Annotated in this window: 50 protein-coding genes and 1 pseudogene (1 of these 51 only partly in view); 37 read left to right on the top strand and 14 right to left on the bottom strand. The window is 64.0% G+C overall.

The window, feature by feature from the left end; translation table 11 throughout:
- Positions 1-31 precede the first annotated feature (31 nt).
- From rpmA to proB, 3 genes are all read left to right on the top strand, one after another.
- Positions 32-292, top strand: coding sequence for a 50S ribosomal protein L27 (gene rpmA / locus AC3FMM_RS24765; protein ID WP_012353931.1), 261 nt, complete (start codon positions 32-34; stop codon positions 290-292).
- Between the two features lie 112 nt (positions 293-404).
- A complete protein-coding gene (gene obgE / locus AC3FMM_RS24760) occupies positions 405-1,502 on the top strand; it encodes a GTPase ObgE (RefSeq protein WP_115710887.1) in 1,098 nt (365 codons plus the stop codon).
- A gap of 51 nt (positions 1,503-1,553) precedes the next feature.
- Positions 1,554-2,672 (top strand): glutamate 5-kinase, encoded by a 1,119-nt coding sequence (gene proB, locus AC3FMM_RS24755; protein WP_115681177.1) that lies wholly within the window; start codon positions 1,554-1,556, stop codon positions 2,670-2,672.
- 73 nt (positions 2,673-2,745) lie between these two features.
- On the opposite strand, the gene AC3FMM_RS24750 is transcribed toward proB, so the two are convergent.
- The gene (locus tag AC3FMM_RS24750) at positions 2,746-3,327 is read right to left on the bottom strand and encodes a CNP1-like family protein (protein WP_115681176.1); all 582 of its coding nucleotides are present in this window, start codon (positions 3,325-3,327) and stop codon (positions 2,746-2,748) included.
- The gene (locus AC3FMM_RS24745; RefSeq protein WP_115681175.1) at positions 3,320-4,003 is read right to left on the bottom strand and encodes an RNA pyrophosphohydrolase; all 684 of its coding nucleotides are present in this window, start codon (positions 4,001-4,003) and stop codon (positions 3,320-3,322) included. The genes AC3FMM_RS24750 and AC3FMM_RS24745 overlap by 8 nt, the downstream gene beginning before the upstream one ends.
- Before the next feature lie 193 nt (positions 4,004-4,196).
- Between AC3FMM_RS24745 and AC3FMM_RS24740 the strand changes: the two genes are divergently transcribed.
- The 6 genes from AC3FMM_RS24740 (at position 4,197) to AC3FMM_RS24715 (ending at position 9,896) form a co-directional block, all read left to right on the top strand.
- Positions 4,197-5,918 carry a proline--tRNA ligase gene (locus AC3FMM_RS24740; RefSeq protein WP_488687619.1) on the top strand — a complete coding sequence of 574 codons (1,722 nt, stop codon included), beginning with the start codon at positions 4,197-4,199 and terminating at the stop codon, positions 5,916-5,918.
- Between the two features lie 5 nt (positions 5,919-5,923).
- Entirely contained in the window at positions 5,924-6,685 is a 762-nt protein-coding gene (locus tag AC3FMM_RS24735) for a lytic transglycosylase domain-containing protein (protein ID WP_414248961.1), read from the top strand.
- Positions 6,682-7,572, top strand: a complete 891-nt coding sequence (locus tag AC3FMM_RS24730; protein WP_326347939.1) for a 2OG-Fe(II) oxygenase — start codon at positions 6,682-6,684, stop codon at positions 7,570-7,572. The genes AC3FMM_RS24735 and AC3FMM_RS24730 overlap by 4 nt, the downstream gene beginning before the upstream one ends.
- Complete coding sequence (locus tag AC3FMM_RS24725; RefSeq protein WP_488687618.1) at positions 7,536-8,417, top strand: AraC family transcriptional regulator; 882 nt, start codon at positions 7,536-7,538, stop codon at positions 8,415-8,417. Before AC3FMM_RS24730 ends, AC3FMM_RS24725 begins: the two co-directional genes overlap by 37 nt.
- 88 nt (positions 8,418-8,505) lie before the next feature.
- Positions 8,506-9,168, top strand: a complete 663-nt coding sequence (locus tag AC3FMM_RS24720; RefSeq protein WP_488687617.1) for a LysE family translocator — start codon at positions 8,506-8,508, stop codon at positions 9,166-9,168.
- Between the two features lie 104 nt (positions 9,169-9,272).
- Complete coding sequence (locus AC3FMM_RS24715) at positions 9,273-9,896, top strand: LysE family translocator (protein ID WP_115710871.1); 624 nt, start codon at positions 9,273-9,275, stop codon at positions 9,894-9,896.
- A gap of 58 nt (positions 9,897-9,954) precedes the next feature.
- Here AC3FMM_RS24715 and AC3FMM_RS24710 read toward each other — a convergent pair whose 3' ends face one another.
- Together AC3FMM_RS24710 and ffh are read right to left on the bottom strand one after the other, a co-directional pair.
- A complete protein-coding gene (locus tag AC3FMM_RS24710) occupies positions 9,955-10,497 on the bottom strand; it encodes a hypoxanthine-guanine phosphoribosyltransferase (protein WP_115681168.1) in 543 nt (180 codons plus the stop codon).
- A gap of 52 nt (positions 10,498-10,549) precedes the next feature.
- The gene (gene ffh / locus AC3FMM_RS24705) at positions 10,550-11,944 is read right to left on the bottom strand and encodes a signal recognition particle protein (protein ID WP_115704852.1); all 1,395 of its coding nucleotides are present in this window, start codon (positions 11,942-11,944) and stop codon (positions 10,550-10,552) included.
- A gap of 142 nt (positions 11,945-12,086) precedes the next feature.
- Between ffh and AC3FMM_RS24700 the strand changes: the two genes are divergently transcribed.
- From AC3FMM_RS24700 to AC3FMM_RS24665, 8 genes are all read left to right on the top strand, one after another.
- Complete coding sequence (locus AC3FMM_RS24700; protein WP_115681166.1) at positions 12,087-13,034, top strand: cytochrome C assembly family protein; 948 nt, start codon at positions 12,087-12,089, stop codon at positions 13,032-13,034.
- A 6-nt stretch (positions 13,035-13,040) separates the two neighbouring features.
- Positions 13,041-13,358 carry a PP0621 family protein gene (locus tag AC3FMM_RS24695; protein WP_116313108.1) on the top strand — a complete coding sequence of 106 codons (318 nt, stop codon included), beginning with the start codon at positions 13,041-13,043 and terminating at the stop codon, positions 13,356-13,358.
- Entirely contained in the window at positions 13,355-15,517 is a 2,163-nt protein-coding gene (locus AC3FMM_RS24690) for a sensor histidine kinase (protein WP_488687616.1), read from the top strand. Before AC3FMM_RS24695 ends, AC3FMM_RS24690 begins: the two co-directional genes overlap by 4 nt.
- 24 nt (positions 15,518-15,541) lie before the next feature.
- Complete coding sequence (locus AC3FMM_RS24685) at positions 15,542-17,185, top strand: sigma-54-dependent transcriptional regulator (protein ID WP_488687615.1); 1,644 nt, start codon at positions 15,542-15,544, stop codon at positions 17,183-17,185.
- Positions 17,182-17,802, top strand: a complete 621-nt coding sequence (gene ampD, locus AC3FMM_RS24680; protein WP_488687614.1) for a 1,6-anhydro-N-acetylmuramyl-L-alanine amidase AmpD — start codon at positions 17,182-17,184, stop codon at positions 17,800-17,802. Before AC3FMM_RS24685 ends, ampD begins: the two co-directional genes overlap by 4 nt.
- Before the next feature lie 494 nt (positions 17,803-18,296).
- Positions 18,297-21,236, top strand: a complete 2,940-nt coding sequence (locus AC3FMM_RS24675; RefSeq protein ID WP_488687613.1) for a ribonucleoside-diphosphate reductase subunit alpha — start codon at positions 18,297-18,299, stop codon at positions 21,234-21,236.
- Positions 21,237-21,389: 153 nt separating this feature from the next.
- Positions 21,390-22,577, top strand: coding sequence for a ribonucleotide-diphosphate reductase subunit beta (locus AC3FMM_RS24670; protein WP_227313555.1), 1,188 nt, complete (start codon positions 21,390-21,392; stop codon positions 22,575-22,577).
- A gap of 219 nt (positions 22,578-22,796) precedes the next feature.
- Positions 22,797-25,301, top strand: coding sequence for a TIR domain-containing protein (locus AC3FMM_RS24665; RefSeq protein ID WP_488687612.1), 2,505 nt, complete (start codon positions 22,797-22,799; stop codon positions 25,299-25,301).
- Between the two features lie 94 nt (positions 25,302-25,395).
- On the opposite strand, the gene AC3FMM_RS24660 is transcribed toward AC3FMM_RS24665, so the two are convergent.
- Positions 25,396-25,611: a SymE family type I addiction module toxin gene (locus AC3FMM_RS24660; protein WP_488687611.1), complete on the bottom strand. Its 216-nt coding sequence runs from the start codon at positions 25,609-25,611 to the stop codon at positions 25,396-25,398.
- A gap of 480 nt (positions 25,612-26,091) precedes the next feature.
- Between AC3FMM_RS24660 and AC3FMM_RS24655 the strand changes: the two genes are divergently transcribed.
- On the top strand, positions 26,092-27,321 hold the full coding sequence (locus tag AC3FMM_RS24655; protein ID WP_488687610.1) for a DUF5677 domain-containing protein: 1,230 nt from the start codon (positions 26,092-26,094) through the stop codon (positions 27,319-27,321).
- 87 nt (positions 27,322-27,408) lie between these two features.
- On the opposite strand, the gene AC3FMM_RS24650 is transcribed toward AC3FMM_RS24655, so the two are convergent.
- Positions 27,409-28,020 carry an MlrC C-terminal domain-containing protein gene (locus tag AC3FMM_RS24650; RefSeq protein WP_488687609.1) on the bottom strand — a complete coding sequence of 204 codons (612 nt, stop codon included), beginning with the start codon at positions 28,018-28,020 and terminating at the stop codon, positions 27,409-27,411.
- 85 nt (positions 28,021-28,105) lie between these two features.
- Positions 28,106-28,495 (bottom strand): annotated as a pseudogene (locus AC3FMM_RS24645) (M81 family metallopeptidase); the annotation flags it as partial.
- A gap of 279 nt (positions 28,496-28,774) precedes the next feature.
- Between AC3FMM_RS24645 and AC3FMM_RS24640 the strand changes: the two are divergent.
- A complete protein-coding gene (locus AC3FMM_RS24640; protein WP_488687608.1) occupies positions 28,775-29,950 on the top strand; it encodes an MFS transporter in 1,176 nt (391 codons plus the stop codon).
- Positions 29,951-30,430: 480 nt separating this feature from the next.
- Here the strand turns inward: AC3FMM_RS24640 and AC3FMM_RS24635 are convergent, their stop codons facing one another.
- Positions 30,431-32,149 (bottom strand): ATP-binding cassette domain-containing protein, encoded by a 1,719-nt coding sequence (locus AC3FMM_RS24635; protein ID WP_488687607.1) that lies wholly within the window; start codon positions 32,147-32,149, stop codon positions 30,431-30,433.
- Positions 32,150-32,547: 398 nt separating this feature from the next.
- Here AC3FMM_RS24635 and AC3FMM_RS24630 point away from each other — a divergent pair, with 398 nt between their 5' ends.
- The 7 genes from AC3FMM_RS24630 (at position 32,548) to AC3FMM_RS24600 (ending at position 40,705) form a co-directional block, all read left to right on the top strand.
- Positions 32,548-32,967, top strand: coding sequence for a hypothetical protein (locus AC3FMM_RS24630; protein WP_488687606.1), 420 nt, complete (start codon positions 32,548-32,550; stop codon positions 32,965-32,967).
- An 11-nt stretch (positions 32,968-32,978) separates the two neighbouring features.
- The gene (locus tag AC3FMM_RS24625; RefSeq protein ID WP_414248943.1) at positions 32,979-34,376 is read left to right on the top strand and encodes an aminotransferase class III-fold pyridoxal phosphate-dependent enzyme; all 1,398 of its coding nucleotides are present in this window, start codon (positions 32,979-32,981) and stop codon (positions 34,374-34,376) included.
- A gap of 10 nt (positions 34,377-34,386) precedes the next feature.
- Positions 34,387-36,651 carry a nucleotidyltransferase domain-containing protein gene (locus AC3FMM_RS24620; protein ID WP_147309728.1) on the top strand — a complete coding sequence of 755 codons (2,265 nt, stop codon included), beginning with the start codon at positions 34,387-34,389 and terminating at the stop codon, positions 36,649-36,651.
- Positions 36,652-36,727: 76 nt separating this feature from the next.
- Positions 36,728-37,888 carry an MFS transporter gene (locus AC3FMM_RS24615; RefSeq protein ID WP_198035999.1) on the top strand — a complete coding sequence of 387 codons (1,161 nt, stop codon included), beginning with the start codon at positions 36,728-36,730 and terminating at the stop codon, positions 37,886-37,888.
- Between the two features lies 1 nt (position 37,889).
- Positions 37,890-39,158, top strand: a complete 1,269-nt coding sequence (locus AC3FMM_RS24610; protein WP_488687605.1) for a CDP-glycerol glycerophosphotransferase family protein — start codon at positions 37,890-37,892, stop codon at positions 39,156-39,158.
- Complete coding sequence (locus AC3FMM_RS24605) at positions 39,145-39,615, top strand: FAD synthase family protein (protein WP_414248940.1); 471 nt, start codon at positions 39,145-39,147, stop codon at positions 39,613-39,615. Before AC3FMM_RS24610 ends, AC3FMM_RS24605 begins: the two co-directional genes overlap by 14 nt.
- Positions 39,608-40,705 carry an iron-containing alcohol dehydrogenase gene (locus AC3FMM_RS24600; protein ID WP_116313082.1) on the top strand — a complete coding sequence of 366 codons (1,098 nt, stop codon included), beginning with the start codon at positions 39,608-39,610 and terminating at the stop codon, positions 40,703-40,705. The genes AC3FMM_RS24605 and AC3FMM_RS24600 overlap by 8 nt, the downstream gene beginning before the upstream one ends.
- On the opposite strand, the gene AC3FMM_RS24595 is transcribed toward AC3FMM_RS24600, so the two are convergent.
- Positions 40,692-41,369, bottom strand: coding sequence for a helix-turn-helix transcriptional regulator (locus tag AC3FMM_RS24595; protein WP_488687604.1), 678 nt, complete (start codon positions 41,367-41,369; stop codon positions 40,692-40,694). The two genes, AC3FMM_RS24600 and AC3FMM_RS24595, sit on opposite strands and share 14 nt — an antisense overlap.
- Positions 41,370-41,616: 247 nt before the next feature.
- Here AC3FMM_RS24595 and AC3FMM_RS24590 point away from each other — a divergent pair, with 247 nt between their 5' ends.
- From AC3FMM_RS24590 to AC3FMM_RS24570, 5 genes are all read left to right on the top strand, one after another.
- Complete coding sequence (locus AC3FMM_RS24590) at positions 41,617-41,964, top strand: hypothetical protein (RefSeq protein WP_147309727.1); 348 nt, start codon at positions 41,617-41,619, stop codon at positions 41,962-41,964.
- Between the two features lie 494 nt (positions 41,965-42,458).
- Positions 42,459-43,376: a LysR family transcriptional regulator gene (locus AC3FMM_RS24585; RefSeq protein ID WP_488687603.1), complete on the top strand. Its 918-nt coding sequence runs from the start codon at positions 42,459-42,461 to the stop codon at positions 43,374-43,376.
- Between the two features lie 60 nt (positions 43,377-43,436).
- Positions 43,437-44,402, top strand: coding sequence for a Bug family tripartite tricarboxylate transporter substrate binding protein (locus tag AC3FMM_RS24580; protein ID WP_414248937.1), 966 nt, complete (start codon positions 43,437-43,439; stop codon positions 44,400-44,402).
- Positions 44,403-44,461: 59 nt separating this feature from the next.
- A complete protein-coding gene (locus tag AC3FMM_RS24575; RefSeq protein WP_488687602.1) occupies positions 44,462-45,706 on the top strand; it encodes a CaiB/BaiF CoA transferase family protein in 1,245 nt (414 codons plus the stop codon).
- Positions 45,703-46,506, top strand: coding sequence for an enoyl-CoA hydratase/isomerase family protein (locus AC3FMM_RS24570; RefSeq protein ID WP_488687601.1), 804 nt, complete (start codon positions 45,703-45,705; stop codon positions 46,504-46,506). Before AC3FMM_RS24575 ends, AC3FMM_RS24570 begins: the two co-directional genes overlap by 4 nt.
- 91 nt (positions 46,507-46,597) lie before the next feature.
- Here the strand turns inward: AC3FMM_RS24570 and AC3FMM_RS24565 are convergent, their stop codons facing one another.
- The gene (locus tag AC3FMM_RS24565; RefSeq protein WP_488687600.1) at positions 46,598-47,107 is read right to left on the bottom strand and encodes a GNAT family N-acetyltransferase; all 510 of its coding nucleotides are present in this window, start codon (positions 47,105-47,107) and stop codon (positions 46,598-46,600) included.
- A gap of 217 nt (positions 47,108-47,324) precedes the next feature.
- Here AC3FMM_RS24565 and AC3FMM_RS24560 point away from each other — a divergent pair, with 217 nt between their 5' ends.
- Both AC3FMM_RS24560 and AC3FMM_RS24555 read left to right on the top strand, forming a co-directional pair.
- On the top strand, positions 47,325-48,866 hold the full coding sequence (locus AC3FMM_RS24560) for a methyl-accepting chemotaxis protein (protein ID WP_116313076.1): 1,542 nt from the start codon (positions 47,325-47,327) through the stop codon (positions 48,864-48,866).
- A gap of 215 nt (positions 48,867-49,081) precedes the next feature.
- Complete coding sequence (locus tag AC3FMM_RS24555) at positions 49,082-49,603, top strand: helix-turn-helix transcriptional regulator (protein ID WP_116313075.1); 522 nt, start codon at positions 49,082-49,084, stop codon at positions 49,601-49,603.
- A gap of 38 nt (positions 49,604-49,641) precedes the next feature.
- On the opposite strand, the gene AC3FMM_RS24550 is transcribed toward AC3FMM_RS24555, so the two are convergent.
- Complete coding sequence (locus AC3FMM_RS24550) at positions 49,642-50,178, bottom strand: ureidoglycolate lyase (protein ID WP_240987690.1); 537 nt, start codon at positions 50,176-50,178, stop codon at positions 49,642-49,644.
- Positions 50,179-50,481: 303 nt separating this feature from the next.
- On the opposite strand from AC3FMM_RS24550, the gene AC3FMM_RS24545 reads away from it, so the two are divergent.
- Both AC3FMM_RS24545 and AC3FMM_RS24540 read left to right on the top strand, forming a co-directional pair.
- On the top strand, positions 50,482-51,816 hold the full coding sequence (locus AC3FMM_RS24545) for an MFS transporter (protein WP_115710830.1): 1,335 nt from the start codon (positions 50,482-50,484) through the stop codon (positions 51,814-51,816).
- Between the two features lie 98 nt (positions 51,817-51,914).
- A complete protein-coding gene (locus tag AC3FMM_RS24540) occupies positions 51,915-52,622 on the top strand; it encodes a FadR/GntR family transcriptional regulator (protein WP_414248931.1) in 708 nt (235 codons plus the stop codon).
- Between the two features lie 35 nt (positions 52,623-52,657).
- Here AC3FMM_RS24540 and AC3FMM_RS24535 read toward each other — a convergent pair whose 3' ends face one another.
- Positions 52,658-53,650, bottom strand: coding sequence for a Bug family tripartite tricarboxylate transporter substrate binding protein (locus AC3FMM_RS24535; RefSeq protein ID WP_488687599.1), 993 nt, complete (start codon positions 53,648-53,650; stop codon positions 52,658-52,660).
- 278 nt (positions 53,651-53,928) lie between these two features.
- Here AC3FMM_RS24535 and AC3FMM_RS24530 point away from each other — a divergent pair, with 278 nt between their 5' ends.
- Positions 53,929-54,372, top strand: a complete 444-nt coding sequence (locus AC3FMM_RS24530) for a thioesterase family protein (RefSeq protein ID WP_018006295.1) — start codon at positions 53,929-53,931, stop codon at positions 54,370-54,372.
- A 61-nt stretch (positions 54,373-54,433) separates the two neighbouring features.
- Here AC3FMM_RS24530 and AC3FMM_RS24525 read toward each other — a convergent pair whose 3' ends face one another.
- The gene (locus AC3FMM_RS24525) at positions 54,434-55,333 is read right to left on the bottom strand and encodes a recombination-associated protein RdgC (protein WP_115681499.1); all 900 of its coding nucleotides are present in this window, start codon (positions 55,331-55,333) and stop codon (positions 54,434-54,436) included.
- Positions 55,334-55,441: 108 nt separating this feature from the next.
- Positions 55,442-56,020, bottom strand: a complete 579-nt coding sequence (locus AC3FMM_RS24520; protein WP_115710825.1) for a BPSL1445 family SYLF domain-containing lipoprotein — start codon at positions 56,018-56,020, stop codon at positions 55,442-55,444.
- Between the two features lie 215 nt (positions 56,021-56,235).
- On the opposite strand from AC3FMM_RS24520, the gene AC3FMM_RS24515 reads away from it, so the two are divergent.
- Positions 56,236-56,590: the 5' portion of a hypothetical protein gene (locus tag AC3FMM_RS24515; RefSeq protein ID WP_414248929.1), read on the top strand. The gene runs 59 nt beyond the window's last position; 355 of the gene's 414 nt are visible here — the first part of the coding sequence; its start codon is at positions 56,236-56,238; its stop codon lies off the right edge, out of view.

Genomic DNA, 56,590 nt, shown 5'->3' with positions numbered 1-56,590 from the left:
GCGTAATCCGGTAAAGCGACAGGAGTAAGACATGGCACAGAAAAAAGGCGGCGGTTCCACGCGGAACGGCCGTGATTCCGAATCGAAGCGTCTGGGCGTGAAGGTGTTTGGTGGCCAGGCCATCAACGCCGGCGGCATCATCGTGCGCCAGCGCGGTACCCGCGTGCATGCCGGCGACAACGTCGGCGTGGGCAAGGACCACACGCTGTTCGCCCTGATCGACGGCCACGTGCAGTTCGCCGTCAAGGGCCCTGCCAAGAAGCAGCAAGTCAGCGTCGTTCCGGCGGCCTGATAACAGCCTTTGCAGGACGAAAGGCCCCGCAACGCTTGCGGGGCTTTTTCTTTTCTGGCGAAGTAAACTACGCCGGCCCCCGATCTGCCGATCCCATCACGGAAAACCCATCATGAAGTTCATCGACGAAGCCCGAATCGAAGCCATCGCCGGCAACGGCGGCAATGGCAGCGCCTCGTTCCGGCGCGAGAAGTTTGTGCCCTTCGGCGGCCCGGATGGTGGCGACGGCGGCCGGGGCGGCAGCGTGTTCGCCGTGGCGGACCGCAATATCAATACGCTGATCGACTTCCGCTACGCCAAGAAGCACGTGGCGAAAAACGGCGAGAACGGCCGCGGCTCCGACTGCTACGGCGCCGCGGGGGAAGACATCACGCTGCGCATGCCGGTGGGCACGCTGATCACCGATATGGACACCGGCGAGGTCATCGCCGACCTGACCGAGCACGGCCAGCGCGTGTGCCTGGCCGAGGGCGGCATGGGTGGCTGGGGCAACCTGCACTTCAAGTCCAGTACCAACCGCGCGCCGCGCCAGCAGGTCGACGGCAAGCCGGGCGAGCGCCGCATGCTCAAGCTCGAGCTCAAGGTGCTGGCCGATGTCGGCCTGCTGGGCATGCCCAATGCCGGCAAGTCGACCTTTATCTCGCATATCTCCAACGCGCGCCCGAAGGTGGCGGACTATCCGTTCACCACGCTGCATCCCAACCTGGGCGTGGTGCGCGTGGACCATGAGCAATCGTTCGTGGTCGCCGACATCCCCGGCCTGATCGAGGGCGCCGCCGAGGGCGCGGGCCTGGGCCACCAGTTCCTGCGCCACCTGCAGCGCACCGGGCTGCTGCTGCATATCGTCGACCTGGCGCCGTTCGACGAGGCGGTCGATCCGGTGGCCGAGGCCAAGGCCATCGTCAACGAACTGAAGAAATACGACGAGACCCTGTTTGAAAAGCCGCGCTGGCTGGTGCTGAACAAGCTCGACATGGTGGCCGAGGACGAGCGCGCGGCGAAGGTGAAGGACTTCCTCAAGCGCTACAAGTGGAAGGGCCCGGTGTTCCAGATCTCGGCGCTCACCGGCGAAGGCTGCCGCGAGCTGATCTATGCGATCAAGGACCACCTGCAGGCGATCAAGGCCGAAGAGGCCGCGGCGCTGGCAGAGCCGGACATCCGCCTGGACGACCGCCTGCATAACGTCGACCAGGACCAGCGCGAGGCATAGACAACAAACAATCAGCGGTTCCGAACGATCTCCGGAGACAGGATTTCCACCATGCAATCGGTCATCGCGCAGGCAAAGCGCATCGTCGTCAAAGTCGGCTCCAGCCTGGTCACCAACGACGGCAAGGGGCTGGACCACGACGCCATCGCCCGCTGGGCGGCCCAGATCGCCAAGCTGCGCGTGGCCGGCAAGGAAGTGGTGCTGGTCAGTTCCGGCGCCATTGCCGAAGGCATGCAGCGGCTCGGCTGGGCGCGCCGCCCGAAGGAAATCCATGAGCTGCAGGCCGCCGCGGCGGTCGGCCAGATGGGGCTGGCACAGGTCTACGAGAGCCAGTTCGGCCGCTATGGCATCCGCACCGCGCAGGTGCTGCTGACCCACGCCGACCTGGCCGACCGCGAGCGCTACCTGAACGCCCGCTCGACGCTGCTGACGCTGCTGTCGCTGGGCGTGGTGCCGATCATCAACGAGAACGACACCGTGGTCACCGACGAAATCAAGTTCGGCGACAACGACACGCTCGGCGCGCTGGTCACCAACCTGATCGAAGGCGACGCGCTGGTGATCCTGACCGACCAGCGCGGCCTGTACACCGCCGATCCGCGCAAGGACCCGGCCGCGCAGTTCGTCGACGAGGCCCTGGCCGGCACGCCCGAGCTGGAAGCCATGGCCGGCGGCGCCGGCACTTCGATTGGCCGCGGCGGCATGCTGACCAAGATCCTGGCGGCCAAGCGCGCGGCCAAGTCGGGCGCGCACACCACCATCGCCTCCGGCCGCGAGGCCAACGTGCTGGAGCGCCTGGCCGCCGGCGAGGCGATCGGCACCCAGCTGCTGGCGCCGACCGGCCGGCTGACGGCACGCAAGCAATGGATGGCAGACCACCTGCAGCTGCGCGGCCGCGTCGTGATCGACAACGGCGCGGTCGAGAAGCTGACCAGCGGCGGCAAGTCGCTGCTGCCGATCGGCGTGGTCGAAGTGCAGGGCGAGTTCGCCCGCGGCGAGGTGATCGCCTGTGTCGATGCGCAAGGCAAGGAGGTGGCGCGCGGCATCACCAACTATTCCAGCGCGGAATCGCGGCTGATCGCGCGCAAGCCGTCGTCCGAGATCGAATCCGTGCTCGGCCACCTGAACGAGCCCGAGCTGATCCATCGCGACAACCTGGTGCTGGTCTGATCGATGCAAGCAAAAAAAAACGGCGGGACTGCCAGGCAGTCCCGCCTTTTTTTTTATACCTGCACAGGTTGCGTCAGCGCTTGTGCGGCGCGCGCGATTGCAGCTCGAGCACCATGTCGGCGGGCTTGCCGGCCACGGTGCGGCCCTCGCAGAAGAAATCGATCGCCAGCGTGGCGGCGTAGGCATTGCGCACTCCGGCCTGCATGCGGTGCCAGGTCTCGCCGTAGTCGCTGCTGTTGGGCACCCACTCGGTGGCGCCCGGGGGCAGGGTCGCGTACAGCTTGCGCTCGAACGCGTCGCAGCGCATGCCTTCGAAGGTCACGTTGCGCGCGCCGCTCTGGCTGGTGGTGACCACGGTGTAGCGCACCACATTGTCCTTGCCCACCGAGATCGACTTGCTGTCCACCGCGAACGACAGTGTGCCGGTGCCCGCCACCGAGAACGGGATCAGGTTGGCCTCCTGCGGCAAGGCCGGCAGCATGGCCTTGGCTTCCTCGAAGGTCTTGGGCGCGAACGGGTTGTTCCAGGTGCTTTCTTCCTCGGCCATCTCCTTGCCGGTGGTCTTGCAGCCGGCCAGGGCCAGGCTGGCCGCGGCAAGCAGCAATGCGGCCGCGCTCAGGCCGCCGCGGCGGCCCACGCCGGTCAAACTAGTCATCAGTGCTCCGTGTAGTGGATACCGGCGTCGCCGGCGAAACATAGTCGGCCGTGGCCGGGGCTTCGACATTGCCGTCGGCGTCGGCCTGCTGGGCGGCCTGCGCCCGGCTCAGCGCCTGGCCGCGCGGCCCGCCGTGGCGCCCGTGCACGCCATGCGCACCGTGGTTGCCGTGCGTGCCATACGGGCTGAGCGGCACGCGCGGGTGCCGGTTCAGGAAGCGTGACAATTCCGTCAGCGCCATCTGGTAGACATCGCGCTTGAACTCGATCACGGCCTCGAGCGGCACCCAGTAGTGGCTCCAGCGCCAGGCATCGAACTCAGGGTGCTCGGTGGCGCGCAGGTGGATGTCGCAGTCCCTGCCGGCCATGCGCAGCAGGAACCAGATTTGTTTCTGGCCCTTGTAGTGGCCGCGGATCTCGCGGCGGATGAACTTGTCCGGCACCTCGTAACGCAGCCAGTCGCGCGTGCGACCGACGATCCTGACGTGCTCCGGAAGCAGGCCGATTTCCTCATGCAGTTCGCGGTACATGGCCTGTTCCGGCGTTTCGCCGTACTTGATGCCGCCTTGCGGGAACTGCCAGGAGTGTTCGCCGATTCGCTTGCCCCAGAAAACCTCGTTTCTTGCGTTGAGGAGGATGATGCCGACGTTCGGGCGAAAGCCTTCACGATCGAGCATGACTGCACCTCGAATCCTTTAGAATTACGCTGATTATAAAGGAAGCGCGCAGCCGGGCCCGGACCGGGGGATGGTGGTTTTCCCCGAGCGGAAGGGCAGTTTCAGGCGCGTGCGCATAATTCAGCGCCGCCGGTCCCCCGGATTGTGCCGGGACGGATTTTTCCGACCTCGGCGGCCCAGAGAGAAATTACGGATGAAAGCCTCGCAATTCTTCATTTCCACCCTCAAGGAAGCGCCCGCCGACGCGGAAATCGTTTCGCACAAGCTGATGATGCGCGCCGGCATGATCAAGAAGCTGGGTGCCGGCATCTACAACTACATGCCGATCGGGCTGCGCGTGATCCGCAAGGTGGAAAACATCGTGCGCGAGGAAATGAACCGGGCCGGCGCGGTGGAACTGTCGATGCCGGTGATCCAGCCGGCCGAGCTGTGGCAGGAAACCGGCCGCTGGGACAAGATGGGCCCCGAGCTGCTGCGCCTGAAGGACCGCCATGAGCGCGACTTCGCGGTGCAGCCCACCTCCGAAGAGGTAGTGACCGATATCGCCCGCTCGGAAATCCGCAGCTACAAGCAGCTGCCGGTCAATTTCTACCAGATCCAGACCAAGTTCCGCGACGAGCGCCGGCCGCGTTTCGGCATCATGCGCGGGCGCGAGTTCACCATGAAGGACGCCTATTCCTTCGACCGCGACACCGACGGCCTGCGCAAGTCGTACGAGAACATGTACGACGCCTACGTGCGCATCTTCCGCCGCTTCGGGCTGGAATTCCGCGCCGTGGCCGCCGACAACGGCGCCATCGGCGGTTCGGGCTCGCATGAGTTCCACGTCATCGCCGAAACCGGCGAAGACGCCATCGTCTACTGCCCGACCTCGGCCTACGCCGCCAACATGGAGGCCGCCGAGGCGCTGCCGCTGGTGGCCGGGCGCGCCGCGCCCACGCAGGACCTGGTCAAGACCTTCACCCCGGAGAAGGTCAAGTGCGAGCAGGTCGCCGAATTCCTGAACCTGCCGCTCGAGACCAACGTCAAGTCGATCGTGCTGGCCACCGACGGCGAGGCCGGCGTCCAGATCTGGCTGCTGCTGATCCGCGCCGACCACGAGCTGAACGAGGTCAAGGCCTCCAAGGTGCCGGGGCTGGCCGAGTTCCGCTTCGCCACCGAGAACGAGATCGTCGAGGCCTTTGGCTCGCCCCCCGGCTACCTGGGCCCGATCGACATGAAGAAGCCGGTCAAGGTGGTGGCCGACCGCACCGTCGCCAACATGAGCGACTTTGTCTGCGGCGCCAACTACCGCGACTACCACTACACCGGCGTCAACTGGGGCCGCGACCTGCCCGAGCCGATCGTGGCCGACCTGCGCAACGTGGTGGCGGGCGACGCCTCGCCGGACGGCCAGGGCACGCTGGAGATCTGCCGCGGCATCGAGGTGGGCCACGTGTTCATGCTGGGCACGCGCTACTCGGAATCGATGAACGCCACCTTCCTCGACGAGAACGGCAAGACCCAGCCGATGCAGATGGGCTGCTATGGCATCGGCATCACCCGTATCCTGGGCGCGGCGATCGAGCAGAACTTCGATGAGCGCGGCATCATCTGGCCGGCCGCGATCGCGCCGTTCGCCGTGGTGATCTGCCCGGTGGGCTACGACCGCTCCGAAGCCGTCAAGGCCGAGGCCGACCGGATCCATGCCGAGCTGCTTGCCGCCGGCGTGGACGTGATCCTCGACGACCGCGGCGAGCGCCCGGGCGTGATGTTCGCCGACTGGGAGCTGATCGGCGTGCCGCACCGCGTGGTGGTGGGCGACCGGGGCCTGAAGGAGGGCAAGGTCGAGTACCAGGGCCGGCGCGACGCGCAGGCCACCGCCGTCAGCGTGGCCGAAGTGGTCGGCCACGTGCGCAACCTGCTGGCGAACTGAGGCCCATGCGCGCCGTCCGCGGCCTGAGCGCCGCAGCAGCCGCCGCGCGCCGCCTGGCAGGCGCGCTGCTGGTAGCGCTGCTGGCCCTGGCGGCCACGGCGGCGCATGCCGGCGCGCAGAAGGAAGAAGACCTGGCCGACTCCGTGCGCGGCGCGCTGGCCGCGGCCATTGCCGATGACCGGCCGCTGCGGCCGGTGTTCGCGTCCGGCGGCGAGCGCCTGGCCTACCTGAAGTGGCTGGGCGAGATGTCGGCGCGGCTGGCCGCGCGCATCCCCGAGCCGCAGGTGCGGGTCGAGCTGATCGAGGTGGCCTACTACGAGGCCAAGCGCGCCGGCCTGGAGCCCGCGCTGGTGCTGGGCCTGATCCAGGTCGAAAGCAACTTCCGCAAGTACGCGATCAGTTCGGCCGGCGCGCGCGGGCTGATGCAGGTGATGCCATTCTGGGTGCGCGCCATCGGCGACAGCGATGCGCGCAAGCTGTTCCACCTGCAGAGCAACCTGCGCTACGGCTGCACCATCCTGCGCTATTACCTGGACCGCGAGCAGGGCGACCTGTACCTGGCGCTGGGCCGCTACAACGGCAGCCGCGGCCGCCCGGAATATCCCAACGCGGTGCTGGCGGCGTGGAAGCGCTGGCAGTATTCCGAAGCCACCGTCACCGTGGCCGGCGATGCCGAGATCGCGCCGTCGCGCCCGCGCGCACCGGTGGCGGAGCCGCCGGCCCGCAACCCGTTCTCGTCGCAGCGCGTCGCAGCCAATCCGTCATGATCCGCGAAGCATCCGTAGCCGGCGGCAAGGCCGGCTACACCGAATCCTCGCCCGAACTCGAACAATGGCTGGCCCGGCATATCGCCCAGGGCTTTGCCGCCGATGCGCTGGTGCTGTCGATGCTGCGCTCGGGCTACGACGACGCCTTCGCGCGCCGGTCGGTGGCTGCGGCGTTTGCCCAGGACAACGGCGACGCGGCGCCGGCACGGCCCGCGCAAGCTGAACCTGCGGCGGCCGGCATGCCCGCGGTCTACGCCGCCGATGGCGGCGACCGCCGGGTACCCGTCCTGTTCCGGCTGGCGTCGCCGCAGGTGCAGCTGTTCCAGCAACTGCTGAGCGACGACGAGTGCGATGCGCTGGTGGCGCTGTCGCGCGGCCGGCTGGCGCGCTCGCCGGTGGTCAATCCCGACACCGGCGACGAGAACCTGATCGACGCCCGCACCAGCATGGGGGCGATGTTCCAGGTGGCCGAGCACGCCCTGATCGCGCGCATCGAAGCCCGCATCGCCGCGGTCACCGGAGTGCCGGCCGAGCATGGCGAAGGGCTGCAGATCCTCAACTACAAGCCGGGCGGCGAGTACCAGCCACACTTCGACTACTTCAACCCGCAGCGTCCCGGCGAAGCGCGGCAGCTGTCCGTCGGCGGGCAGCGCATCGCCACGCTGGTGATCTACCTGAACACGCCCGAGGCGGGCGGCGCCACCGCGTTCCCGCGCGTGGGCCTGGAGGTGGCGCCGGTCAAGGGCAACGCGGTCTACTTCAGCTACCTGCTGCCCGACGGCACGCTCGACGACCGCACCCTGCACGCCGGCCTGCCGGTGGCCGCCGGCGAAAAGTGGATCGCCACCAAATGGCTGCGCGAACGGCCGTACCGCAGCGCGGCGTGAGCCGTCCCGCAGCCAGGCCGGGGGCACCGGCCGCACCGGCCGCCAGCCGCTGGTGGGCGGATCCCGCGCTGCCCTTTGCCGAAAGCCGGCGCGCCAGCCACAGCAGCGCCAGCTACCTGCCGCATAGCCATCCCACCCTGTCGGTCGGCGCCGTCGACGGCGGTACCAGCCGCTTTGCCTGCGGCGATGAAAGCGCCGTGCTCGGAGCGGGCGCGGTGGTGGTGATCCCGGCGCACCAGGTCCATGCCTGCAATCCCGTGCCGGACGGGTGCTGGAGCTACCAGATGCTGCATTTCGACCCGGCCTGGGTCGCGGCCGTGCTCGACGAGGACAGCGCGGCGCGGGCCTGGCTGCCGGCACGCGTGATGACGTCGCCGGAGGTTTACCGGCTGGTCTGCGAGTTGAACGGCGCGTTGTTCTCGCCCGCCGACAGCGTCGAGAAAGAGGCCGCGCTGGTGGCCTTCATCGGCGACCTGCATGCCGCCATCGATAACGGCGCAAGCACCCGGACACTGCCGGTGCCGGCCTCCGTCTCCGCCCGCGTGGCGCAATTGTGCGAGCTGCTGCGCGAGCGCCATGCCGAGCGGCTGCCGCTGGCCGAGCTGGCGCGCGCCTGCGGCCTGAGCCGTTACCACCTGGTGCGGGCCTTCCGCGCCGAAACCGGCATGACACCGCACGCCTACCAGCTCGACCTGCGCATCCAGCATGGGCGCCGCCTGCTGCGGCAGGGCGCGGCGCTGGCCGAGGTCGCCCTGGCGCTGGGCTTTGCCGACCAGAGCCATTTCCAGCGCGCCTTCAAGCAGCGCGTGGCCATGACACCGCGCGGGTACCAACGCGCCGCCTGAGGCGCCGGCCTGGCGCGACACCGCAACTTTCTTCAAGACCGGCCACCGCCGTGCGCACCACACTGCGGACTCTTTACGGAGGGTCGGCATGGACATGGCTTTCGATCTCGCCCGCGGGGCATTGCCTTGGCAGCAATTTGCCATGGTGGCCGGCGCGCATGCGCTGGCGCTGCTCAGCCCGGGGCCGGATTTCTTCCTGGTGGTGCGCAGCGCGCTGCTGCACGGGCCGCGACGCGCCGGCGCCGTGTGCCTGGGCATCGCGCTGGGCAATGGTGTCTTTATCGGCCTGGCGCTGGCCGGCGTCGCCGCGATGCGGGACTCGCCGCAACTGTTCGCGGCGTTGCAGTGGGCCGGCTGTGCCTACCTGGCGTGGCTGGGCTGGCGCCTGCTGAACGCCTGCGGCGAACTGTCGATGCCGGCGGCGGATGCTGCCGCCTCGCCCGCGCCCGCAGCCTGGCTGGCCCAGCTCGCCAGCGGCTTCCTGTCCGCCGTGCTGAACCCGAAGAACGGGCTGTTCTACGCCAGCCTGTTCTCGGTGCTGGCCGCCAGCCGCACGCCGCCGGCGGTGCAACTGGCCTATGGAGTCTGGATGTTCGCCGTCGTGCTCGGCTGGGACCTGCTGGTGGCCTACGGCATCGGCCATCCGGCGATGGCCGCGCGCTTCGGGCGGTCGGTGCGGTGGGTCGAGCGCCTGACCGGGGTTGTCCTCTGGCTGGTGGCGCTGGGCATCGCCTGGCATGCGCTACGGTGAGCGGCCCTGTATCGGCGCATTTCCTGCAAAGTGTACCGGTACTGTACCGTTGAGTGGCCGTAGACTGATTTCCCGAAAGCACATGAACGCCCCTGGAGTCAGTCATGGAAGTGTCCCAACTCGCCGCCGGCACCGGTGTCTTTGCCGCCTTTGCCGGCTTTGCCCTGGTGTCGTCGATCACCCCCGGTCCGAATAATACGATGCTGCTCGCGTCGGGCGTGAACTTTGGCTTCCTGCGCACCGTGCCGCACCTGCTGGGCGTCAGCATCGGTTTCGCGCTGATGGTGGGGCTGGTCGGGCTGGGCCTGGGGTCGCTGTTCCACGCGTTCCCGTGGACCTGGCAGGTGCTGCGCGTGGTGGCGACGGTCTACCTGGTCTGGCTGGCCTGGAAGCTGGCCACGGCCGGCGGCGTGCAGGACCAGCAGGTGGCGCGGCCGATGGGTTTCTGGGCCGCCGCGGCGTTCCAGTGGGTCAATCCCAAGGCTTGGGTGATGGCGGTCGGCGCGTGCAGCACCTATGTGCTGCACGGCAACCTGTGGCTCAACGTGTTGCTGCTGGCGGGGATCTTCGGGGTGGTGAACCTGCCCAGCGTGGCGATGTGGGCGTTGTGCGGCTCGGCGCTGCGGCGCTGGCTGGCGCGGCCGAAGGTGCTGCGGGTGTTCAATATCGGGATGGCGGTGCTGCTGCTGGCGTCGCTGTGGCCGATTCTGGGGTCGCACCAGGCTTGACCTGTTTTCTCCCTCTCCCGTGCGCGGGAGAGGGGAGCAAACCTTCAGTCCAGCTAAATCAAACCAGCGCCCGGATCGAATCCAGGTTTCGCCAATACCCCTTGGCATCCATCCCGCAACCGAACACATAGCGGTCCGGCACGGCAAAGCCGCAAAAATCCGGGTGCATGGGCTTGGGCTTGCGCAGTGTCTTCTCGCACAGCACCGCCGCGTGGAATTCCCGGGCGCCCATGTCCATGATGCGCTGGCGGATGGCGGCCATGGTCTCGCCTTCATCGAGGATGTCGTCCAGCACCAGCACCACGCGGTCCTTGACCGATTCGCGCGGGGCCACGCGCCATTGCATCTCGCCGCCGACGGTCTTGTTGTTGTAGCGCGAGAGGTGGATGTAGTCGAACTCCAGCGGGAACGCCAGCTTGGGCAGCAGCATGCCGGTGAAGACCACCGCGCCGCCCATTACCGACAGCACCAGCGGGAAGTCATTGCCCATCCTGGCGGTGATGTCCGCGGCCATGCGGTCCAGCGAAGCCTGGACTTCTTCGGCGGAGACGATTTCTTCGGAATTGGCCCACAGCTCGCGGGCCTGTTCGGCGCTCATCATGATGTCTTTCCTGTTCTTTTGCGGGGAGGCAGTTCGGCTTGCGCGGCGGGCTTCAGCGGTTGAAGAGGCCCTTCATGCCGCCCTTCATCGCGCCCATCTGGCGCATCATCTTCATCATGCCGCCGCCCTTGAGCTTCTTCATCATGGACTGCATCTGGTCGAACTGGTTGAGCAGGCGGTTGACCTCCTGCACCGGCACGCCGGCGCCCGCGGCAATGCGGCGCTTGCGGCTGGCCTTGATCAGGTCCGGCTTCGCGCGCTCGGCCGGCGTCATGCTGTTGATGATGCCTTCCATGCGCGCCACCTGCTTCTCGGCCTGATCCATGTTGGCGCCCTGCGCCTGCTGCGCGAACTGCGCCGGCAGCTTGTCGACCAGGCTGCCCAGGCCGCCCATCTTCTTCATCTGGCCGATCTGCGCCTTGAAGTCTTCCAGGTCGAAATCGCCGGTCTTCTTGATCTTCTTGGCCAGCTTCTCGGCCGCTTCCATGTCCACGCCGCGCTGGGCTTCCTCGACCAGCGCGAGGATGTCGCCCATGCCCAGGATGCGCTGGGCCATGCGGTCCGGGTAGAAGGGCTCCAGGCCATCGAGCTTTTCGCCGACGCCGACGAACTTGATCGGGCGGCCGGTGATATGGCGCACCGACAGTGCCGCGCCGCCGCGCGCATCGCCGTCCAGCTTGGTCAGCACCACGCCGGTCAGCGGCAGGGTGTCATTGAAGGCCTTGGCGGTGTTGACCGCGTCCTGGCCGAGCATGGCATCGACCACGAACAGGGTTTCGGCCGGCTTCAGTTCGGCGTGCAGCGCGGCGATTTCCTGCATCATCGCCTCGTCGATACCCAACCGGCCGGCCGTATCGACGATCAGCACGTCGTGGTAATGCTTGCGCGCCCAGTCCACCGCCGCGCGGGCGATGTCGACCGGCTTCTGGTCGGGCTGCGACGGGAAGAACTCGGCGCCGACCTGCTCGGACACGGTCTTGAGCTGGGCGATGGCGGCGGGGCGGTAGACGTCGCACGAGACCGTCAGCACCTTCTTCTTTTTGTTTTCCTTGAGCCACTTGGCCAGCTTGCCGGCGGTGGTGGTCTTGCCCGCGCCCTGCAGGCCGGCCATCAGGATGATGGCGGGCGGCTGCACCGCGAGGTTCAGCTCGGATTCTTTATTGTTGCCGCTGGCGGCCTCGGCGCCGCCGATCACCGCAGTCAGCTCGCGCTGGACCACGCCGACCAGGGCCTGGCCCGGGGTCAGGCTGCTGACCACCTCTTCGCCCATGGCCTTTTCCTTCACGCGGGCCACGAATTCGCGCACGACCGGCAGTGCCACGTCGGCTTCGAGCATGGCAAGGCGCACTTCGCGCAGCATCTCGGCGGTGTTGGCCTCGGTCAGGCGCGCCTCGCCGCGCATGGTCTTGACCACACGCGCCAGGCGTTGAGTGAGATTGTCCAGCATGGCAGGAATCGGGGGAGAAGTCGGAGCAGGGCTCGGGGCTGAAAATCGGACGCGGTCCGGCACACGGGGCAGGCCTGGAACACCGGTCACACAGGTTCAAGCGGGCCGCCACCGTCCGTGGGCACTAAGGTAAACTGCGTAAATGGTCATTGTACTGTATGCCCTGACGGCACTTCTCTATTGCGGCCTGGCCTGGCACGGCTGGGCCACGCGCCATCCGCGCGTGGCCGCTGCTGCCGGCTCCACCGGCCCGGCGGGCAACTCGGCCGCGGCCGTGCTGGTGGCGGGCGGCGGCCCCATCCCCCCGGCCGGCGGCGCCCACGGCGAGGGACGCCCGGCGTGGTGGCACGTGCTGATGCTGGCCGCGCTGGCCAGCCACGGCATGCTGCTGCATGAAACCATCTTCCCGGCCGAGCGCATGATGTTCGGCTTCGCCTTCGCGCTGTCGGCCATGCTGTGGCTGGGCGTGGGCATCTACTGGATCGAGAGCTTCTTCTTTTCGCTGGCGGGGCTGGGACTGATCGTGATTCCGGTGGCGCTGGTGGCCAGCCTGATGCCGCTGGCCTTTCCCGGCTCGCAGATCCTGGGCTACGCGGCGCGGCCGCTGTTCAAGCTGCATTTCATCATCGCCAACGTGGCCTACGGGCTGTTCACGCTGGCCGCCTTCCATGCCTTCCTGATGCTGCTGGCCGAGCGCCGCCTGCACGGCTTCCGCCACGCGCCGGCGCGGCCGTCGGCGCCGCAGCCCGGCCAGTGGCTGGGGCGCTGGCTGGACCTGCTGCCGCCGCTGCTGACGCTGGAGAAGCTGCTGTTCCGGCTGATCGGCGCCGGCTTCGTGCTGCTGACGCTGACCATCGGCTCGGGCCTGCTGTTTTCCGAAGAGCTGTTCGGGCGCGCCTTCCGGCTGGACCACAAGACGGTGTTCGCGCTGATCTCGTGGGCCATGTTCGGCGGCATCCTGGCCGGGCGCATCTTCCGCGGCTGGCGCGGCAAGGTGGCGCTGCGCTGGGTCATCGCCTCGTTCGGCATCCTGCTGCTGGCCTATGTCGGCAGCCGTTTCGTGATTGAAGTCGTCCTGCACCGGCTCTGATTTGCCATGGCACGTATCCTGATCCTGCTGGCCGTGGTGCTGGGCGTCTTCTGGTGGCTGCGCGCCCGCGCCGAGGCCCGGCTGGCCGAGCATCGCGCCCGCCAGGCGCGCGAGGCCAGCGACCACGCCGCGGCCGGCATGCCCGACGCCGCCGCCGAGCGCATGGTCCAGTGCGCCCAGTGTGGCGTACACCTGCCGCAGGGCGACGCCATTGCCTGGCGCGGCCTGCACTACTGCCGGCGCAGCCACCTGCCCGACGAAAGCCGCACCGAAACCAGCGACGGCAGCGAGAGCGGCAGCGGCAGCAGCGGCCCGCGCCCATGACCCAGCCGGCGCCGTCGGCCTGGCAGCGGCTGAACGCCTGGCGCGGCCTGGCGCAGCTGTGGCGCCAGCCCGAGCCGCCTGACTTCCACTGGCGCCTGCTGCGCTATTTCTGCTGGACCCGCGTCGCCGTGGGCCTGCTGCTGGTCGGCTTTGCGCTGATGCGGCGCGGCGAGCCGCCCGCCGGCGTTGCCGGTACGGCCGCTTCCCCCTTCACTGCCGCCATCCCCGCCTTGCCTTTCGGCCTGGAGGCCATGGGCGGGATCGAGCATGCGGCGGCCATGGCCGTCGCCGTCCCTTACCTTGGCATTGCCCTGGCGATGCTGGCGGGCACGCTGTGGCGCCGGCATTTCCACCTGCGCGTGCGGGTGCAGGTGCTGGCCGACCTGGCGCTGCTGGCGCTGGTCTTCAGCGTGCTGGGCCGGGGCGGACACGCCGAGGGCCTGGCCATGATCTTCCTGCTGCCGGCGCTGGAAGCCGGCGCGCTGACCAGCCTGCTGTTCGCGCTGTTTGCCGCGGCGATTTCCGCGCTGGTGGTGATGAGCGGGCCGTTCATGCACACCATCCTGCTGCGCCAGGCCGATGCCGGGCTGCTGGGCTCGGGCCTGTTCGGGCTGGTGTTCATGATCGCCGCGCTGCTGATGTACATGCTGGCCAACCGCCAGCTTGCGCAGGAGCGCCTGGCGCTGGCGCGCGAGCAGGAGCTGCGCCTGCAGCAGCTGGTCAACCGGCTGATGGTCAACGACATGCAGGACGGCGTGATGCTGGTGCGTGCCAACGGCGCGGTGGTGGCCGCCAATCCCGCCGCGGTGGTGCTGCTGGGCGTGCAGCCGCACGAGCGCATCTACTCGCGCAAGCTGGGTGGCGCGCCCGCTGGCGGAGCCGGGCCGGGCGGCGGCGATACCGTGCTGTTCGACCTGCGCCGCATCCCGCGCCTGCAGCCGCTGATGGAAATGCTGCGCGACTGGCTGCGCAGCAAGGACGACGTGCCGCGCATCCTGCAGCTGCTGCCGATGGCCTCCGGCGCCGCGCTGGCCGACGGCACCATGCAGCATACCCGGCTGCGGCTGCGCTTTGTGCTGCCGGGCCTGGCCGGGCTGCGTTCGACCATGGCGCATGGCCGCACCGTGCCGGCCGCGCTCGATACCGCCGCGTGGAACGAGCTGTCGCCCGAAGCCGCCGCGCGCCTGCGCCTGGCCATCGCCCAGAACGAGGCGATGGCGTGGTCGCAGGAGGATGAGGCGCTGCTGCGCAGCGAGATGCGCGACACCGTGCTGGTCCATATCGAAAGCTGGGAACGCATCGCCGAGCAGGTGCAGCAGGAAAAGCTGGCCGCCATGGGCCGGCTGGTGGCCAGCATCGCGCACCAGATCCGCAACCCGCTGGCGGCGATCAGCCAGGCCAGCGAACTGCTGGGCGATTCCGGCCGGCACCATCCGGTCGCGCAGGACCTGGCCGCGCAGGAGCCGGGCGCCGCCGATGTCGATATCGACGCCCGCCTGCTGCGCATCATCCACGACAACGTGCGCCGGCTGGACCAGGTGGTGTCCGACGTGCTGCAGATGTCGCGCCGCCCGCGCACTGGCCGCAGCACCGTGCACCTGGCGCAGGCGCTGCCGGAGATCGTCGAGCGCTGGCGCGCCGAAATGCGCCAGCGCCGCCCGCGCGCCGGCGAGACCCGCCCGGCGGGCCGCACCGACATCAACGCCAATGCCATCCGCCTGACCGTCGACGTGGCCCAGCCGGTGGTGTTCGATGCCTCGCAACTGCAGCAGGTGCTGGGCAACCTGCTCGACAACGCCTGGCGCTACTGCAGCCGGCTGCCCGGCTCGATCCGGCTGCTGGCGCACGCGCTGGACCAGCACCATGCCGAGCTGATCGTCTGGAACGACGGCGCCGAGGTGGCGCGCGAACACCAGCGCAGCCTGTTCGAGCCGTTCTTCACCAGCAACGCCCAGGGCACCGGGCTGGGCCTGTTCATGGCGCGCGAGCTGTGCGGCGCCAATGACGCGCAGGTGCGCTACGGCACCATCTCGCTGCCGGCGCTGATCGAGCGCACCGGCATGCTGGCCTCCAGCGCGCGCGATACACTGCCGGGCAAGGCCTTCGTGCTGACCTTGCGCATCGAGAGCGCAGAGGCTGCCGCGGCGGCCGCCGTCTGACCCGTCTCCTTTCCGCCATCACCCATGCCACCCCGAACGTCCCGCGCGCCCGATCCCATCCTGGTCATCGACGACGAGGCCGACCTGCGCGAGCTGCTGGACATCTCCATCCGCCGCATGGGCCATGACGTGGTGCTGGCCGGCTCGCTGGCCGAGGCGCGCGAAAAGCTGGCGCAGGGCCCCTACAGCCTGGTGCTGACCGACATGCGCCTGGGCGACGGGCTGGGCATCGAGATCGTGCGCCAGCTGTCGGCCGCGCCGGAACGCATCCCGGTGGCGGTGATCACCGCCTACGGCAGCGCCGACAACGCCGTGGAGGCGCTCAAGGCGGGCGCCTTCGACTACATCGCCAAGCCGGTGTCGCTGGAGCAGCTGCGCAGCCTGGTGCTGAATGCACTGGGCCGCCAGCCGCGCGACAACGCCGATGCCGACGCCGCAGCGGCGGCCGAGCAGGCCGCCGACCGCGCCGCGGCGCTGCTGCCCGGCCATTCCGCAGCGATGCAGGAGGTGCGCCGCTCGCTGTCGCGGCTGGCGCGCAGCATGGCGCCGGTGGTGATCAGCGGCGAATCCGGCAGCGGCAAAGAGCGCGCCGCGCGCGCCATCCACGCCACCAGCGCGCGCGCCGCGCATCCGTTCGTCGCCGTCAACTGCGGCGCCATCCCCGAAAACCTGATGGAGTCCGAGTTCTTCGGCTACGTCAAAGGGGCGTTCACCGGCGCCGATGCCGAGCGCGGCGGCTTCTTCCAGGCCGCCAACGGTGGCACGCTGCTGCTCGACGAAGTGGCCGACCTGCCGTTGCCGATGCAGGTCAAGCTGCTGCGCGCGCTGCAGGAGCGCCGCGTGCGCAAGATCGGCGCCAGCCGCGAAGACGCCGTCGACGTGCGCGTGATGTGCGCCAGCCACAAGGACCTGGCCGCGATGGTGGCGGCGGGGCAGTTCCGTCAAGACCTGTATTACCGGCTGAACGTGCTGGCGCTGCGCATGCCCACGCTGCGCGAGCGCGGCGAAGACATCCCGGTGCTGGCGCGCGCCATCCTGGACCACCTGGCGGTGCGCTACGGCGATGCACATCCCAAGCGGCTGTCGCCGGCGGCGCTGCAGCGGCTGGCGGCCTATCCATTCCCGGGCAATGTGCGCGAGCTGGAAAACCTGCTCGAGCGCGCCTACGCGTTTGCCGAGAGCGACGACATCGAACTGGCCGACCTGGGGCCGCTGGACGCGGGCGCCGGGCGCGCCGGGCTGATGCCGGCGCCGGCGCCGGCGATGGTGCCGGCGATGGTGCCGCAGCCGGTGGCGCCATACCCTTATGCGCCATGGGGCACGGCAGCGGGCGGCGCCGCGCCGGCCGCCGCCACGCCTGCGCTGGTTCCGGCCGAGCCGCCACCGGCGGCCGCTGCCGCCGCGCCTGAACCCGAGCCTGCCGGCGACCCCGCCGAGCGCGCCTGCCGCGGCATCGTCTTCCCGATCGACCTGCCCGCCAGGCTGGAAGCCGTAGAGCGCGAACTGATCCTGCAGGCGCTGGCGCAGACCAACTTCAACCGCACCGCGGCCGCGCCGCTGCTGGGCCTGAACCTGCGCCAGCTGCGCTACCGCATCCAGCAGCTGGGCATCCGCGAGGCCATGGACGCTGGCGACCGCGGCGCCGTGGAAGGCGAGGGCACGCCATGACCGCGCCCGCGCCTTCGTCCTATCTGCCCGGTGCCGACGGCTGGGTGCCCGCCGCCCGGCGCGTGCCGTCGCCCAATTTCGACGCGCGCCCGGACGGCATGCCGGTGGACCTGGTGGTGCTGCACAACATCAGCCTGCCGCCCGGCCAGTTCGGCAGCGGCGACATCGAGGCCTTCTTCCAGAACCGGCTCGATCCCGACAAGCACCCGTTCTTTGCCACCATCCACCAGGTCCAGGTGTCGGCGCACTTCCTGGTGACGCGCACGGGCGAACTGGTGCAGTTCGTGCCGTGCACGCAGCGCGCCTGGCATGCCGGGCAGTCAGACTTCTTCGGCCGCGCGCGCTGCAACGATTTTTCGATCGGCATCGAGATCGAAGGCTGCGACGACCTGCCGTTCACCAAGGCCCAGTACGACACCGTGGCGGCGCTGGTCCCCGCGCTGATGGCCGCCTATCCGATCCGCGCGATTGCCGGCCACAGCGACATCGCGCCGGGCCGCAAGACCGATCCCGGCCCGCATTTCGACTGGGCCCGGTTTGCCAGGCAGGCCGGCGTGGCGGCGGGCATGCTGCCCTACCAGTGCCCGGGCGCAGCAGGGCATGTGACGGATTCCTGACGTCATTCCCCGCACTTGTGCGCCCCATCCCGGCGCACATGCCCCACGTCCGTGTGGGGCTATCGCAACCTAGCAACAATCAAAAAAATTTTTGTGAAATGTGCAGTTGCGAACGGTCTGGCCGAAACCCTTGCGAGTACTAGGCTTGCGGGCATGTGGCGCTGCCGCACAGCCGCCGGCGTTCCCGAAAAAGCGGTTGTCAAGACTGGTCATTCGGATTCGTTTCACTATACTTAGCCCAGTTTTCCGCGTCACACACTATATCTAGTAGTCAAACCGGGGAGCCGGCCCCAAGAGCGAGGCAGCAGCCGCGAAGTTCGCGTATCGACTGCAAACCTCCCCGCAAGGCCGGCATCACAAGAGTCCCTGGCGAAATGTTCACGTAAAGGCAGTCTGTCGCACCCGCTATTGCAGCCGGGAGGGACGTTCTTTTTCGCCGCATTTCGCCAGGGACTCTTTTGTCTCTTATTGCCAGGGTAAAAACAGGAGTTCTCATGCAAACGGCCCAGAACGAAATCACCACGGGTGGCGCCGCCGCCGGCGTTGCCAGCCAGGCTTCGACCACGCAGCAGACCCCCAGCGCCGCGACCACGAACTACCCGGATCACAAGATCATTCGTCGCAACGGTGCCGTGGTGGCGTTCGAGCCGTCCAAGATCGCCGTTGCCATGACCAAGGCCTTCCTCGCCGTCAACGGCGGGCAGGGCGCCGCGAGCGCGCGCGTGCGCGAGATCGTCGAGCAGCTGACCGACAACGTGGTGCGCGCGCTGGTGCGCAGCCGCCCGAGCGGTGGCGCCATCCATATCGAAGACGTGCAGGACCAGGTCGAACTGTCGCTGATGCGCTCGGGCGAGCATGAAGTGGCCCGCGCCTACGTGCTGTACCGCGAAAAGCGCAAGGCAGAGCGCGCCAGTGCCAGCGCCGAGGCCGTGGCGCGCGTCCAGCAAGCCGGCATCAGCATCAACGTGACCGACGCCGGCGTGACCAAGCCGCTGGACATCGTCGCGCTGCACGCCCTGATCGACAACGCCTGCTCGGGCCTGGGCAATGCCGTCAGCGCCGAGCCGATCCTGAAGGAAACGCTGAAGAACCTGTACGAAGGCGTGCCGATGACGCAGGTGTACGACTCCGCCATCCTGGCCGCGCGTACCCTGATCGAAAAGGACCCGGACTACAGCCAGGTCACCGCCCGCATCCTGCTGCACACCATCCGCAAGGAAATCCTGGGCACCGAAGTGACCCAGTCGGAGATGTCGGCCCGCTACGCCGAGTACTTCCCCAAGTTCATCGCGCGCGGCATCGAAGCCGAGCTGCTGGACGAAAAGCTGGCCACCTATGACCTGGCCCGCCTGGGCGCCGCGCTGGACGCCGGCCGCGACTTCCAGTTCAACTACCTGGGCCTGCAGACCCTGTACGACCGCTACTTCCTGCATATCGATGAAACCCGCATCGAAATGCCGCAGGCCTTCTTCATGCGCGTGGCCATGGGCCTGGCGCTGAACGAGAAGGACCGCGAAGCGCGCGCCATCGAGTTCTACCAGCTGCTGTCGTCGTTCGACTTCATGTCGTCCACGCCGACCCTGTTCAACTCCGGCACCCGCCGCTCGCAGCTGTCGTCGTGCTACCTGACCACCGTCTCGGACGACCTGGAAGGCATCTATGAAGCGCTGAAGGAAAACGCGCTGCTGTCCAAGTTTGCCGGCGGCCTGGGCAATGACTGGACCAACGTGCGCGCGCTCGGCTCGCACATCAAGGGCACCAACGGCAAGTCGCAAGGCGTGGTCCCGTTCCTGAAGGTGGTGAACGACACCGCCGTGGCCGTGAACCAGGGCGGCAAGCGCAAGGGCGCGGTCTGCGCCTACCTGGAAACGTGGCACCTGGACATCGAAGAATTCCTGGAACTGCGCAAGAACACCGGCGACGACCGCCGCCGCACCCACGACATGAACACGGCCAACTGGATTCCGGACCTGTTCATGAAGCGCGTGATGGAAGGCGGCGAGTGGACGCTGTTCTCGCCCGCCACCTGCCCGGACCTGCACGACAAGGTCGGCAAGGAATTCGAAAAGGCCTACCTGGGCTATGAAGCCAAGGCCGCCAGCGGCGAACTGAAGCTGTTCAAGAAGCTGCCGGCGCTGCAACTGTGGCGCAAGATGCTGGGCATGCTGTTCGAGACCGGCCACCCGTGGATCACCTTCAAGGATCCGTGCAACATCCGCAGCCCGCAGCAGCACGTGGGCGTGGTGCACAGCTCCAACCTGTGCACGGAAATCACGCTCAATACCAACGACAGCGAGATCGCCGTGTGCAACCTGGGCTCGGTCAACCTGGTCGCCCACCTGGCCAGGCAGGCCGATGGCACCTACGCGCTGGATCACGCCAAGCTGCAGAAGACCGTGCGCACCGCGATGCGCATGCTCGACAACGTCATCGACATCAACTACTACGCTGTCGAGAAGGCCCGCAACTCCAACCTGCGCCACCGTCCGGTCGGCATGGGCATCATGGGCTTCCAGGACTGCCTGCACGTGCTGCGCACGCCGTACGCCAGCAAGGCCGCGGTGCAGTTCGCCGACACCTCCATGGAAGCCGTGTGCTACTACGCCTACCAGGCTTCGACCGAGCTGGCCGAAGAGCGCGGCCGCTACAGCACCTACGAAGGTTCGCTGTGGGACCGTGGCATCCTGCCGCAAGACTCGCTCAAGCTGCTGGCCGAAGAGCGCGGCGGCTACCTGGAAGTGGACCTGTCCAGCACCATGGACTGGGACAGCCTGCGCGCCCGCATCAAGCAGCACGGCATGCGCAACTCGAACTGCATCGCGATCGCCCCGACCGCGACCATTTCGAACATCATCGGCGTGTCGGCCTGCATCGAGCCGACCTTCCAGAACCTGTACGTCAAGTCCAACCTGTCGGGCGAGTTCACCGTGGTCAACGACTACCTGGTGCGCGACCTGAAGGAACGCGGCCTGTGGGACGAGGTGATGGTTGCCGACCTGAAGTACTTCGACGGCTCGCTGTCGCGCATCGACCGCATCCCGCAAGACCTGCGCGACATCTACGCCACCGCGTTCGAAGTCGAGCCGACCTGGCTGGTGGAAGCCGCCAGCCGCCGCCAGAAGTGGATCGACCAGGCCCAGTCGCTGAACATCTACATGGCCGGCGCGTCGGGCAAGAAGCTGGACGACACCTACAAGCTGGCATGGGTGCGCGGCCTGAAGACCACGTACTACCTGCGCACCATGGCTGCCACGCACGTGGAGAAGTCCACCGTGTCGCGCGGCTCGCTGAACGCCGTGTCGTCAGGCAGCGACAGCGGCTCGGCCCTGGACGCAGCGGCCGCCTCGGCCCCGGCCATGCCGGAAGCCGAAGGCGCGGTCTGCACGATGCGCCCGGGCGACCCCGGCTTCGAAGAGTGCGAAGCCTGCCAATAAGGCAAGAAAGACTAGAGAGCAAAAACCACCCCCTGTTTGCTCCCCTCTCCCGCTCGCGGGAGAGGGGCGGGGGTGAGGGCCGGCGCCACCACGAAGTGACAAGTCAAACCTGACCACCCGCCGCCCCCAAACCGAATCACGGAGAACCACATCATGCTGAGCTGGGACGACGACGTTCAAGCCACCCCGCAGGCCGCACCGCAGCCTGCCCTGCAACCCGCCGCATCGGCTGCCACCGCTGACCAGCAAGGCGTCCTGCCGCCGAGCGCCACGCAAGCCGGCATCCTGGGCAACAACCCCAACGCCGCCGCCGCGCAGAGCAACCGCCGCGTCAACGCCGCCGACAAGCGCGTGATCAACGGCTCGACCGACGTCAACCAGCTGGTCCCGTTCAAGTACAAGTGGGCGTGGGAAAAGTACCTGGCCGGCTGCGCCAACCACTGGATGCCGCAGGAAATCAACATGTCCCGCGACATCGCCCTGTGGAAAGACCCCAACGGCCTGACCGAAGACGAGCGCCGCATCATCAAGCGCAACCTCGGCTTCTTCGTCACTGCCGACTCGCTGGCCGCCAACAACATCGTGCTGGGCACCTACCGCCAGATCACCGCGCCGGAATGCCGCCAGTACCTGCTGCGCCAGGCCTTTGAAGAGGCCATCCACACGCACGCCTACCAGTACATCGTTGAGTCGCTGGGCCTGAACGAAGCCGAGATCTTCAACGCGTACCACGAAGTGCAGTCGATCCGCGACAAGGACGAGTTCCTGATCCCGTTCATCGACACGCTGACCGACCCGTCGTTCAAGACCGGCACGCCGGAAAACGACCAGAAGCTGCTGAAGTCGCTGATCGTGTTCGCCTGCATCATGGAAGGGCTGTTCTTCTATGTGGGCTTCACGCAGATCCTGGCGATGGGGCGGCAGAACAAGATGACTGGCGCTGCGGAGCAGTATCAGTACATCCTGCGGGATGAGTCGCTGCACTGCAATTTTGGGATTGACCTGATTAATCAGATCAAGCTGGAGAATCCGCATCTTTGGACGGCTGAATTCAAGGCCGAAATCACGGAACTGTTCAAGAAGGCTGTTGACCTGGAATACCGCTACGCTGAGGACACGATGCCGCGTGGGGTGCTTGGTCTGAATGCGCCGATGTTCAAGTCGTATCTGCGGTTCATCTGCAATCGTCGTTGCCAGCAAATTGGGCTTGACCAGCTGTTCCCGAATGAAGAGAACCCGTTCCCGTGGATGAGCGAGATGATTGATCTGAAGAAGGAGCGGAACTTCTTTGAGACACGCGTTATTGAGTATCAGACGGGTGGGGCGCTGAGCTGGGATTAAGTTTTAGAGATGGAAAATGGGAGCTGATGGCTCCCATTTTTTTGTCCAAGGTGGCTGGCTGCTATCGGCCAGAAGCAGCCATTTGAACAACCCCGATCTCATGCAACCAAGGCCAAGGGCTCGACACCACGTCCGATGCGCTAAAGGTTATTTTGCTCATACGAGCATTGCGATGAGCTAGCCCTATCGGGGCGCACGTGAAACTCATAAGGATCGACAATGAAGGCTTTTCTATCCCACTCGAGCGCTGACAAAGAGGGCTATGTCGGAATCGTCGCGGCACGCCTCACGGCGGAAGACATCGTATATGACGAAGTTTCGTTCGAGTCTGGAGAACAGAACCTCAGCGAGATCATTCGTGGCTTGGATGAGAGTACGGTGTTCTGCCTATTCATTTCCGACAATTCGCTTAAGTCTGAATGGGTTCGGCAAGAGGTAGATGGTGCATTGGTTCGATTGAAGAGCGGTTCACTCAAATATATTTACCCCATTGTGATCGACCGTAACGTAGCTCACGATGATCCACGCATTCCGAAGTGGCTCAGCGAAAACTATAACCTGAGATTAGTCACTCGGCCGGTTATCGCTGCGCGTCGGATACAACAGAAGTTGAGACAAGCGAGCTGGGCGAAACATCCAAAGCTAAAAGAGCGGGACAGTGTTTTTGTGGGGCGCAATACGCAGATTGAGGCGTTCGAGCGTCGCTTCGATGACTACAGCCAATCTAAGCCTGTGCTCTCGGTCGTTGGCGGTCCTCCTTCCATTGGTCGCCGTGCACTGATCTTAAATGCCTTGCGGAAGCTAGCTCTTGTTGGGCCGGACAAGGATTTCCCCGTCCTTCATCTCGACCGACACGCGAGCATCGAAGACTTTATTCTCCGACTTTTGGACCTTGGAGCATCGGTCCAGACCTATCCCGCCTTGGAACTGACCGAGCGCACACTCGATGAGAAGGTGGCAATCGCGGTGAGCTTGCTCAAGGATCTGATGGAGTTCAAAGAGCGAGTGATCTTGCTCGATGAAGGGTGCCTTGTCACCTTTGAGAGAACGTTAGCACCCTGGTTCGCCGACATCGTCAACAATGTAGATCTATTCGGTAAGCCATTGATCTTTGTAGCCTCGCGCTGGGCACTCAGTCCCGGCTCGGCTCGCTCTCTATCGTCGACGGTCTTTTCTTGCTCCCTTGGCGAGCTGGATCCCTCCGAACGCCGCCGACTCTTTGCTCGTCTCCTAAAGATTGAGGAGATCACTATCAGCAATGAAGATTTCGAAGCGTTCGCCGATCTCCTCCACGGATTTCCCGATGAAGTGTTCTTCGCTGTGGACCTCGTCGCGCGATTCGGCGTCAAGGGTGCTTTTGACCGATCCCATGAAATAGTCGAGTTCAACGGCGAGAAGGCGTCAATGCTATTGCGCCCTTTCCAAGCGAACGATGAGGCGCTAAACGTTATCCGGCTCCTTGCGCAGTCTGAAGTCTTCAGTGTCGAGTTCCTTTGCCAAATATTTAATGAGGCTCGGCTAGCGGCCATCATCGGCGAACTTGTGTCTGAGCATGTGTGTGAGCTGATTGGAGCGGAGGGGGAGTTCGTGAGATTGGTTGACTCTGTCCGCGATTATGTGAAGAGAAACGATCTCAGCTTGGCGCCCGAGCTAAGGAGAGCGGTCAATATCGCAGTCGAAGCCGACATCCGTCGAGGGAACTGGGACGATTATGATTCGTCACGCGTCGCATTTGTGGTGAAGAATGCGCTCGCTAATGGCCAAAGCCTAGAACCCAGATTTCTGATTCCTTCGCACATGCTGCGAGCCATTAAGGAGCTTTACTACGACCGGGGTAGCTTGAAGCGCGCCGTCCAATTGGCGGACGTACTTCTAGCGAAAGAACGAAACCTTGATCCGCAGCTTGTCCAAGATGTACGCTACTACCTTTGTCTAGTACTTGCACGTCTGCGAGATCCCCGTGTGCTAGACGAAGCTCAGCGCATTCACGGGGATGAGCACCACTTTATCCTAGGTTACTATTATCGTCTGGTTGGCCGCCAGCGTGATGCCGTCGAGCGACTCACCCGCGTCGTTACGGCACCCTTCGTCGGCGTTCGGGCAAAACGGGAGCTTGTTGAAGTCTTGCTGCAGATGGAGCAGTACGACGAGGCGAGAGATCTGGCTCGGAAGAATTATGAGGAGAACCGGACAAATCAGTTCCACATCCAGGCATACTTCCGTGCACTCGTGATGGGCAGTAATCCAGAACAACATCGTCCCGACCTTGAATTGCTTTGCACCGAGTTGGAGACCGTTGGGAGCGAGCGTGCCCGCCAGATGGCAATGATTGGGCGAGCCCTTATTTCCGCGAGATGCGCACATGACTATCGGGCACTTGAACTAATCGATGACGCCATTAGGGCGTTCCCCCGCGTCATTTATCCGATGCTAGCGAAGTTCGACATCGGTCTGAGCTTCCGCAATGAAGACTCTATGCAGGATGCGCTGGACCGCCTCGAGGCCCTTGCGAAAGACGGCGTGAACTTGTCGGCAAAGACGCTAGCGGTACAGCGCGCCTATCTCGCGGCCGTGCAAGGTGACCTGCCTACCGCAATGAGAAGAGCAGCGGAAGTTGCAAAGCACTTCACAGACGAGGCGCGCGGAAGGTTTGTCGACAAGCTCACAGCGTTCTCGGCCGGCGCGCCGGCAAGGAAAATGAACGGAGGCCACACAAATTCGTAATTTCTTGATGCAACGGTCGGTACGAGGTAACCGTCCCCGTGCACGGCGGCTCACGATCGGTAGGGGGTCCGTTGCCCCCCACCTCGCGCTCGTCTCACTCTACGGAAATCACGACCTTCTTATGCTCTACCCTGACTTTCAGCAACTGTCCAATGCTGAAGCCGGCTTTCTCAAGCCAAATACCCCGCAGTCGAATCCAAGGGATCGCCCGTAGCCCAGCAAATCTGTTATTGCTTGTTTGAGCAACCGGGTAAAAAGTGCGCCCGGTCTTGATAATGCGCACCTGCGCACCAGCAGATCGTTTCGCCATAGCCAACTCCTGTGAGATCGCATTTCGCCCTGTTCATGGGGCGGCCAGGTACTTTGAACACCGCTCACAGACGGCCCGCAGTTTTCCCCTTACGGGTCTTGTATGACTGCGCGTTACCCGGCCATAGCAAGAGCTATGGACGCAAAGAACCACGGACTGTCGAGCGTGGTCGAGTCGCTGTAAGAGGTGTGTTCAGCACCATTGACTAGGCTAAGCAACAAGTCTTCCGCCAGCGACCGCCGATAAGTGCACGTCCCTTTAGACGAAAGGCGAGTAGACGAAAAAGGACAGATCTATTTCAAGATCAGAAATAGATCTGTCCCCCTTCCTCGTGAGCCTATTGACCCTGTCCGCAGGGAAAGCCTCACCCCTGGCCGCAACGAAGGTATCGACTTTCGCAAAGCTTTGGCGTCGATACCCGTATCATTCAGTCGAGGCACCTAGCCGAATGGACGGCTTGGCCACTATGGGAACGAGAGAATGAAGGACGGTTCGCATCAGCCAGCAGTTGATCAAACGCCCAAAGAACAAAGCACGCCGAGCGTAGACGAAGTCGTTGACTTAGGCGCGCTCGGCCCAGAACCATCGGAATCCTATCTCGAGCGGCTACAGATGCTTGATGAGATTGTCCGCGATTGCATCTTTGTTTCTCGTTCCTACGCGGGCATTCCGTCGCCCACCAGTCAACTTTTTTATGCGTCAGTTCTGTTCACGCTCATGATTACAAAGTGCGTGAGCCTACTGATGCTGGCGCCGCACAGTCCTTGGGCAGACAAAAAAATCGAGCATTGGGACTATAGCTCGATGACTGGTATTGCTCGCACACTCATCGAGTTGCGCGTCGCCTTCTATTATCTGTGTGCGGATAAATGCCCGGAAGACGAGTGGCAGTTCCGCTGGAATTTATTCAATCTCCATGACTGCACGTCGCGCATCCGCATGTTCGAGGCACTCGAGAATGGGAGTGAGGTAGAAGCCCTGCGCGAGGCTGCGGAGGAGATTCGATCACGCCTGCTCGCCAACCCATTCTTAGTCACGATCGACAAGAAGCAGCACAAGCGCCTGCTCCACGGTCAAACCGCCTATCTCTTTCCGATGGAAGTTATCGCGGAGCGCGCCGGCATCGACCTTAGAACTTTCCGCTGGCTCTATGTGCTGTTTTCGGGCCATGTCCACGCGCTACCCATGTCCTTTTATCGAATCGGTCATGCTGGAGACGATCGAGGGCGGGGGCTGCCGAGTCCGTCGGAGGAGAACTATTCCGCGCTCTGTTTAAGTATGGCAGCCACGCTCCTCGTTGCGACGAGGGACAACATCCATGACCTGTTTGCAGTCTATAAGTCGCCGTCGCCGTCGCCGCCCCCGGAACCCGATGTCTCCGATCTGACGGCTAATCCTCCTGCCCTCGCTGTCGGCGCGGAGCATCTTCATAACGCTTCCGATACACTCTCCATACGCTTCAAGAGGACAAGTGAGTCGGCCTATAGGACGACTCTCATATATCGGCCGACCGGCGACGAGATACTCGAGCGCGACGACTCCGATGAGGGTGGTACCGAACTCAAGTATTTCGACCCCTATTTCTGGAGCGTGAAGCTCAACGAGGGACCGACCACAGGCGAGGCTCTCGAGCGGGCACTAGCCGAGCCGCATGCGTTCCGCATTAACTATCCAGCACGCGAACTGCTATTCAAGACGACTGAAGGATAAGTAGACGGACAACAGAGAAGGAAAAGGGACGGATCTATTTCACGCTCGCCACTCGTCCAGCCCATTGATGACGAGATTGTGTCCACATCATGAAACATCGCTGCTGGCTTCGAACTGCTCTTCGTCGCACAAGGGCCAATACTTTCCAACCAGCCGGTGGCGGGGAAACGCCGTGATGGCAGCCGTACTCAAGCCTTCACTGTCGCCAGAAATGATTTGCTTAGCCACCGTCCGATATCCCGCGCGGAAGTGGTTGGCCCCCTTGATCGCAACGACCTTGTACCCCGTAACGTCCACCCCATGCATCGCAAACGGCTCGACATCATAGATCTGCTCGGCACGCGAAGCCACGATGACATCAACACCGTTGATGATCAGCCGACACATCGCCCCCAGATCGAATCGAACGCCTTCGAACATCGCGCCGGCGCGATTCACGAAACGACCGTCAGTGATGCATTTCACATAGGCATCGGCCTTGATCGGCGCACCCTGGAAGCGGCCTTGCTTGCCGCCCAGCGAGACCCTGATCGTCGCGCCGACACCCGCGCGCTGTGCTTGTGCAACCACGGCCGCATCGTTGATCGACGCGAAACAGCACGTGCCGGCGGGCGGATTTGGCATCCAGTAACGCGCGAAGCAGATGCGTGCCGTCTCCGGGTGTGCCGCCGCCCGGGTTGTCTGCGTACGCGTTGACAACGACAGGCCCCTCTGCCGCCGACAGGGCAAGGGCGACGCCCTGTGCGGGGGTCGGAAACGTCGGACGGAACGCCTCGCGATGCGACCAGATCCATTGCGCGACTTCGTCGACGCAACGCTGCGCAAGCGCGCCGTCTCCGGTTGTGGTGCACACGACCGCCGGGCAGGGGGCGGCAATATCCGCGTAGGGGAAACCGTGGAACCACGAGCAGTCGATGACGCCGGGCTGTGCTGCCAGCTTCCGGCAAACGTCGTTGACTTCCGCCGGGATGAACCCGTCTTGTGTCGTCACGATGTATGGCAGCATCGGCAGGCGTCGCATTTACAGCTTGCACGGCAACGTCAGGTCGCAAGCGTCGCGCATCGCGTCCGTCATGTTGCCGTGCAAATCGTAGACCGCGGCAATCGGGACACCCGACCCGGCCAGCGCACGAACGGCAAGCGCCAGATACGAAGCCGGCGCGTATGCCGCCATGAAGCAAGACATCCTCGAAGGCATTCGCGCTGCGCTGCCGGTTGACGGCGTGCTGCTATGTCGGGCAGGCGACGCCCTCGGGCACGATCGGAGCGTGGCGCCGGTCCTGCCGCGCCTTCTTCCGGTTTGCTGCCGACCGTGCTCTAGCTGCCTGAAATACGGCGATCGGCCATGGCACGCTGAGACGATTCCCCATGCCATGGCACTTCTCATACTGCAATATGGGACACCATTGAGAACGATGCCGTTGGCAACAGCGATGGTGTCTCCCGACCGCAAATGACCGACCGCCAGAAATTAAAAACAACCATCGTCTATGTTTGCCTGGTCTTCCGAACAATACTGGTGGCGACGCTATTCGATGTGCTCAGCCCCGTCCTTCCTCTGATTGGCGCCGACCTTGCCGTCAGTCAGGCAAGATTTCAGACCTTCTTCTCGGCGACCTTGATGGTGGGCGCGGCAGTTTTCCTTGTCGCGCCGTGGCTGGTCGATCATATTGGCAGACTGCGCAGCGTAACCGTGAGCGCCGTAGGGGCCAGCTTGCTGGGCCTACTGAGTGCGGCTGCCCAAAGCTACCTGGCCTTTGCGGTGGCCCTGCTGGCATTGTTTGCGGTAAATGCAATAGGCGCAGTTGGAAACCGGGCCCTAATGCGCGACCTCTTGGCCCATGAGCGATACAGGAAACTATTTGCCTACGGGCAAGCCGCATTGGAAGCGACCAGCATCATTGCTCCATTGGCTGCCGGATGGATCGCCGCTGTGTGGGGGTGGCGCGCAATGTTTGCAGCGTTCTGCATGCCTCTGCTCGCGGTGCCGGTGCTATTCGCAATATTTCCGCCTCCGGCCGGTGCAGCTCATGATCTCCGGTCCTCCCGCGGGACGATGTCGCTTCGTGATTTGACTAGTCTTTGCATGACAGCCAGGATCCCGCTGATCCTGCTGTGTGCGACTCAAGGCGGCTATACCACTTTATTGGTGGTCAAACCATTCCTGTTGGCTAGTCTCTTCAACATGTCAGTCACTGAGATAGGGATCGTTTTCGCCGGCTTCGCAGGCGTCGGCGTGATCGGCTACCTGTGCTCCGGCGCGCTGATGGCACGCGTACCTGAGCGCAGCCTTGTTGCGGCCGGCATTTTATGTCTAGGCCTTTCCGCGCTTGGACTATTGCTCCTCTCGATCACGCAAGCGCACGCGCTGCCCGTTTTCCTGGCAGCATTGGCTGCTGCCCAGCTGGGTTACTGCCTTATCGTACCCGTTGCCAACGCGTGGATCATGAATGTCGCCGCCGAGTACCGTGCCTTTGCCGCTGGCATGCTGGGCGGATTGCAGACATTGACCGGCGGGGCTGTCGCGTTCCTGGCGGGTCTTGCCTACAACGATTCAGCACTGCCGGTCGCCGTTGTCTGTACGATTTCCACGCTTGTTTCAGCTGCAACACTGCGGCGCATGCGCTGACAGTCAGGTGCTCCGCACGCCGGACCGAGAAAAAGTCCATGTTTCAGTATGCAAACGCAGAGCGTCGTGGTGTTGACAATGTGATCTCAAGAACGCCAAGAGAGACTCGAGCCGACGCCAGCGCCTTAACTGGCCCCGTACTGTACTAAGTCCGTAGCGACGATCGGCAATGGTGAAGATAACCACCCAGTGGCCGTTTTCTTCATGGTGGGCGTCAATGTCGTAACCACAACCAAGCAGAGTTGCCAGACGATGCAACTCCGCGATGGTGATAAGCGTACCGGCTGGTGCGCCGGATAACCCCAGCAGTGCAGGCATTGCGAACCTCCCTGCGGACCATGGCCCGCGGATGGGCATGTCACTGAACCTGAGCGGTTCGCCGGACGGGATCCGCTGTTGACCAGAAGGGCGCACTTACAGAGTGGTTCTTGTTTTCGGCTTGAGTAATCAGAACTTTCCCAAGACGGCCGAAGAAACATCTCAAGTTAGGTGTTTGCAACCCTCAGGGGAGTGCTCCCGGACGCTCCCGTCTGCAATGCGATATACACGATCTGCCGCCCGGACCAGCGCATGTCGATGCGTAGCCACGATCAGCGTTGGCACCCGCTCCCGGACACGCGCAAAGATGCGCTCCTCGCGTTGTGGATCGAGCGATGAGGTGGGTTCGTCCAGAATGAGGACCGCCGGGCGGCGAGCGAGCGCTCTACCCAGCGCGACGCGCTGGCGTTCCCCTCCTGACAGGTCCCTGCCTTGAATACCTAGCGGACGATCCAGGATGTCGTCGTTTCCGTCTGCGGCGATCTCATTCAATTCAAGCAAGGCAACGAGTTCGTGCAGCGCGCGTTCTGAAGGCGGGTTGTCACAGCCGTAGGTCAGATTCTCCCTGAGTGAGCCGGTCAGGATCATCGGCGCCTGAGGTGCGACAGCGACTTCGCTTGCGATATCGCTGACCGACAGTTTGCTGACCTCCGCACCAAATAGATGGACTGTGCCAGCCGCGGGGCGCGCGAGTCCAAGCATCAGGTGAACCAGGCTCGATTTGCCCGCACCCGATGGCCCGATGAGCGCGACAAGCTCGCCCTGCCTGATAGTGATATTCACGTCCCGCAGAATCTGCTTTCCGGCTTGCGTGACAATTACGTTCTCAATGCGGCAGACTTCCTTCGCAGCATGGTCGATGTGTACGCTGGATTCACTGCGCTCGATTGGCATCTCCAGCAGGCCAAAACCCTCGCGCAGCGCGAGATGGTTGCGGCGCAAATCGGACAGCGATCCCGCGAGGTTGGTGAATGGCATCGCCAGTGTCACGACGTAGCCAACAACCATGACGAAATCGCCCGCACGGAGTACGGAGTGCGTGACGCCGTATGCAGTCGTCACCGAGAAAAGCGTAAGCAAGAGGCCGGTGCAGATGGCTTGCGCCGCGAGAAGAAGTGCGAGCCTGATGTTCCCGCGGGTGATCTTGCCGATATAGACATCAAGCGTGCGGTGCAACGCGGCATCTTCTCTCGCATATGCCTTGTTGAGTTTGATGTCCAGCATGAATCCGAGTCTTTCAACCAGATGGCTCGACAGCATGTCGACACCGCTGAAGATCTCTTCATGAGCGCTTTTGCTTTGCTCTGCGAGGAACCATGTCGCGGCAAAGAGAAGCAACACGGAGACGGCAAATCCGAGAGCAAACGCGCCGTCGGTCAGTTGCCACAGAACGACGCTGGAAAGTACCAGCTGGAGAACAATCGGGATGATTGCCCAGAACACCGAAAACGTGATTGCACTGAAAGCGGCCCGGCTTCGCGCAATGACTGAGACCAGCTTGCCTGGGTCCTCCGCATTCAGGCGCGGGTAGTCAGCCCTGATCAGTCTGGCAAAGATGGCGCCGTGGAATGCGGCATCACACCTGGCGAGGACGGCCGTAAAAATCATCGCTTTCAGCCACTCAAAGGCGCGCGCGGTTGTCCAGGCGAGTCCGTACGCGGCTGCCAGAATCACCGGCATGGCGGTAGCGCCAAGCGTGGCGTCTACAGACAGAGCATTGGTTGTCTCACGCAAGAGGTAGGGAACAAGCGTTGATAATGCCGCGGACAGCGCTACAAACAGGGTTGCTCCGCAGAAGTGCATTGGCAAGCCTGGGTACTTTCCGGCTGCGATTCGGTAGGCGAAGATCCAGTCCTTATACAAATCCAACAGAAACCTCATCGCGGGTCACCTTCGGAGAAGTCATGCGGGGGTCTCTGGACCAGATTTGTTCATTTCACACTGATTGAGACCACCTGCTCGCAGATTAAGGTGTGTTGCCAGAAAATGATCGTCAGAGTATTCGGAATATTGCAGAAGAAACTTCTGTCAATTCGCGATTTTCAGGGGAGGCAGGCTACGACGCCGTGAAGAATCCATGCGGACGTCTCGCGAGAGCAACGCACAGATCGAGTTGACATTGGACGTGGCGGCCGTATGGGAAGGCGGCTTTGCTGTTGCCTTGTTGCCCGCATCGAATCGCTCAATGTCATGACACCTACCACTGCATAATCGTGTAGTAGCCACATCCAAACACTGGCTGTCACAATCCGCCCACAACTGCATGAGGAGCGGATGCCATGCCAGAGCGCAAAAGCCTGGTCGAGGCGATGAAGACTGACGACAGTCTTCATGTCGACATACGGGTGCTTGAAGACATCGCCAGGTTCGTGCCATTGGAAGAGATAGCCGGCCGGCTGCATGGCCTATCGATACCGGGCATCCCAATGGGTGACATCTTGAAGTTCGCGCTGCTCAACCAATGGTTCCAGCACCACTGGCGTAGTGCACCCATCACGTCATCGGGTGCGCACATTCACCTGTTGTGGTCGGGTTGGATTTCTCAAGCCGAGGAATATGTCGACGACATACGCATGGTTCTTGAGGACATGCATGTCCGGCAGACCATCCTGGCGGGCGTTATGCGGGTCCAAGAGCTTCTGGCAGACAACGGCTTCTACGTGAACAACGGTGTCATCTTCAAAGCCGCAACCAATTGAAGGGGGATGGGATGTATAACAGTGAGTTATTTTCGTCCGAGAGCATTTCGTACCTGAGTTCACGCTATCACCACAGCCATACGGATCTGCGCTCGGATTTGAACAAGAATGGGATGCTCGTGGACAGCATCGTCCCAAGCGACCTGATGGCGATCTCTGGCAGTGGTGCAATGATACAAACCAACGCCGGCCCGCTGATCGACTTCCAATCCATGACCGTAAACTGCATCCTCGGTCAGAACGATCCCTGGGTCAAACTGCAACAGATCGCCTATCTCGCAAGCGATCGCCCGTCATTCCACACCACGAAGCTCGGCAGCGAGCTCTATTACAGCCTGCCTCAACGGCTGATCAATCTCGGTGTCGGCGGCATCAAGGACGCTGTGGTTAGCCATAGGCAATGCAACGGCTCCGATGCCGTGGAACATGCGATCAAGGCCGCCAGCGTGGCCCATCCCGACCGGCGGTTCCTTGTTTCCTTCGAAGGGTCGTATCACGGTCAAAACCTGACCGCATACACTGTCTCGCACGTTCAACGCAGGCACAAGTTCCTGGCGGAAAGCAACAGCGTCGTCTACCTGCCGGCGCCAGACGGTACTGACAGCATTTACACGGACTACGGCCTCAGCGCGCGTGAGCGGCAAGCACTCGATCAGCTAGAGTTGATCGCGCCGAATGTCTTCGCGGTAATCGTCGAACCCATCCAGATGAACAACGGCGTTCAGCCCTATTCTTCGTCGTACCTGAGGGCGTTGCTGCAGGTGTGCGCGTTGCATGACATCTGCCTGATCTATGACGAGATCCAGACGGGATTTGGCTGGCTGGGGAAGATGAGCGCGGCCGAGTATCACGGCGCGCCTCCAGATATCGGTGCGTTCGGCAAGGCGCTGACAGCCGGAAATGGCCCCCTCGCACTGACTATTGCAAATCGCCGCTACCGGCATATGGAGCACGGCACGGCATCGAAGACAAACGGCGCCGACGTCAGAGCACTGGTCGCGGCGCATGCCGTGGTCGACCGACTGGTGGGCATTCCGGAAGCAGCCGTTCCCGCTTTCCTCGGTCCGCAGTTGCGTGCCGAACTCGAGCGCGGGCTGCTTGCAGACGTTAACGCCAAGGCGACCCACCTGTGGAACAGGCTCTGTTCTATGGCGCAACGGTTTCGAAACACTATCGCTCGAGTCAAGGGTGGCGGTCTGATGTGCGGTCTGGAATTAGTGGACGCCACAGGCTCACCCTCCGCAGGGCTAGCACACGCGGTCATGGAGTCATGCTTCCGATCAGGCCTTTTCCTCCGTATCACCAGGCACGTGCTGATCGTAAAGGTGCCTATCACGATTACGATGGACGAGTTGGACCGCGGCTGCGACATCCTCGCTGCACGCATTGGCGAAGCGGCATACCGCTAAGGACGACAGCATGCATGACAAGAACGGAAATGCCTACAGGACCCTGCTCCGGAACCAGAACTGGCCAGGCTTTGAATACTACCGCGACGACATCCTTTGCCACCGCCTAGGCGACATCCTGGCCGACCTGGAAGATCAGATTCCGAGGTGGAATGCCGCGCAGCTTGCTTCCTTGATGCGGGAAGGCGATCTCGCTTCATCGCTGGAAATCCTGCGCGCGCTGCGGTTGGTGCCAGGCAAGATCAATGATCTAACGTTGCCGCTTCCCGCTCATTCTCCCGTTCTGTATGACATTGCCGTGGCCGCTGTTCTCGATACATCGCGCACGCGATTGAGTCCGCGTCCGGTTGGGCAACTCGACGAGCTGTTGCACGGCCATGGCGACGCATGCGAGGTGCTCGGTTGGTTCTGGGAAGGCGCCGGTCCGGTCCGCGAGTGGCTCGACAACATTGGCTGGAACATTGGCACGTCATTCGATCAATCGCTCGATCTTCCTGGTCTCCATTCCCTGGTGCGCGAAGGCCTCGTTCGGCAATCGCGTCTGCCCGGCGGTAACTCGGTAGTCATCAAGCGCGATAATCCAGCCAAGGCCGGACGCCTTGCAAAGGAACTCAGGAACGTGGCGGAGATCGTGGCGCGCCTGGACCTGAAGGATCATCTGACAGTGCGACCGCTCGACGATAAGGGCGCTGTATCGTTTGCCGTCGTACGGCCACTCGCGGTCATACGAACACTGAGCGATGGTGTGTGCTATTCGGTCATGCCGCTCGTCAGGCATCCTACACTGGAAACAGTGCTAATGACGCAGACGAACGCGTCGGGACGGGGTGCACTGCTGCGCAAGGCCCGCCTGTTGCTAGATTTTCTCTATGCCAATGGCATCGTCTGGGGCGACATGGCGCCACGGAATATTCTTGTCGAGCAGACGGCCGGCGCGACCACCTTCCACATCCTGGACTTCGAAAAGACAGACGTCGTCGAGTGCCCAGTATCCGCATCGCAGCGGGAGGCACATGCTAGAGGTCCGATCTTCGTGGAAGAGTTTGGCGCAATTTGCAGCAGGGACGAGGTACGACAAGCATTCCATCCGTACTTCGACCCCGAAGCGTGGGACCTCGAATCGGAGGCACCGCTGGCGCTCTTAAAGCCAAAGCGCGAAATCATGGATCTGATTGGACATCGAGCGAATTCCGTGTCCGTTGGGCAATATAACCGCATCGAACTCGAAGTGCTCCCGGCACGCTTCCCCCAATGTGGGGCAGACGGCCAGCCACGACACCCTCTGCATGTCAGCTTCCGGGTGGACCACTACCTCGATGCAAACCATGATCGGATGGCGACCGAAATCCTCATGCGGGCCGCGTCGCGCCAGCAGCTCTGCGAAGTGGTGGATGTGCTCGGCGAATCGCTCAAGCTGCTGGAGAACGCGATGTTTCTGCGACAACTTCTGCGATTCATCGCTTTCCGTGTCGACAGCTTCGATGAGGAGATAAAGACCCGGCGAGCAGAGCTCTCGGCACTGATTTGGCATTTATATCGGGTATCCGACGATGGGCGCCTTTTTGCGAACCTCCTCCGCAACGCAAGCATCAGACATAGACTCGAATACAACCGAGCCAGCGTCGGCAACGCAGCGGAAGACGGCGGCCGGCTGCAACGCCAGAACGCGGCGCCGACGCTGGCCCTTCTGCGCGACGGCCTGCCGCGTCTACTAAATGGAGCGGGTAACGTACTGGTAGTTCTACACGGTGGCCTGGCCCGCGAAGAGTTCGGCCCTGCCTCTGATATTGACATTGGGGTCTTCTGCCAGGATCCGGCACTGGCCGCGCGCGTGCGCGAATCCATCGGCAAGTGGGCCGGCACGGAGCTCACATTGTCAGTGGAATTTCTGCCAGTCAGCAATATTGAGGCTATCGGCGGATACGCTGCCCAGACGCCGGACAGCATCGTTGATTTCCTCTGCGGTGAGGTACTCGCCGGCCCCCCGGATCTTGCCAGCCGCTATCGGGCGAGCGTGGCCGCATTGTGTCAGGACGACGCCTGCAAGTTGGCCGCAAAGCAATATGTAGGCCGGTATGAGTCCATGGGCGATAGCCTATCCGCAAAGCGAATGCTCGAACTCCTGTACCTGCGTGGATTTGTGGGCAACGTTCTGCATGACGGTGCGTCGCTTGCCGCAATCGAGTCAGAACGCGCCCCTTTGCTATGGCGAAAGAACGAGGAAGCATTCGCCACCGCCGGAAAGCCGGCATGGTCGGCGAAGTCTGAAAATTGAGTTGACCCGCCCCGGTGCAGCGCAGTAGCCGGGGATGCCGTCACACGTGCCACGCCGTTCTCCCTCCCATGTTGCCATGGCGAATCCTTTCGGCCTTCGCGAAGCGCGGGGTGTATCCGCGCTCTATTTCATCCTTTTCCTTGCGCAGGGAACGTTGATCCCTTTCTTGCCGCTGTGGCTCTTCGAAAAGGGACTGTCATCGGCCGAAGTCGCACGGCTGGTTTCACTCTCGTTCCTACCGAAGCTGGTCGGGAACCCCATCGTTGCCGGCATTGCAGACAGGACCGGTGCTCTGCGCTCCCTGCTGCTGGTGCTTACCTGTACAGCCTTTGTGACTTTCCTGGCCTATCAGGCTGCACCGTCATTCTGGCTGATGCTCGTTCCTGCCGTGCTGTTCAACCTCGCCCTGTCGGCCATCTTTCCGTTAGCCGAACTGCTGGCCATCCACGTCAGCGCACGCACCTCAGGCGGCTACGGTTTGCTAAGGCTTTGGGGTTCGCTTGGGTTCGCTGCCAGCACGCTTCTGGCCGGTGGGTTCGTGACTCAGTGGAGCGTTCACAGTATTCCGCTACTCGTCCTGCTCGCGCTCGCAACGGCCAGCATGCTGGCGTGCAGGCTGCCTGCCTCCAAACGGACACCTACATCAGTCGACCGCGCAACGATACCTCCATGGCGGGAGCTATTCGGGCACCACCGGTTTCTTTTGGTCTTGTGCGGTGCGGCATTGGTACAGGCAAGCAATGGCTACCTTTACTCCGGGTCAGGGCAGTTGTGGCGTCAGCAAGGCCACACCGCCATGGCAATTGGCACCCTGTGGACCGTGGGAATCTTCGCGGAAGTTCTGTTCCTTGCATCGGTTGGCAGATTCGTCACGTCCTTGGGCAGTGTGAGAATGCTCTGGCTGGCAGCCGCTATGACAACGTTGCGGTGGCTGCTGATGTCCACTACCGCGTCGTTTCCGCTGCTCTGTCTTTGCCAGTTGCTGCAGGCGTTCACCATCGGGGCCAATGTCTCCGCCGTAATGGCTCATATTGGCACCGCGGCCCCAGACGGCTTCCATGCCCGTGCGATTGCCTTCTACTTTGCACTCGGCATGGGCGTGTTCATTGCCATAGCCGTCAACGTCGCCGAGTTCGCCGTCAGGCAATACGGATGGAGCGGGTTCTGCGCGATGGGGGTATTCTCGGCGGCCGCCGTCATGATCCATACCACGGTTCTTTGCAAGAGGAGCGTATAGCATGGGGTACAAGACCATCTCATGGGCCAAGAACGTGCCAAAACGAATGAAGTGGATCGGCATTCTTCGCCATTTCACGTTCGGTTATCTTTTGCGCATGGTGTTCGTGGTGCTCGAAGCGACTTGCCGGCATCGTAAAAAGAATGTGCTGCTCTTTGTGCTGCCCTATGAAGAGTACGACGAGAACACGCGATATCTCTATGAGTACGCCGTGAAGCACCGCAATACCGACCTAGAGCCAGTCCTATTCGTCTATCACGAGGCACTGTATGCCCGTTTGAGAGGCCGCGTAGCCGGGCGGGTCGTTGCTGCGCGATCGAAGGATGGCATGTCCGCATTTTTTGCGTCGCGGATCGCCTTCACGAGCCGGGGTGCGATGGTCAACGCCTTCTATCCGTACGTGTTCGTGGCGCCCTACAAGCGTTTCATTAACCTTTGGCATGGCATTCCGCTCAAGCGAATCGGATTCCTAGCAAGAAACTCCTGGGAAAGCTTGATGCGCGCAGAAGCGCAACGGTACAGCGCAATGACGGTGTGTTCGGCGCCCGAGCAGTTCACCATGGCATTGTCTAATAACATGTCGCTGGACGACATCTGGATTACCAACACCCCGCGCAATGACCTGCTATTCCATACGCGTAGCGCTGAAGTGGAGACAGCGCGGCCAGGCGTGATCCTGTACGCCCCAACCTATCGCGATGGCCAGGCGGACACCGTGTTGTTCCCGTTTGCGGATACGGATATCGACGCGCTTGCAGAGCTTCTGCGCGCCCATGATTTCAGGCTGGTCGTACGCCGGCACGTGTTGGAAAAGCATGCTGCCTCGCAAATTGTCTCCGATGTCATCTCGTATGACGACCGTGACGACGTGCAGGGTGGCCTGGCCGGCAAGCTCTGTGCCGCGGACATCTTGGTGACTGACTACTCGTCGATCTATCTTGATTACCTCGCGCTGGACCGTCCGATCGTATTCCTGCCATATGACAAGCAAGCCTATGAAGTAAAGCGCGGCCTCATGTACGACTACGACGCCGTCACGCCTGGCATCAAGGCACACACGTTCGCGGAGTTCCTTACCGCGCTGCGTACGTACATGACGGACCCGCGGACCGACGCCACTGCACGGCGTGACGCGAGCCGCTTCTTTCATGCGCAGCAGGACGGCAATGCTTGCCAGAGAGTCTTGACTCGTGCCATCGAGGCTTACGCTGGCGTGCGCCACGCGGGACAACCGATCGCGACGGCCGGAGCGCAGCATGACACCTATTGAACGCGACACCACCACCGAGGACCACATGACTGCCTCTTCAGTACTGGTTGTGGGTGTTTTCGATCTATTTCACCGAGGTCACGTTGAACTGCTGCGCCGCGCCAGGTTTTATGGCGATCGGCTTTTGGTAGTTGTCAACGGCGACGCGCTCACGGCGACCTATAAGCGTGTGCCGATCATCAGCGAGCGGGACCGTCTGGAGATAGTGCGTGCCTGCCGCCATGTGGACGATGCCTGGATATCCAACAGCCGCGATATCAAGCCTTACATCGTGGCGAACGACATCGGCGTCGTGGTGCATGGCGACGACTGGCCACATGCATCCTATCTTGAGCAGGTTTGCGTGTCCGAAACTTTCGCCTTCCGTCACGGGGTAACATTCCAATACACGCCGTACTACCGTGGCGATAGCACGTCGGCGATCCTGGCGCGCATCCGGGAGAGGGGCAATGATTGAATTGCAGAACGATCGCCGCCGTCCCTATGGCATGCTGGAGATCGTCGATGGGCGGGCGGCACTGTATGAAGCGATCGAAGCCACGGCGGGCGGCGTACGTAGCGGTGATGCATGTACGGTGATGCTATCTGGGAATGGTCCCACGGCGGCGTTGGCAGCCTCCCTCTGCGAGGGATTGCGGGGCATCATGCAAGGCGGGCTGCTCCACATGCGGGCCAGCGGCATGTATGCCCGCGATTGCGAGGCCCTAGCTGAACGTGTGACGGCCTGCAATGCCGACCTACTAGTCGCCATCGGAGGTGGTCGGATTATTGACACCGCCAAAAGTATTTGCGCCCGCACGGATGTCCGGCTTGTTGTCATACCGACCGCTTTGTCTAGCGACGGCCTATGCTCTCCCATTTCGGTGCTGAGCCAGCCGGGCGGCGGAAAAGTCCGCGAATCCGGCGCAGCACCGGTTGCCGTGGTCATCGACACGGAGATTACCCGCCGCGCGCCGCTGCTGTTTGCGGTGTCCGGCATGTGCGATCTGCTTTCCAACGCCTCCGCACAACTGGACCTTGCCGACGGACATCGCCCCGGCGCAAAGCGGATCGATGGGGTCGCCGCTGCGCTTGCAACGGCGGCATACCGGGCCGTCTGCGGGCTGCGCCCTGTGGACCTCTGCGCCCATGAGGGACAGCGTTTGCTTGCGCAAGCGTTGTATCTCTCAGGCTATGCCATGCATGTCGCCGGTAACTCCACGCCTTGCAGCGGCGCCGAGCATACGATCAGCCACGCGATCGACGGACTCCTGGCAACTTCTCTGCCTCACGGGCTGCAGGTGGGTGTCTGCACCCTTTACTGCCACCATTTGCGGCAGCGCGCGGGGTACACCCCGCTGCCGCCCGAAGTCTACCGAAGTCTGCTGGGGCTCGGCGAATTTCTGAGCCAGGCTATATACGAAGTGAAGGACCGTTTCGTGGAAGTCGTCCTCTCTTCACGAGGCGCACGTCCGGACCGGACAGGCATCCTTGATCTCGTCAACGAACCTGCCGCTTTCGCGTCGGCTTTCGACGATACCGTGGCCGATCTGATCAAATCAGATTGAGAGCCCGGGCCGCCCGCACTGCGTCGTGCCGCCGGCTGACGCCCAGCTTGTTCATGACTTTCCTGACATGATGCATAACGCCATGCTCTGAAATGCCCAAGATTTGTGCAATTTCCCACGTCGATTTTCCGGCGCCAATCCATAAAAGACATTCCTTTTCCCGTTCGCTCAAGGTCCGAATCGTTGGCCGGATGGCGGATCGATGGACCCGCCGCAGTGCCTCGTGAAGATGGAGCGAAATGCGGATGCACATGGCGACTCGCGCTTCAATATAGTCTGTCAGATCTGCATCAGCGATTTCAGTACCCACAATCCAATAAATCAGCGACGCGTCTCCATTGCGCGAATGCACTGGACAAGTAACTCCAGCAGCGATTCCAGCGGCTGTGGCAGCGCGCATCAGTTCGTCCAGCTCATTTTCCTGAGCTCCTCGTGTAAGCCACAGCCTAGGTACACTGTTCTCATACAGGCTGTCAGGAATATACCGAGGGTGGCAAGCCAGAATATTCCTGAATTGCTCGTCCAACCCGGGAGGAAGATTATTAAAAGAAATCCATGAATCGGCCGTAACCGCTCCCTTCAGCACAGTGCAAAGCAAGATGTATCGAAAGCCTAAAAATTCCGATAAATGACTGGAAAGGGAAATTATTTCAGTAGTTTCCATGCATTCATCTAGTCTGTCGATTACTTCCGTGGCGGACGAAAATCGGCTGATCAACATGACAGTAGGGAATCTGTGATGGATGCTTCATCATATTCCATCGCCTCCGTTCGCCTGCCATGATGCTGGCGTAAATTAAGGCGAAATTTGATTTCCTTCAAAATCAAGGATGGTCTGTGGCTGTATTAATTATTTCGAAATTCTGAATAAAATACCATGAGATTGGTGTGAACTCATATGGAGCGCGGCGATGCTTGTAAAGCTTAGGCAGGCTGATACTGAAGTCAGCGGGCATCTTGTGGTTCTAGGTCTGATCTTTCACGACCCCCCATATGTCCCGCTGGCTGTCGTGTGGAGCGCAAAGGACACGTTCCCGGCTGTCGTGCCACTGGATGATTGTGAAATTGTTGATGCGAGGTTGCCTCCAGACTGGAAGATAGCGCATGTCCGAAGGGGCAACGTCGTACGATTGGCACCGTCGGATTTCCTTGAAGAAGGATTCTGGTCCTGCGTCCTAAACGGCGATGAAACTGCGGTCACGCGTTTCAACGCCATCACCGAGGAATTGTTGCGTTTTCACGCCTTACATCACGTTTAACATGATGTTGTAGAAGCCGCGGGAGCGACAGTATGCTGTGTCGGCTCACACGTGCGGCCCTGGGGCATCTGGACAGCCAGCCTGACGCCGGCACGGGCTGCCCGCTGACGATGACACAAGGGTTGCGATTTACCGGCAGGCTCCATGAGCATTGCAACGGCCGGCTTTGTAGATGCAAGTGAACATACGGTTGCGACCAGCAGGTGCGGCCGAGCTGACGTGGTTTCTGCTCCTGCATGCAAAGGACGTATTCGACAGATGGATTGGGAAATCACCTGGGTGTCAGCAATCCGTCGTCGATGCTTTTTTTCAAGCTAGCTGCTCGGCGCGCACGACGTGGGGTGTTCCAGAAGCTGATCATCTAAGCAGGGGAAAATCCCGCTTGTTGACGTCGCCTACCCGGTAGAAAATGCCTGGGCCAGCTAAGCTGGCGGATTTCGCTTCTCCCCATCGGTTGACTGCTTTTACAAGACGCCCGCGTAGGCGCCGCAATCGTGACGTCCCGCCTCCATTTCGACCTCACCACCATCCAGCTCTTCATCGCGGTCGCCGACCAGGGCAGCATCACCCGCGGCGCCGAACGCGTCCACCTGGCTCCCGCCGCCGCCTCCCGCCGCATCCTCGAGCTCGAATCCCAGCTCGGCGTTTCCCTGTTCGAGCGCCTGCCCCACGGCATGGCCTGTACCGAAGCCGGCCGCGCGCTGCTGGCCCACGCCCGCGGCATTACCCACACCGTCCAGCGCATGCAGGACGACGCCGCGTCCTTCGTCGGCGGCGATCTCGGTGTGGTGCGGGTGGCCGCCCCCAAGTCCGCCGTGATCCAGTTCCTGCCGTTCGACATCCTGCGCTGCGCCACGGAATGCCCCGGTGTCCGGATCGACCTGCAGGAAATGAACAGCCAGGAAGTCCAGCAGTCGCTGCGCCGGGGCACTGTCGACATCGGCATTTATGAAGGCAGCCTGGGCGTGGTCGACTTGCCTACCGCGCCGTACCGGGGCGACCGGCTGGTGCTGGTGGTGGCGCGCGGCCATGCGCTGGCGAAGCGCAGGAAGGTGACGACGGAGGACGTGCTGGACTGTGACCTGATCGTGCTGGGCGAGAGTTCGGCGATTTCCGTGGGGCTGGAACGGCTGGCGGAGGATGCGGGGCGGGTGTTGCGGATGCGCATGCGGGTGAGCGGGTTCGACAGTATCGCGGCGCTGGTGGCGCAGAACCTGGGCGGCGGGGTGATGCCGGAGGCGATCGCGCGCGAGGTGGCGGGGGGCAGCCGCTTCGTGCGGTTGCCGATCGCGGGGGAGTGGGCGGCGCGGCATTTTGTGCTGTGCCATCGGCCTCATGGGGTGCTGTCGTCGGCGGCGCTGAGCGTGCTGCAGGTGCTTGCGCAAAACACGAAACCTGAATCCCGAAAATAGCGATAGCCCTGGGCCGGTGCATTGCGCAAGATGGACTCCAAACGATAGAGGAGACACGCAATGCAGCGCAGGCAATTTCTTCTGGCGGCCGCGGCCGGGCTGGCGGTGCCCGGCCTGGTGCGCGCGGCCAATGTGGCGGGGCCGGTTCGTATCGTGGTGGGCTTTGCCCCCGGCGGCGGCACGGATGTGCTGGCGCGGGTGATCGGGCAGAAGCTGGGCGTGATGTGGAACACCAGCGTGGTGGTGGAGAACAAGCCCGGCGCCACCGGCGCGATTGCCGCGGCCTATGTGGCCAAGCAGCCGCCTGATGGCACCACGCTGCTGATGGCGCATGTCAACAGCCATGCGATCGCGCCGGCGTTGCTGGACGTCAAGTACGACCCGCGCGCGGACTTCACGCCGATCTCGATGGTCGGGGTCACGCCCAATATGCTGACCTGTCGTCCGGAACAGAAGGTGCGCACGGTTTCGGACATCGTGGCGCTGTGCCGCAAGAACCCGGGCAAGATCTCGTTCGGCTCTTCGGGCATCGGCTCGGCGCAGCACCTGGCGCTGGAACTGTTCCGGATGCAGGCGAAGATCGAGGTGGTCCACGTGCCGTACAAGGGCTCGGGCCCGCTGGTGGCGGACCTGCTCGGCGGCCAGATCGACTATGCCTTCGACACCATGACCGCGGCCACGCCGTTCGTCCAGCAGGGCAAGGTGATCGCGATCGCGCAGACGCGCCTGAAGCGCGCGGCCAGCCATCCAAACGTTCCGACACTGGCGGAGTCGGGATTCCCGGGCCTGGACGCGGCGTCGTGGTACGGGCTGGTCGGCCCGAAGGGGATGCCGCCGGCGCTGGCGCAGCGCATGAACGAAGACGTCAATCGCGTGCTGGCGATGCCGGACGTGGCGGAGCGGCTGAAGAGCTTCGGCGCCGAGGACTCGGGCGGATCGAACCAGCAGTTCGCCGCCTACATCACCGCCGAATCGGCCAAATGGGCCAAGGTGATCAAGGACGCCGGCGTGAAGGCGGAAAGCTGATGGGCGACCGCCGACGCACCGATGCACGCAGCACGAACCAATTTCCCAGGATGCAACCGATGATGGATTCCCGCGACGCAAGCGCCGACACAACCCACGCCAACGCTGCGCGCCTGCCGCTTGCCGGCGTGCGCGTGCTCGATGTCAGCCAGGTCATGGCCGGCCCTTACGCCTGCATGCTGCTGGCCGACCTGGGCGCCGATGTGATCAAGATCGAGCCGCCCGACGGCGGCGACCAGACGCGCGGCTCGATGGGGTTCAAGATGAAGGGCCCGGACAGCATGGGTTTCCTCAACATGAACCGCAACAAGCGCAGCGTCACGCTGGACCTGAAGACCGAATCCGGTCGCGAGGTACTGTACCGGCTGGCGGAAACCGCCGACATCCTGGTCGAGAACTATCGCCCAGGGGTGATGAAGCGCCTGGGCATCGACTACGAGACCCTCAGCCATATCAACCCGAAGCTGGTCTACTGCAGCATCTCGGGCTTCGGCCAGAGCGGGCCGTGGGCGACGCGGCCGGGTTTCGACCTGATGGCGCAGGCGATGTCGGGCGTGATGAGCGTGACGGGCTATCCGGGCGGCGCGCCGGTGAAGGCGGGCGTGCCGGTGGCCGATATCGGCTGTGCGCTGTTCGCGACCTACGGCATGCTGTCCGCCTATATCGGCGCGAAAGAGACCGGCAGGGGCCAGTATGTCGATGCGTCGCTGTTCGATTCCGCGCTGGCGTTCTCGGTGTGGGACACCTGCGAATACTGGGGCACCGGGCGCGAGCCCGAGCCGCTCGGCACCGCCAACCGCATGAGCGCGCCGTACCAGGCGATGAAGGCCGCCGATGGCTACTTCGTGATGGGCGCGACCAACCAGAAGCTGTGGCAGCTGCTGTGCAAGACGCTGGACCGGCCCGACCTGCTGGCGGACGAACGCTTTGCCACGGTCGCGCTGCGCCTGGCCAACCGGCAGGCACTGATCGGCGCGCTGGAAGAGAGCTTCGGCAAGCAGAGTGCCGACTACTGGATCGAGCAACTGCTAGCCGTCGGCATTCCGGCCGGGCCGATCCTGACCTATCCGCAGGCGTTCGACAGCGAGCACGGCAGGCACCGCCAGATGCGCATCGAGATCGATCATCCGATCGAGGGCAAGGTGCCCAATATCGGCTTTGCGGTGAAGATGGGCGGCACGCCGCAGCAGGTGCGGCGTCCGCCGCCGCTGCTGGGCCAGCACACCGCCGAGATCCTCGTTGAGCTGGGGATGTCGCAGGACGAACAGCAGTCGCTGGCCGCGGCCGGCGCGTTCGGCGCATGAGCGCCCCGCTGCAGGCGGCCGGCGAAGGCCGGGTCACGCTGACCAGGCAGGGCCGGATCGCGACGCTGACGTTCGACCGCCCGGCCGCGCGCAATGCGATGACGTGGGCGATGTACGGGCAGCTCGCCGAACACTGCCGCGTGCTGGCCGCGGAAGGCACTGCCGGCGCGCGCGTGGCGGTGCTGCGCGGCGCCGGTGGCGAGGCCTTTGTCGCGGGGACCGACATCGCTCAGTTCCGGCAGTTTTCCGGCGGCGACGACGGGGTCGCGTATGAAGCGCGCATCGACGAGGGCATCGCGCTGGTCGAGCAGCTGCCGATGCCTACGGTTGCGGTCATCGAAGGCTGGGCGGTGGGCGGCGGGCTGGCCATCGCCACCGCGTGCGACTTCCGGGTGGCAACGCCCGGGGCCCGCTTCGGCGTGCCGATCGCGAAGACGCTGGGCAATACGCTGTCGGCGCAGAACCTGGCCAAGCTGCGCGCGGCGTGGGGACTGCAGCCGGTGCGGCGCATGCTGTTGCTGGCGCAGATTCTCGATGCCGATGCGGCGCTGGCCTGCGGTTTTCTTGAAGGCGTGCATGCACCCGAGGCGCTGGAAGCCGAAGTCGCCGCGCTGTGCGAGCGGCTTGGCGCACTGGCACCGGTGACGCAGGCGGTCATCAAGGAGTCATTGCGTCGCCAGACCGTGGCGGCGGTGGCCGATACCGATGACCTGGTGCGGCAGTGTTATGGCAGCGACGACTTCCGGGAAGGGGTGGAAGCCTTCGTTGGCAAGCGTCCGCCAGTGTGGAAGGGGCGTTGAATCCCCGCTTCGACCGAGGCTATCGATAAAGGCGTCGGGCCACTTCGCTGGCCGGTACGGATCGGCTGCCTGTTGCCGTTCGGCGGGCCGGCTACTTCACCGGCACCGAATAAACCACTCGCACAAACTTGGGCGCCGGCTGCCGGTCTACCACCACGCCGCCCATCGCTTCCGCAATCCGGCGGCTTTTCCAGTTCTGCTCGGCGGCCGGATATACAAAGCGCGCCGGCCGCAGGGTGGCCGTCGCCCACGCCGACACGGCCAGCACCGCTTCCTTGCCATAGCCGTGCCCATGGGCGTCTTCGCGGATCCAGATGCCGAACTCCGGCGCCGGCGTGTCGGCATGATGCAGCCCGGCCAGGCCAAGGAAAAGACCGTCGCCGCTTCGACGGACGGTGAAGACGAAGTCGGTGCCTTTTTCCATGGCCGGCAGCCATGCCTGCCAGACGTCGCGAAACGCCTCGGGCGACGGGGCGGGATCCCATTCCATGTAGCGGGCGAGCGTGGGGGTAATGCAGGGCCACGCCTCGGCCGCGTCGTGGCCGCAGAAGGGCGACAAGGTCAGGCGGTCGGAGTGGATCAGCGGGACGGACATAGTCATGGGGGCAGGCTGGCTCGGCCGGTTGCGAACCAGTTATGCCGCAGTGTACGCCTCCCAGTTCTCCCACTTGCGGTACCGGATGCGAGGGCACGAGCCCGTGCCCCGTACTCCGACTTCACTCCGACTTCCGACTCAACTTACGGATCTCCCTGCCGATAAGAGCCATGCCAAACCAGCGCCTGCGCTGGGGCGTCCCCATGCCCATCGGAAATCCGTAATGAAGATCGCAGTCAAACTTCCGCTCGCCTTCGCGGCGGCGCTTATCGTCATGTTCGCCGGCGCGCTGTATGGCCTGAGCACCCTGAACCGATCGATTGACGACTACAACCATGTGGTGCTCGAAAGGGTCGAGGAAGAACGGCTGGTCACGGCGATGCTGGTGGATTTCAAGGAGCAGATCCAGGAGTGGAAGAACACGATCCTGCGCGGCAGCGACGCGGCCCGGCTCGACAAGCACTGGGCCGCCTTCGGCGCGCGCGAGGCGGCGATCCGCGAGCGTGGCGCGGTGCTGGCCAGGCGTCTGCCCGACGGCAAATCGATGGAGCTGGTCGCGCAGTTCGCCAGCGCGCACGCCGCGATGGGCGAGGGCTATCGGCGCGGCTTCGAGTCCTTCAAGGCGGCTGGTTTCGAACCGGCTGCAGGTGACCGCGTCGTGGCTGGCGTGGACCGCGAACCGGCGCGGCTGCTGCAGGAAGCTGCGCGACTGATCGCGTCCGACGCCGCGGCCGTGTCCGCGCAGACGGCAGCCAAGGCGAGCCGTGCCGCCACGCTGAGCTATGCGCTGATGTTTGCCGCGTTCGTCTGCGGGCTGGCAGGCGCGATGGTGTTCAGCCGTGCCCTGACGCGTCCGCTGTCCCGTGCGCTGAACGTGGCCCAGACCGTTGCCAGGGGCGACCTGTCGAGCCGCATCGATACGCGCGGCAAGGACGAGATCGCCGCGCTGATGCAGGCGCTGCAAGAGATGCAGCACAGCTTGTCCGATGTGGTCGGACTGGTGCGTCGCAACGCCGAGGGCGTAGCGGCGGCCAGCGCGCAGATTGCCAACGGCAACTTCGATCTGTCGGCGCGCACCGAGCAGCAGGCGGCTTCGCTGGAGGAGACCGCCGCGAGCATGGATGAACTGACGCTGACCGTTCGCGCCAATGCCGAGAACATCGAACAGGTCTCGCAGCAGACCGCGCTGGCTCGCGATATCGCGGGGCGCAGCGCCGATGTGATGGGCGCTGTCGTCGCCACCATGCAGGAGATCGCGGAGCGCTCGGCCAAGGTGGGCGATATCGTCGGCGTGATCGAAGGCATCGCCTTCCAGACCAACCTGCTGGCGCTGAACGCGGCCGTCGAAGCGGCGCGCGCCGGCGAGCAGGGGCGCGGCTTTGCCGTGGTCGCCAACGAGGTGCGCACGCTCGCGCAGCGCAGCGCGGTGGCCTCGCGCGAAATCAAGGCGCTGATCGACGTGGCGGTCGATCGCGTCGCGGCCGGCCACGCACTGGTCGGCAACGCCGGCGGCACGATCGAAGAGATGACGGCGGCGATGGCGCAGGTCTCGCGCATCGTCAACGAGATCGCGGCGGCGTCGGGCGAGCAGCGCCACGGCATCGAGCAGGTCAATCAGGCGGTCGGCCAGCTCGACGAGGTCACGCAGCAGAACGCCGCGCTGGTCGAGCAGGCTTCGGCGGCGACGCAGTCGATGGCGGAACAGGCGCGCGCGCTGCGCGAGGCGGTGGCGGTGTTCAGGTTGGGTGGGGTGGCGGTGGCGTAAGCGAAGGGGCGATGCCCGTTCCGCTACCGCAGGTCTGAACGTCGTCGTTGTTGTGCGCGCGGAACTACCACCGTCTTTCTGGCCACGAACGCCTCATGGAAAAAGTTGTCATTTGACAACCTTTATGGTGCGACTAGCCTTGTTGGCCTGCTAGTCAACTGCTTGCATCGGCACGAAGTCGTGATGTCGGTCGAGCTGAAGGAGACACCACCGCCATGGAATACGCGTTCACCTTGAGATACCAGTTGTCGGCGGATGACAGCGATCCCGACACGCTGGTCGAACGCCTCGATGAAGCCGGGTGCGACGATGCGACCGTCGGTACCGGCGTGGTCGGGCGGATTGCGCTCACGTTCGACCGGGAAGCGGAATCAGCGGCCGACGCCATTGTCAGCGCGCTTACCAATGCCAGGCGCGCGATGCCGTCCGCCACGCTGATCGAAGCGGCACCGGACCTCGTTGGCCTGACGGACATTGCCGACACCCTCGGCATGTCGCGCCAGAACATGCGCAAGCTGATGCTCGGCCGCCCGGCCTCCTTTCCCCCGCCGGTGCACGAAGGCGCAAGTTCCCTCTGGCATTTGTGGGAAGTGCTCTTGTGGATGAGCGGCAAGGGATACGAGATCGAGCCCTCGCTCAGGGACGTCGCTGCGGCCGCGATGCAGGTCAATCTGGCCAGGAGCGCCGGAAACATCGTCCCGGCGATGGAGCGACGGCTGCGCAAGCTGGTCGCATGAGCCAGCGCGGGGCAGTACCGCGCCATGCCTTCGCGTTGTCAGGCGCCTGGCAGTTCAAGCAGCAGCGGCTGCGCCAGCCAGCGCTCTTCACAGTTGTTGCCATCGCCGCCGCGGTCGACCACGGCAAAGCATGAGGGCGCGTCCATGGCCAGCAGCATGTGGTGCCAGACACCGGCGCGGTAATTGACGCCTTGCTTGCCATTGGTGATGAACGCGCTGACGGAGTCGGCTTCGAGCGTGTCCCCGGGCGGCGCGACCACGATCAGGAAAGGGCGCTCCGAAAGCGGAATGAACGCCTGGCTGCCGAGTGGATGGCGCTCCAGCATGGCGATCTCCATCGGAAAGGCGTAGGGGCTGGCCTCGAACAGGTTGATCAGGGCACGGCCGCCGCCGAGCTCGACCGTGGCCAGGTCATGGTGGCGCGTGACCATGCCGCCGTTGATCGGAAAGGCGCCGGGATCGCCTGCAGGACGGGTCTCGATGACGTCGCCAAAGGGCGCAAAGGCGGCTGCGGTCAGCGGCTGCGGGTGCAGGCGCATGCGGGCGCCCGCCATGCGCGCAAGCGTGGTTTCCATCAATAAGTCTCCAGATCTGAGAATCACCGGCAAGCAGTTGAACGCCGCGCGAGCGATTCCGTGAATGGCTCTACTGGTCAGACCAGTTGAACCGGATTCTGCAGCAAGTCATAGCGAAGCACAAGCGCCGGGCGGCCTCCCATTGGCCGATCTCATGCCGCTGAGGGCTTTCCCCACGTGACATCGCCTTGACACCGGCGAGGTGACTCCCTACCATTCGGCATCAACTGGTCAGACCGGTATGACGATAAAACCGGCTGCGACCGCATTGCGTCGAGACTCGAACAACCAAGGGAGACTTCCATGATTCCGACTGAAACCGCGCATGCCGGGCCGGATGGCATAGCCGCGCCGCAGCCGCACGCCCAGGCCAGGGAGGACGCGGTGTACCGCAAGGTGGCCTGGCGGCTGCTGCCGTTCCTGATGCTGTGCTACGTGGTGGCCTACCTGGATCGGGTCAACGTGGGCTTTGCCAAGCTCAACATGCTGGCCGACCTGCAGTTCAGCGAGGCGGTCTACGGCCTGGGCGCGGGCTTGTTCTTTATCGGCTATTTCTTCTTCGAGGTGCCCAGCAACCTGCTGATGCACCGCATCGGCGCCAAGGCCACGATCTCGCGCATCATGATCCTGTGGAGCCTGATCTCGGCGGCGATGATGTTCGTGCAGACCAGCACGCAGTTCTACGTGCTGCGCTTCCTGCTGGGCGCGGCCGAGGCCGGCTTCTATCCGGGCATGATCCTGTACCTGACCTACTGGTTCCCGTCGCACCGGCGTGCGCGCATGGTGGCGCTGTTCATGGCCGCGATCCCGATCTCGGGCATTTTTGGCGGGCCGCTGTCGGGTTGGGTGATGGAAGCCATGCACGGCGTCAACGGCCTGCGCGGCTGGCAGTGGATGTTCGTGATCGAGGCGGTGCCGTCGCTGCTGGTGGGCGTGGCGGTGCTCTGGTACCTGGACAACAACATCCAGTCCGCGCGCTGGCTGACGGCGGACGAGAAGGCGCTGCTGGAGCGCAATATCGCCGCGGAGAATGCGCACAAGAGCGCCCACATGTCGCTGCGCCACGTGGTGACGGATCCGCGCGTGCTGAAAATGACGATGATCTGCTTCTGCACGGTGATGGGCCAGTACGGGCTGACCTTCTGGCTGCCCACGCTGATCAAGCAGACCGGCGTGAAAAGCGTGCTGGATGTGGGCTTGCTCACCGCGATCCCTTTCGGCGTGGCGGTGTGTTCGATGATCCTGGTCAGCCGCAGCTCCGACCGCATGCGCGAACGCCGCTGGCACCTGATCGTGCCGTTCTGCTGCGCCGCCACGGGCCTGGTGCTGAGCGCCGTGTTCAGCCACAACACCGCGCTGTCGCTCGCCGCGCTGGCGCTGGCAGCCGGCGGCAGCCTGGCCACGTCGCCGCTGTTCTGGAGCCTGCCCACCTCGATCCTGTCGGGCGTCGGCGCGGCGGCGGGCATTGCGCTGATCAACTCGTTCGCCAACCTGGCCGGCTTTATCAGCCCGTACATGATCGGGCTGATCAAGGATGCCACCCAGAGCACCGATGCTGCGATGTTCGTGCTGGCGGCGGTGCTGCTGTGCGGCGCGCTGCTGACGTACTCGGTGCCTGCCAGGCTGGTCAACAAGTAAGGGGCGGGGCGGGCCGGATTGTCGGCTAGAATTTCCGGCAGCCGGCCCTGCGCTCTGGCTTTCCGTTAAGCGTCCCCTTACTGGTTTTCCCCGCACGTATGACAGGATCTTCCGCCTCCGTCGCCAACCAGGCCGTCAGCCTTATCCAGCAATGGGTGCGCGACGGCACGTTCCCCGCGGGCACGCTGCTGCCGGCGCAGCGGGAACTGGCGGCGAAGGTCGGCATCAGCCGCGCGTCATTGCGCGAGGCGATCTCTACCTTGCAGGGGATGGGCGTGGTGGTGTCGCGCCCGGGCAAGGGCGTCTATGTGACCGCCGCCGGCGACAGCGCCGCCGCCGCGCCGCCGTGGCGCTTTGCCGCCACGCATTCGCTGATCGATATCTACCAGCTGCGCTTTGCGCTGGAAGGCCTGACCGCGCGGCTGGCCGCACTGGCCATCTCCGCCGCCGAGATCGAGCAGCTGCGCCAGAACGCGGCCACGATGCAGCGGGCGATCGAAGCCGATGCCTATGACGAGGCGTCGCAGCTGGATTATGAGTTCCACACGCTGATCGTCACGGTGTCGGGCAACCAGGTCATCCGCGAGATCCTGCGCGAAAGCGCCGAGGTAATGCGCGAGAGCCAGCGCCTGCCGTACTACCGGCGCGGCGCGCGCAACGCCACCTTCGTCGAGCACAGCGCCATCATCGAGGCGCTGGCCGCGCGCCAGCCGGAGCAGGCACAGCGCGCGATGGAGCGCCACATCATGCTGGCGGCACGCCGGGCCGGCGTGCATTTCCCTACCGGCGACGAAAAGGATGAGTGAGCTCCGGCGCGAACGGACGCCGGTCGCGCCACGCCTCAATCCAGCCGAATATTGTTTTCCTTGATCACATTGCCCCAATACGCCTGGTCGGCACGCGTCGTCGCCGCGAAGGCCGCCGGCTGCGTGGTCTTGACGATCAGGCCCAGATCGCCCAGCCGCTGGCGGATGTCGGGCGCGGCCATCACCGTTTCCACGTCGGCCGAGATCTTGTCGATGATGGACTGCGGAGTGCCGGCGGTGGTGAACAGGCCCAGCCACGCCGGGCCGTCCAGGCCCTTGTAGCCGAGTTCCTGGAAGGTGGGCACGTCGGGCAACATCGGGGCGCGGGTGTTGCCGGTCACCGCCAGCGGCTGCAGCTTGCCGGTGCGCGCATGCTGGCGCACCGTCATCGGTGACAGCGTCCCCAGCGAGATCTGGCCGCCGATCAGGTCGGTGGCGATCGGCGCTTCGCCCTTGTACGGCACGTGGACCAGCTCGGCGCCGGCATTCTTCAGGAACACCTGCATGTAGAGGTGGGCGCCGGTGCCGATGCCATAGGTGCCATAGGACAACTTGTCCGGCTGGGACTTGGCCAGGGCCACCATCTGCGGCAGCGTGCGCGGCATGGCGGCGCTGGCGGTCAGCACCAGGCTGGAGGTGCACAGCTGGCCGATGGCGGTCAGGTCGCGCAGCGGGTCGAACGGCGGCTTGGCCACCATATAAGGGGTTTGGACCAGGCTGGGCAGGCCCAGCAGCAGCGTGTAGCCGTCCGGCTGCGCCTTGGCGACCACGTCGGCGCCGATCATGCCGCCCACGCCGGGCCGGTTCTCGACGATCACCGGGCGCTGCCACAGCTTGCCCAAAGGGTCGCCCAGCGCGCGCGCCAGCACGTCGGTGGCGCCGCCGGGCGGGTAGGGCACCACCAGCCGCACCGGGCGCGCCGGCCAGGCCTGCTGGGCGCGGGCCGGGCCGATTCCCAGGGTTGTAGCGGCGGCGGCCAGGGATCCGGCTCCCAGCCAGTGCAGGGCCTTGCGGCGGTCGGCTTGCATGGTGTTTCCTCCAGTGGTTGACGTCGTGTCGGCATGCGGCCCTGGGCTCTGTGCGCCATGGCCACGGCAACGCGCAGCGTACGAGGCCGCGATGTGTCGCGGCATCGGCGGGATGGACGAAAACGGTGGGGAGTACTTACCCGGATCGGGTGTGCGCAGGGGCAGGCAGCCGGGCTGCAATCCGAACCGCGGCATCGCTTATGATGGCGCCGCCGCTGCCGGCGCGTTCAGTCAGTCCGGTCTGTGCGGCGCTTGATCCATTTCTTGCTTGAACCCTCATGGCCCGCCTCAAACTCGACCTGCCTGCCGACCAGCTTTGCTACGCCACGCACCTCACTGTGCGTGTGACGGACATCAATTCGGCCAACCACCTTGCCAATGATTCGATGATCTCAATGATTTCGGAGGCGCGGGCGCGGTTCCTGTTCGAATTCGGCAGCGAGGATGTGCGCGAGGAAGGCGTCGGCATCATCGTCACCGACCTGGCGACGATGTACCGCAACGAGGCCCATGCGCGCGACCAGCTGCTGTTCGAGGTGGGCGTGATGGACTTCAACAAGTACGGCGGCGACATCATCTTCCGCATCACGCGGCCCGCCGATGGCGCGCTGATCGCGATGGCCAAGTCGGGCTTTGTCTTCTTCGACTATGTGGCCAAACGCGTGGTGGCGATGCCGGCGGGATTCGCCGGGCGCTTCCCGAAGGTGAACTGGGTGGAATAACCGCGGGCGTGGCGCGGTCCGCTAATCGCTGACCGCGCCACGTGATGGCGAGGGTGCCGGCTCAGGCCTTGCGCTCGCCGCCCAGCGCCTCGGTCAGGTCGACCAGCAGGCCCGACAGCTCGCCCGCCATCATGGTGAAGTCCGCGTCGAAGCGCTCGTCTTCGTCGTGCGCGGTGCCGTCGGCCTGTTCCTTGATCACGTCGAGCGGCGCCAGCTTCTTGACCACCAGTCCGTCGGTCAGCACGAACGAGACGCGGTCGTTCCAGGTCATCGCCAGGCGCGTGCAGCGCTTGCCGGCGGCGATATGGCGGCGCAGGTCTTCGGGGTCGAGCGGGTGGCGCACGTAGCGGACCGTGGCCTTGCTCTCGGCCCCGGACTGCAGCTCGATTTCCTGGTCGACGGTAAAGCCGGCGGGCGCCGCATCGCCGGCCAGCCATTCGGTCATGGCGGCCACCGGCGACTGGTTGACGTGCAGGTTGATCAGCGGCAGCGGGTCCAGCGCCTTGAACAGCATGCCGCGCACTTCATCGGCCTTGGCCGCGGCGGCGGCATCGATGGCAAGCCAGCCGTTGTCAGGATCGATCCACACGCGCGTGTCGCGGCGGATGCTGAAGGCGCGCGGCAGCAGCTCTTCGGTGACCTGCTCCTTCAGTTCCTTCATTTGCTTGCGGCCCGGCTTGTAGCCTTGCTGCTCTTCGATCTCGGCGGCGCGGGCGCGCGTGACCTGGTTGACCACGGTGGTGGGCAGCAGCTTCTTTTCGGTGCGCAGCGTCAGCAGCATCTGGCGGCCGACGGTGTGGACCAGCTGGCCGTTGTCACGCGGCGAGGCCCAGCCCTGCGTCTGCATCTCGAGGCTGGTGCCGGGAAAGAAGGCGTGCTTTGCCAGGCTGGCTTCGACCTCGTCGGCGCTGGGCGACCACGGGGCGGAGAAACGATGGACCTGCAGATTCTTGAACCACATGGGGAATTCGGCCAAAGGGACGAATTCTAACGCCCGCGGCGCGCTGCCGCGAAAAATGCCAGGCGCCGCGCGACCGGCCGGCCGCGCGGCGACCACCGGAAAGCGCTGCTACAGGTCGAGCTTGGTGATCTTGCTGCCCTCGAAACTCAGCCCAGCCATCAGGCCGGCATTGGTCAGCACGAAGCCGACGATGGGCTGCTGGGCGGTATTGGTATCGAGCACGCCGTTTGCGCCAATCGTGGCCAGCGCGACGGTGGCATCCACGCCCGCGGTCCAGCCGCTGCTGCGCACGAACTTGTCGTAGGCGTCCTGCGTCATGAACATCAGGATCACGGCCTTGGACTGCGCACCGATCTGCCAGCCGACCGAGCCCGAGACCAGCCGGTAATAGCCGCGCGTGCCGCCGCCGGAGCGCAGCGTGCCGTCGCCATACTCGCCGCCGACGATAAAGCCAGCCGACAGGGTCTTCGGGAACACCAGGATGCCGCGTGCGCGGCTGCCCAGTTCGCGCGCGCCGTTGACCGAGCTGTACAGGCGCGACAGCGTGGCGTCCGAGCCCGAATCCAGTTCACGCCGGCGCGCAGCCTTGTCGGTGGGTGCGTCGGGCTTGGTGGTGGTGCACGCGCCGGTGGCCAGCGTGCCGAGGGCCAGACCCGCGCTGGCCGAAAGGAAGGTTCGACGTTTCATCTCGTCTCCTTGGTGTTGTTGTCGTCTTTGAAGCATAGGCGCCGAAATCACCCGGGCAAATGATTCAGGCCAACGAGTCGTTTCCATTTGTGACGAAGGTGGTGCAGGACGACCGTTCGCGGCAAGAATAATGGGCCTTGCGCCCGATACGTCCCATGGCTGGCTTATGGTTGCCATGTGACCGCCGCTGCGCCGTCACCGGATCTTGATGAGTCATGAAGAAACTTCTCACTGCCTTGCCCTTGCTTCTGCTGGCCGCCTGCGCCTCCCAGCCTCCGGGGGCTTCCACTGACGCGGCGGCATCGGCCCCGGCGGCCGATACCGGCAGCGAATGGCAGGCGCTGCGCGCCAAATACATGGATTGCACGCAGAAGAAGGCCAACGACAACCTGTCGGCCAGGGGCCAGTCCAAGGACGTGGCCGACCTGGCGCTGTCGGCGTGCCAGCCGGAACTGGACGCGATGCACCAGTCGTTCCGCAGCTATCTCGACTCACAGATGTCGTCGTCGCATGGCAAGAGCAGCGCGCGCCAGGCGGCGGCGCGCGTGACCAGCGACACCCGCGACAAGG

It is taken from the genome of Cupriavidus sp. 207A1, assembly GCF_057798955.1.
Note: the sequence above shows the minus strand (reverse complement) of the source record. Positions and strands in the feature narration are given on the sequence as shown.

Coding starts and splice junctions, on each gene's coding strand:
- AC3FMM_RS24675 (WP_488687613.1), top strand. CDS start 18,297: ATGCAAACGGCCCAGAACGAAATCACCACGGGTGGCGCCGCCGCCGGC.
- AC3FMM_RS24580 (WP_414248937.1), top strand. CDS start 43,437: ATGCAGCGCAGGCAATTTCTTCTGGCGGCCGCGGCCGGGCTGGCGGTG.
- AC3FMM_RS24710 (WP_115681168.1), bottom strand. CDS start 10,497: ATGATGAGCGCCGAACAGGCCCGCGAGCTGTGGGCCAATTCCGAAGAA.
- AC3FMM_RS24750 (WP_115681176.1), bottom strand. CDS start 3,327: ATGACTAGTTTGACCGGCGTGGGCCGCCGCGGCGGCCTGAGCGCGGCC.
- AC3FMM_RS24660 (WP_488687611.1), bottom strand. CDS start 25,611: ATGGCGAAACGATCTGCTGGTGCGCAGGTGCGCATTATCAAGACCGGG.
- obgE (WP_115710887.1), top strand. CDS start 405: ATGAAGTTCATCGACGAAGCCCGAATCGAAGCCATCGCCGGCAACGGC.
- AC3FMM_RS24590 (WP_147309727.1), top strand. CDS start 41,617: ATGCTTGTAAAGCTTAGGCAGGCTGATACTGAAGTCAGCGGGCATCTT.
- AC3FMM_RS24655 (WP_488687610.1), top strand. CDS start 26,092: ATGAAGGACGGTTCGCATCAGCCAGCAGTTGATCAAACGCCCAAAGAA.
- AC3FMM_RS24635 (WP_488687607.1), bottom strand. CDS start 32,149: ATGAGGTTTCTGTTGGATTTGTATAAGGACTGGATCTTCGCCTACCGA.
- AC3FMM_RS24610 (WP_488687605.1), top strand. CDS start 37,890: ATGGGGTACAAGACCATCTCATGGGCCAAGAACGTGCCAAAACGAATG.
- AC3FMM_RS24725 (WP_488687618.1), top strand. CDS start 7,536: ATGGCTGCGCGAACGGCCGTACCGCAGCGCGGCGTGAGCCGTCCCGCA.
- AC3FMM_RS24560 (WP_116313076.1), top strand. CDS start 47,325: ATGAAGATCGCAGTCAAACTTCCGCTCGCCTTCGCGGCGGCGCTTATC.
- AC3FMM_RS24670 (WP_227313555.1), top strand. CDS start 21,390: ATGCTGAGCTGGGACGACGACGTTCAAGCCACCCCGCAGGCCGCACCG.
- AC3FMM_RS24620 (WP_147309728.1), top strand. CDS start 34,387: ATGCATGACAAGAACGGAAATGCCTACAGGACCCTGCTCCGGAACCAG.
- AC3FMM_RS24730 (WP_326347939.1), top strand. CDS start 6,682: ATGATCCGCGAAGCATCCGTAGCCGGCGGCAAGGCCGGCTACACCGAA.
- AC3FMM_RS24740 (WP_488687619.1), top strand. CDS start 4,197: ATGAAAGCCTCGCAATTCTTCATTTCCACCCTCAAGGAAGCGCCCGCC.
- proB (WP_115681177.1), top strand. CDS start 1,554: ATGCAATCGGTCATCGCGCAGGCAAAGCGCATCGTCGTCAAAGTCGGC.
- AC3FMM_RS24520 (WP_115710825.1), bottom strand. CDS start 56,020: ATGAAACGTCGAACCTTCCTTTCGGCCAGCGCGGGTCTGGCCCTCGGC.
- AC3FMM_RS24735 (WP_414248961.1), top strand. CDS start 5,924: ATGCGCGCCGTCCGCGGCCTGAGCGCCGCAGCAGCCGCCGCGCGCCGC.
- AC3FMM_RS24720 (WP_488687617.1), top strand. CDS start 8,506: ATGGACATGGCTTTCGATCTCGCCCGCGGGGCATTGCCTTGGCAGCAA.
- AC3FMM_RS24695 (WP_116313108.1), top strand. CDS start 13,041: ATGGCACGTATCCTGATCCTGCTGGCCGTGGTGCTGGGCGTCTTCTGG.
- AC3FMM_RS24575 (WP_488687602.1), top strand. CDS start 44,462: ATGATGGATTCCCGCGACGCAAGCGCCGACACAACCCACGCCAACGCT.
- ffh (WP_115704852.1), bottom strand. CDS start 11,944: ATGCTGGACAATCTCACTCAACGCCTGGCGCGTGTGGTCAAGACCATG.
- AC3FMM_RS24665 (WP_488687612.1), top strand. CDS start 22,797: ATGAAGGCTTTTCTATCCCACTCGAGCGCTGACAAAGAGGGCTATGTC.
- AC3FMM_RS24685 (WP_488687615.1), top strand. CDS start 15,542: ATGCCACCCCGAACGTCCCGCGCGCCCGATCCCATCCTGGTCATCGAC.
- AC3FMM_RS24530 (WP_018006295.1), top strand. CDS start 53,929: ATGGCCCGCCTCAAACTCGACCTGCCTGCCGACCAGCTTTGCTACGCC.
- AC3FMM_RS24715 (WP_115710871.1), top strand. CDS start 9,273: ATGGAAGTGTCCCAACTCGCCGCCGGCACCGGTGTCTTTGCCGCCTTT.
- AC3FMM_RS24565 (WP_488687600.1), bottom strand. CDS start 47,107: ATGACTATGTCCGTCCCGCTGATCCACTCCGACCGCCTGACCTTGTCG.
- AC3FMM_RS24600 (WP_116313082.1), top strand. CDS start 39,608: ATGATTGAATTGCAGAACGATCGCCGCCGTCCCTATGGCATGCTGGAG.
- AC3FMM_RS24535 (WP_488687599.1), bottom strand. CDS start 53,650: ATGCAAGCCGACCGCCGCAAGGCCCTGCACTGGCTGGGAGCCGGATCC.
- AC3FMM_RS24570 (WP_488687601.1), top strand. CDS start 45,703: ATGAGCGCCCCGCTGCAGGCGGCCGGCGAAGGCCGGGTCACGCTGACC.
- AC3FMM_RS24605 (WP_414248940.1), top strand. CDS start 39,145: ATGACACCTATTGAACGCGACACCACCACCGAGGACCACATGACTGCC.
- AC3FMM_RS24615 (WP_198035999.1), top strand. CDS start 36,728: ATGGCGAATCCTTTCGGCCTTCGCGAAGCGCGGGGTGTATCCGCGCTC.
- ampD (WP_488687614.1), top strand. CDS start 17,182: ATGACCGCGCCCGCGCCTTCGTCCTATCTGCCCGGTGCCGACGGCTGG.
- AC3FMM_RS24690 (WP_488687616.1), top strand. CDS start 13,355: ATGACCCAGCCGGCGCCGTCGGCCTGGCAGCGGCTGAACGCCTGGCGC.
- AC3FMM_RS24640 (WP_488687608.1), top strand. CDS start 28,775: ATGACCGACCGCCAGAAATTAAAAACAACCATCGTCTATGTTTGCCTG.
- AC3FMM_RS24700 (WP_115681166.1), top strand. CDS start 12,087: ATGGTCATTGTACTGTATGCCCTGACGGCACTTCTCTATTGCGGCCTG.
- AC3FMM_RS24550 (WP_240987690.1), bottom strand. CDS start 50,178: ATGGAAACCACGCTTGCGCGCATGGCGGGCGCCCGCATGCGCCTGCAC.
- AC3FMM_RS24545 (WP_115710830.1), top strand. CDS start 50,482: ATGATTCCGACTGAAACCGCGCATGCCGGGCCGGATGGCATAGCCGCG.
- AC3FMM_RS24525 (WP_115681499.1), bottom strand. CDS start 55,333: ATGTGGTTCAAGAATCTGCAGGTCCATCGTTTCTCCGCCCCGTGGTCG.
- AC3FMM_RS24555 (WP_116313075.1), top strand. CDS start 49,082: ATGGAATACGCGTTCACCTTGAGATACCAGTTGTCGGCGGATGACAGC.
- AC3FMM_RS24540 (WP_414248931.1), top strand. CDS start 51,915: ATGACAGGATCTTCCGCCTCCGTCGCCAACCAGGCCGTCAGCCTTATC.
- rpmA (WP_012353931.1), top strand. CDS start 32: ATGGCACAGAAAAAAGGCGGCGGTTCCACGCGGAACGGCCGTGATTCC.
- AC3FMM_RS24630 (WP_488687606.1), top strand. CDS start 32,548: ATGCCAGAGCGCAAAAGCCTGGTCGAGGCGATGAAGACTGACGACAGT.
- AC3FMM_RS24625 (WP_414248943.1), top strand. CDS start 32,979: ATGTATAACAGTGAGTTATTTTCGTCCGAGAGCATTTCGTACCTGAGT.
- AC3FMM_RS24595 (WP_488687604.1), bottom strand. CDS start 41,369: ATGGAAACTACTGAAATAATTTCCCTTTCCAGTCATTTATCGGAATTT.
- AC3FMM_RS24745 (WP_115681175.1), bottom strand. CDS start 4,003: ATGCTCGATCGTGAAGGCTTTCGCCCGAACGTCGGCATCATCCTCCTC.